46 protein-coding genes and 1 pseudogene (2 of these 47 cut by a window edge) are annotated in these 57,671 nt (G+C 31.2%); 37 read left to right on the top strand and 10 right to left on the bottom strand.

What is annotated here, in order from left to right:
* From V5J73_RS03850 to V5J73_RS03830, 5 genes are all read left to right on the top strand, one after another.
* Positions 1-69, top strand: partial view of a relaxase/mobilization nuclease domain-containing protein gene (locus V5J73_RS03850; protein ID WP_338647751.1) — the final stretch only. Its footprint begins 1,206 nt before the window's first position; 69 of the gene's 1,275 nt are visible here — the last part of the coding sequence; its start codon lies beyond the left edge, outside the window; it ends in the stop codon at positions 67-69.
* Positions 70-623: 554 nt separating this feature from the next.
* On the top strand, positions 624-905 hold the full coding sequence (locus tag V5J73_RS03845) for a DUF6577 family protein (RefSeq protein ID WP_445236411.1): 282 nt from the start codon (positions 624-626) through the stop codon (positions 903-905).
* Between the two features lie 163 nt (positions 906-1,068).
* Complete coding sequence (locus V5J73_RS03840; RefSeq protein WP_338647750.1) at positions 1,069-1,236, top strand: DUF6577 family protein; 168 nt, start codon at positions 1,069-1,071, stop codon at positions 1,234-1,236.
* Between the two features lie 46 nt (positions 1,237-1,282).
* Positions 1,283-1,861: a nucleotidyl transferase AbiEii/AbiGii toxin family protein gene (locus V5J73_RS03835; RefSeq protein WP_338647749.1), complete on the top strand. Its 579-nt coding sequence runs from the start codon at positions 1,283-1,285 to the stop codon at positions 1,859-1,861.
* Positions 1,862-1,914: 53 nt separating this feature from the next.
* The gene (locus V5J73_RS03830; protein WP_338647748.1) at positions 1,915-2,241 is read left to right on the top strand and encodes a hypothetical protein; all 327 of its coding nucleotides are present in this window, start codon (positions 1,915-1,917) and stop codon (positions 2,239-2,241) included.
* A 548-nt stretch (positions 2,242-2,789) separates the two neighbouring features.
* Here V5J73_RS03830 and V5J73_RS03825 read toward each other — a convergent pair.
* Positions 2,790-2,954, bottom strand: coding sequence for a hypothetical protein (locus tag V5J73_RS03825; protein ID WP_338647746.1), 165 nt, complete (start codon positions 2,952-2,954; stop codon positions 2,790-2,792).
* A gap of 695 nt (positions 2,955-3,649) precedes the next feature.
* On the opposite strand from V5J73_RS03825, the gene V5J73_RS03820 reads away from it, so the two are divergent.
* Both V5J73_RS03820 and V5J73_RS03815 read left to right on the top strand, forming a co-directional pair.
* Entirely contained in the window at positions 3,650-4,255 is a 606-nt protein-coding gene (locus tag V5J73_RS03820; RefSeq protein ID WP_338647745.1) for a DUF6088 family protein, read from the top strand.
* Between the two features lie 868 nt (positions 4,256-5,123).
* Positions 5,124-6,209 carry an ATP-binding response regulator gene (locus V5J73_RS03815; RefSeq protein ID WP_338647744.1) on the top strand — a complete coding sequence of 362 codons (1,086 nt, stop codon included), beginning with the start codon at positions 5,124-5,126 and terminating at the stop codon, positions 6,207-6,209.
* 716 nt (positions 6,210-6,925) lie between these two features.
* Here the strand turns inward: V5J73_RS03815 and V5J73_RS03810 are convergent.
* The 6 genes from V5J73_RS03810 to V5J73_RS03785 form a co-directional block, all read right to left on the bottom strand.
* Positions 6,926-8,215: an OmpA family protein gene (locus V5J73_RS03810; RefSeq protein ID WP_338647743.1), complete on the bottom strand. Its 1,290-nt coding sequence runs from the start codon at positions 8,213-8,215 to the stop codon at positions 6,926-6,928.
* Between the two features lie 136 nt (positions 8,216-8,351).
* On the bottom strand, positions 8,352-8,561 hold the full coding sequence (locus tag V5J73_RS03805; RefSeq protein WP_338647742.1) for a hypothetical protein: 210 nt from the start codon (positions 8,559-8,561) through the stop codon (positions 8,352-8,354).
* A 26-nt stretch (positions 8,562-8,587) separates the two neighbouring features.
* Positions 8,588-11,440 (bottom strand): T9SS type A sorting domain-containing protein, encoded by a 2,853-nt coding sequence (locus V5J73_RS03800; RefSeq protein ID WP_338647739.1) that lies wholly within the window; start codon positions 11,438-11,440, stop codon positions 8,588-8,590.
* 382 nt (positions 11,441-11,822) lie between these two features.
* Positions 11,823-14,213: a GumC family protein gene (locus V5J73_RS03795; RefSeq protein ID WP_338647737.1), complete on the bottom strand. Its 2,391-nt coding sequence runs from the start codon at positions 14,211-14,213 to the stop codon at positions 11,823-11,825.
* Between the two features lie 4 nt (positions 14,214-14,217).
* Entirely contained in the window at positions 14,218-16,086 is a 1,869-nt protein-coding gene (locus V5J73_RS03790; RefSeq protein WP_338647736.1) for a polysaccharide biosynthesis/export family protein, read from the bottom strand.
* A 206-nt stretch (positions 16,087-16,292) separates the two neighbouring features.
* On the bottom strand, positions 16,293-17,036 hold the full coding sequence (locus tag V5J73_RS03785) for a LytR/AlgR family response regulator transcription factor (RefSeq protein WP_338647735.1): 744 nt from the start codon (positions 17,034-17,036) through the stop codon (positions 16,293-16,295).
* Positions 17,037-18,276: 1,240 nt separating this feature from the next.
* On the opposite strand from V5J73_RS03785, the gene V5J73_RS03780 reads away from it, so the two are divergent.
* From V5J73_RS03780 to glmS, 29 genes and pseudogenes are all read left to right on the top strand, one after another.
* A complete protein-coding gene (locus tag V5J73_RS03780; protein ID WP_338647733.1) occupies positions 18,277-18,750 on the top strand; it encodes a UpxY family transcription antiterminator in 474 nt (157 codons plus the stop codon).
* A gap of 295 nt (positions 18,751-19,045) precedes the next feature.
* Positions 19,046-19,450 (top strand): annotated as a pseudogene (locus V5J73_RS03775) (adenylyltransferase/cytidyltransferase family protein).
* A 34-nt stretch (positions 19,451-19,484) separates the two neighbouring features.
* A complete protein-coding gene (locus V5J73_RS03770) occupies positions 19,485-20,465 on the top strand; it encodes an SDR family oxidoreductase (RefSeq protein WP_338647732.1) in 981 nt (326 codons plus the stop codon).
* On the top strand, positions 20,462-21,754 hold the full coding sequence (locus tag V5J73_RS03765) for a nucleotide sugar dehydrogenase (protein ID WP_338647730.1): 1,293 nt from the start codon (positions 20,462-20,464) through the stop codon (positions 21,752-21,754). Before V5J73_RS03770 ends, V5J73_RS03765 begins: the two co-directional genes overlap by 4 nt.
* 138 nt (positions 21,755-21,892) lie before the next feature.
* Positions 21,893-22,513, top strand: a complete 621-nt coding sequence (locus V5J73_RS03760; RefSeq protein WP_338647728.1) for an acetyltransferase — start codon at positions 21,893-21,895, stop codon at positions 22,511-22,513.
* A complete protein-coding gene (gene neuB / locus V5J73_RS03755; protein ID WP_338647726.1) occupies positions 22,510-23,523 on the top strand; it encodes an N-acetylneuraminate synthase in 1,014 nt (337 codons plus the stop codon). Before V5J73_RS03760 ends, neuB begins: the two co-directional genes overlap by 4 nt.
* Complete coding sequence (gene neuC, locus V5J73_RS03750; RefSeq protein WP_338647725.1) at positions 23,520-24,629, top strand: UDP-N-acetylglucosamine 2-epimerase; 1,110 nt, start codon at positions 23,520-23,522, stop codon at positions 24,627-24,629. The genes neuB and neuC overlap by 4 nt, the downstream gene beginning before the upstream one ends.
* Positions 24,616-25,662, top strand: a complete 1,047-nt coding sequence (locus V5J73_RS03745; protein ID WP_338647723.1) for a nucleotidyltransferase family protein — start codon at positions 24,616-24,618, stop codon at positions 25,660-25,662. Before neuC ends, V5J73_RS03745 begins: the two co-directional genes overlap by 14 nt.
* The gene (locus tag V5J73_RS03740) at positions 25,659-26,351 is read left to right on the top strand and encodes an acylneuraminate cytidylyltransferase family protein (protein ID WP_338647722.1); all 693 of its coding nucleotides are present in this window, start codon (positions 25,659-25,661) and stop codon (positions 26,349-26,351) included. The genes V5J73_RS03745 and V5J73_RS03740 overlap by 4 nt, the downstream gene beginning before the upstream one ends.
* A 6-nt stretch (positions 26,352-26,357) precedes the next feature.
* Positions 26,358-27,800: a lipopolysaccharide biosynthesis protein gene (locus V5J73_RS03735; protein WP_338647721.1), complete on the top strand. Its 1,443-nt coding sequence runs from the start codon at positions 26,358-26,360 to the stop codon at positions 27,798-27,800.
* Position 27,801: 1 nt separating this feature from the next.
* Positions 27,802-28,842 carry a polysialyltransferase family glycosyltransferase gene (locus tag V5J73_RS03730; protein ID WP_338647719.1) on the top strand — a complete coding sequence of 347 codons (1,041 nt, stop codon included), beginning with the start codon at positions 27,802-27,804 and terminating at the stop codon, positions 28,840-28,842.
* Positions 28,835-30,046 (top strand): hypothetical protein, encoded by a 1,212-nt coding sequence (locus V5J73_RS03725; RefSeq protein ID WP_338647718.1) that lies wholly within the window; start codon positions 28,835-28,837, stop codon positions 30,044-30,046. The genes V5J73_RS03730 and V5J73_RS03725 overlap by 8 nt, the downstream gene beginning before the upstream one ends.
* A gap of 197 nt (positions 30,047-30,243) precedes the next feature.
* On the top strand, positions 30,244-31,347 hold the full coding sequence (locus tag V5J73_RS03720) for a hypothetical protein (protein WP_338647716.1): 1,104 nt from the start codon (positions 30,244-30,246) through the stop codon (positions 31,345-31,347).
* Between the two features lies 1 nt (position 31,348).
* A complete protein-coding gene (locus V5J73_RS03715; protein ID WP_338647715.1) occupies positions 31,349-32,479 on the top strand; it encodes a hypothetical protein in 1,131 nt (376 codons plus the stop codon).
* Positions 32,466-34,361, top strand: a complete 1,896-nt coding sequence (gene asnB / locus V5J73_RS03710; protein WP_338647714.1) for an asparagine synthase (glutamine-hydrolyzing) — start codon at positions 32,466-32,468, stop codon at positions 34,359-34,361. Before V5J73_RS03715 ends, asnB (V5J73_RS03710) begins: the two co-directional genes overlap by 14 nt.
* A 645-nt stretch (positions 34,362-35,006) precedes the next feature.
* A complete protein-coding gene (locus V5J73_RS03705; RefSeq protein WP_338647713.1) occupies positions 35,007-35,132 on the top strand; it encodes a hypothetical protein in 126 nt (41 codons plus the stop codon).
* Positions 35,133-35,195: 63 nt separating this feature from the next.
* Complete coding sequence (locus V5J73_RS03700; RefSeq protein WP_338647712.1) at positions 35,196-36,044, top strand: GT-D fold domain-containing glycosyltransferase; 849 nt, start codon at positions 35,196-35,198, stop codon at positions 36,042-36,044.
* Positions 36,041-37,108: a glycosyltransferase gene (locus tag V5J73_RS03695; protein ID WP_338647711.1), complete on the top strand. Its 1,068-nt coding sequence runs from the start codon at positions 36,041-36,043 to the stop codon at positions 37,106-37,108. The genes V5J73_RS03700 and V5J73_RS03695 overlap by 4 nt, the downstream gene beginning before the upstream one ends.
* Positions 37,105-38,133 carry a glycosyltransferase family 2 protein gene (locus tag V5J73_RS03690; RefSeq protein ID WP_338647710.1) on the top strand — a complete coding sequence of 343 codons (1,029 nt, stop codon included), beginning with the start codon at positions 37,105-37,107 and terminating at the stop codon, positions 38,131-38,133. Before V5J73_RS03695 ends, V5J73_RS03690 begins: the two co-directional genes overlap by 4 nt.
* 6 nt (positions 38,134-38,139) lie before the next feature.
* Entirely contained in the window at positions 38,140-40,011 is a 1,872-nt protein-coding gene (gene asnB / locus V5J73_RS03685; protein ID WP_338647709.1) for an asparagine synthase (glutamine-hydrolyzing), read from the top strand.
* On the top strand, positions 40,011-41,165 hold the full coding sequence (locus V5J73_RS03680; protein WP_338647708.1) for a glycosyltransferase family 4 protein: 1,155 nt from the start codon (positions 40,011-40,013) through the stop codon (positions 41,163-41,165). Before asnB (V5J73_RS03685) ends, V5J73_RS03680 begins: the two co-directional genes overlap by 1 nt.
* Before the next feature lie 64 nt (positions 41,166-41,229).
* Positions 41,230-42,237, top strand: coding sequence for a sugar-transfer associated ATP-grasp domain-containing protein (locus V5J73_RS03675; RefSeq protein ID WP_338647706.1), 1,008 nt, complete (start codon positions 41,230-41,232; stop codon positions 42,235-42,237).
* A gap of 485 nt (positions 42,238-42,722) precedes the next feature.
* A complete protein-coding gene (locus V5J73_RS03670; RefSeq protein WP_338647705.1) occupies positions 42,723-43,802 on the top strand; it encodes a hypothetical protein in 1,080 nt (359 codons plus the stop codon).
* 15 nt (positions 43,803-43,817) lie between these two features.
* Positions 43,818-44,519, top strand: a complete 702-nt coding sequence (locus tag V5J73_RS03665) for a sugar transferase (RefSeq protein WP_338647704.1) — start codon at positions 43,818-43,820, stop codon at positions 44,517-44,519.
* Positions 44,520-44,714: 195 nt separating this feature from the next.
* Positions 44,715-45,458 carry a YdcF family protein gene (locus V5J73_RS03660; RefSeq protein WP_338647703.1) on the top strand — a complete coding sequence of 248 codons (744 nt, stop codon included), beginning with the start codon at positions 44,715-44,717 and terminating at the stop codon, positions 45,456-45,458.
* 69 nt (positions 45,459-45,527) lie between these two features.
* Complete coding sequence (locus V5J73_RS03655) at positions 45,528-46,679, top strand: LegC family aminotransferase (protein WP_338647702.1); 1,152 nt, start codon at positions 45,528-45,530, stop codon at positions 46,677-46,679.
* Positions 46,680-46,691: 12 nt separating this feature from the next.
* Positions 46,692-47,903: a polysaccharide biosynthesis protein gene (locus V5J73_RS03650; RefSeq protein ID WP_445236410.1), complete on the top strand. Its 1,212-nt coding sequence runs from the start codon at positions 46,692-46,694 to the stop codon at positions 47,901-47,903.
* Positions 47,904-47,913: 10 nt separating this feature from the next.
* Positions 47,914-48,585, top strand: a complete 672-nt coding sequence (locus V5J73_RS03645; RefSeq protein WP_338647701.1) for a sugar transferase — start codon at positions 47,914-47,916, stop codon at positions 48,583-48,585.
* A gap of 17 nt (positions 48,586-48,602) precedes the next feature.
* Positions 48,603-50,453 carry a glutamine--fructose-6-phosphate transaminase (isomerizing) gene (gene glmS / locus V5J73_RS03640; RefSeq protein WP_338647699.1) on the top strand — a complete coding sequence of 617 codons (1,851 nt, stop codon included), beginning with the start codon at positions 48,603-48,605 and terminating at the stop codon, positions 50,451-50,453.
* Between the two features lie 1,965 nt (positions 50,454-52,418).
* Here glmS and V5J73_RS03635 read toward each other — a convergent pair.
* Positions 52,419-53,501, bottom strand: a complete 1,083-nt coding sequence (locus V5J73_RS03635) for a hybrid sensor histidine kinase/response regulator (protein ID WP_338647698.1) — start codon at positions 53,499-53,501, stop codon at positions 52,419-52,421.
* Complete coding sequence (locus V5J73_RS03630) at positions 53,494-54,204, bottom strand: sensor histidine kinase (RefSeq protein WP_338647697.1); 711 nt, start codon at positions 54,202-54,204, stop codon at positions 53,494-53,496. Before V5J73_RS03630 ends, V5J73_RS03635 begins: the two co-directional genes overlap by 8 nt.
* 539 nt (positions 54,205-54,743) lie before the next feature.
* Here V5J73_RS03630 and V5J73_RS03625 point away from each other — a divergent pair.
* Positions 54,744-55,556, top strand: a complete 813-nt coding sequence (locus tag V5J73_RS03625; protein WP_338647696.1) for a response regulator transcription factor — start codon at positions 54,744-54,746, stop codon at positions 55,554-55,556.
* Between the two features lie 403 nt (positions 55,557-55,959).
* On the opposite strand, the gene V5J73_RS03620 is transcribed toward V5J73_RS03625, so the two are convergent.
* Positions 55,960-57,671 carry the 3' portion of a PAS domain S-box protein gene (locus V5J73_RS03620; RefSeq protein ID WP_338647695.1) on the bottom strand. It continues 229 nt past the right edge of the window, so 1,712 of the gene's 1,941 nt are visible here — the last part of the coding sequence; its start codon lies off the right edge, out of view; its stop codon occupies positions 55,960-55,962.

The following is a 57,671-nucleotide window of genomic DNA, read 5'->3' as shown; positions in this document are numbered from 1 at the left end:
GATTATATGCCTAATCAGTTGAAAAAGAAAAGAAAGAAGAAAAAAAGAAAAGGATGGTCTGATAATTGAAAAACCATTTTGTTCAATAAAGACATTGCTCTGAAATCCAAAATTGATACATTAAAAACGGTGAAAATCAAATTCAGCTAAGTTCATGGCGTTTTGATGCTTTAAGAACAAAAAACAGCACTAAACATTGTGATAACTATTGCACTAGGCAAAATCCTATGAAGTCACTATGATACATTTATTTAAAACATATCCAGCACATATATCACTAGTAATCTTATACCTTCAGAAATCGAAGCACTTTATGGAAATCTAGTGTTCCCTAGGAAACGTGCCATTTTTAACGGAATAGCTATTGATAAAATACTCCACACAAACGATGATGGTTTTCTCTATAAAGCGGAATACACCCTATAAAACAATAATTAAGTTTTGGCAAAAAATAAATTTACTGCCAAAACTTAATTTATTAAAAAAAGTAATCCCTTCACTTTTTTTAAAATTGACCCTGTGACAAAAGCGCTTGAAAATACAATTCACAATTACTTTGAAACTGAAAATCAACTTTCTAGAAAAAACTGATACAAGAAATAATAAATGATTTTCCGGATCTAATGGAAAGTACCATTACTGTTTATCTTTCTAAACTTACAAAGGCGGGCATAATCAATAATCCATCAAGAAGAATGTACACAATTTCAAGTAAATCAAATTTCAAACCCGAAATAAATCAAGCCCTGAAAAAGGTATGTAATAAAATTCATAAAGAATTTCCGTTCATAAAAATTTGTGTTTGGAATACAAAATGGATAAATGACCTAATGCGACACCAAACATTTAAAAACTTCACTGTAGTGAAAACTGGAAAAGAAACTGGAAAAGAAACTGTAGAATAAGTCTTCGATAGTATTAGCGAAAGTACCAAAAATGTATACATCAATCCCGATGAAGAGATATTTAAAAGGTACATAAGCACAAACACCGAAGAAATAACCATAATTAAAAAACCTGGTAACAGAATCACCAACAATACAAATCGATAAAATCGAAATCTCTTCTTTGGAAAAATTGTTAGTAGATATGATTATCGATAAAGACCTATTTGCAACCCAACAAGGTGAACTCGATTTTATTTTTAACACAACATTCAAAAAATACCCTGTAAATATCGCAAAAATGAAACGATACGCAATGCGCAGAAACAGAGAGCAGGAAACCGAAAATTAATTTAGTTTTGGCAAATTAATGTATTTTTTGCCAAAAGTTAACAACTATGATTGACAACAAAACACATCAGATAGAATGGATCTCCAGCTTGAAAAATAAGTTAGGAAGGCAAATTGATCCTAAATTAATTGAAAAAGTAATATGGGCATTGATGCTCTTAGGGCAGCTGCGTTTGAAAGGATTAATTTTTACTTTCAAAGGTGGAACAGCCTTGTTGCTGGCAACCGAAATCTCTAAACGTTTTTTCATTAACATTGATAGTATCACAGAACATACGGAAAAAGAAATAAGTGCCGTTTTACAAAAAATAGTTACTAAAAAAACCTTTATCAGTTGGGAAGACGACAACAGCCGCAAACATACCCTCGATGCACCTGTAGGGCATTTCAAAATGTATTATAAAAGCGCAGTGGATGGTCACATAGAGCCAGTTCTTTTGGACTTACTCTATACACCAAATCCATACCCGGACGTTCGAGAACTTCGAATAAAGCACTCATGGCTGGCTACTTCAGGAGAAGATGTTATAATTACAATGTCAACATTTGACTCTATCTTAAACGACAAATTAATAGCATTTGCATCAAAACAACTGGAATATTATATAATAAAAACCGTCAGGTAGAAATTATAAAACAGTTGTACGACATTGCTTTTTTATTTGATAATATAACTAATTTGGAAATAGTCAAAAAAAGCTATGACAAAGTTGTCCAAGAAGAAATAGGTTTCCGAAAATTAGATTGTACAGCCAAGGAAGTATTAGAAGATACTCGGACAGCATGTTTCATATTAGCGGAACGTGATACAAAATCAGAGGATTTCAAACACTTACAGTTAAGTATTCGCAATTTCACCAATTTTACAATTGATAGATTTAACATTGACGAAGCTATAACTGCAGCAGCAAAAGTGGCTTATCTAGCCAAACTAATACAATCCCGTGAAACAATAAAAAATCGAAAAATTCAAAAATCCTCTCGAAATAAAAGAATGGTTAATTGAAGACCCACAGTATAACAAATTAAAAAAAATAATTCGGAAGCTTTTTACTATTTGTATAAAAGCTTTAGCATAAAACAAACAGCATAAAATAAGCATAAAAATATTAAAATACGAAAGCGATATTTGAAAACAGCCAATTCGCTAATAGGTTAAGGAATTAAACAAAGTGAATTTCCTATATTTATGATGCCTTTTTTCGCTCTCATAATGGTAGAAAATAGAGTGGCTAGAGAAGCTAGAAGATTAAAAGAACAGATTGGCGAAATAGATATGGATGATTTCGTAGAAATGCTCCAAGTAGAAGGTTTAGGATATAATGATTTTGTAATCAGAAAATAAAACTTAAGTAAAAGGACAACTAATTTAGCTAAAAAAACAATAAGGCAGTATTTGGTCGATTCTAAAAAAGGAATCTATCTAAAAGATATTGCAATTGGTGTAAGAGGATAATGTCCAATTTTTGCCAACTATTTTCCAGTATTAAACCTAATAAATTAAAAGATTTCAAATCCATTCCGCACTTTCTATATATTTTTCAGGAAAATAAGTTAAATATTGAACAAATCTTGGAGACTTGCATAATTAGGAGTAGCACAATGCGGTAAGGCTTGATGCCAAATAATAAAATCACCTGCTTTAATAATTAAACACCTTGTAATCAATTCCTTAAGAATTGATTCTCGTGGATTTTCATTTAAAGAAAGGACAGCCATCCAATTGGTAATTTGATGATTAAAACTAGGTACACAATTAAAAGCTCCTTCATTTTCATTACAGTCTGAAAGATATAATAAACCTTACAAACGAAAAGGAGTAAGTGGTTTTAGACTCACATCCCAACGTAAATTACCTCCTAAAAAATTATATTGTTCAGTAACTGGAGGATTAAAACTTACTTTATCTATCGTTTTATAAATCTTATTAGTTTGATATAACTGTTCATAAGCTTTTTGAATTTTTATTGACGCGCTATTCTTTTATAATGTAGGGTGATTATAGAAGTTAACCATTAATCCTCTTTATTGTTCATGAAGTGTATCCTAAGAATTACTAATCATTCATATCTTTTTCTAAAAATTCTAAAATTGCTTTTTGATAGCATATAAGCTATTAAAGCTATGCATTAAATCTGGAACTATTATTCTCAAATTAAAATCACGATTAAGATTTACCATTGAATTAAATATAGCTATTAAATTTCTTTTCAGAATTACTTTTTATTCTATAATAAGTGGATTTTGTAATAATCGGATTTTATGTATCAGATATATCTAAAAGGAAACCACAAACATTACAAAAGTAATCCCATTTATAACTTACATCTTAACAATTGCTAATTATATCCCGATAAAATATTGCCTGGTTTGTAAGTTTATTTATTATAACCACAAAACAATGCTACAAAACAATGCCACAATCAATTCATAATCAAATAGAAGAAAATATTAAAACCTTAAAAAAAGGAACTATTATTTTTTCTACTGACTTTAGAGAATATGGCACGGCCGAAAATGTCAAAAGAGTACTTATTAGACTGGAAAAAAAAGAAATCTTAATTAGATTAGCACGTGGAATTTATTTATATCCTAAAAAAGACAAGATATTGAGAACTATATTTCCTTCCACCGAAGAAATTGCATTGGGTATAGCAAAAAGAGATAAAGCAAGAATAAATTCAACAGGTGCACTTGCATTGAAACAATTAGGATTATCTGCTGAAATTCCTATGAATTTAGTCTATATAACTGATGGACCGGTCAGAAAAATTAAAGTTCGAAAAAGTATAATAACATTCAAGAAGACAACACCAAAAAACTTGACTATAAAAAATAAAAAACTGAATGCAGTAATCCAAGGATTTAAAGAATTAGGAAAGGAAAACATCAATGAAAATGCCACACTAAAAATTAAAAAAGTATTGTGTCAATTGCCAGTAAAAAATTTAAAAGAAGATATTAATGTAGCCCCAACTTGGATTAAAAATTTAATTTCTGAATTAATAAAAAACAAATAGAAAACATTCAAGTAAATCTTATCATTACAATGATCCCTTTTTAAAGAGATTTATCTTTAAAATTGGTACTTACACGTTTCATAAGCTAATAATTCAGTATAATTAAAAATATTTTTTTTTTAAAATAACAAAGGATTTTTTCAATATTCCCGATCTAAAAAACTAACATCTTTTAATTCAAATAATAACAAACCAGATACCAAACGTATCGATTAAATATGCTATATACACCTTACAAAAAAAAATTCTTACCGAAACAGCTTATAGCAATCAACCAAATCATAATTGTAAAATCTATTATTATAACAAATTTTAATAAGCTGCTTAGTAAGAAAAATGATAACAAGCAACTAAACTAATTTTTTTACATCAATGATTATAAATTATAACTGATGTGTTAATAAAAAATACAAATAATCTAAATTTACAGAGAATTTCGTTAATTCTAAAGTTCAATGCTACTTACTTAATCAAAATTTCTAGTTTAAGAATTAAAGGATAAATCAAATATATTCATATCTATATTTTTAAGTTGTTATTCTTCTAATAAAATAAAACTTGCAACAATCCACCTTTTCATTATTTACATGCATAACTATAATCTAAATTAACTCAGCATTAATAATTCTTAAAATGCAACTTCTTAAAGTTATTATATCCTAACTAATTAGTTTTTTTTTTATAGATACACTTTTAAGAAAACAAATACACTTATTTAAAATTATAGGTATTTCTTTTAAAAATAATAGTATTTAAATAATCTCGTAATCTAATTAAAGTAATTTTGAAAAGTAGTTAATCCCTGAACTATTAATCAAAAAACACCTCATTAAAATTAAAAAATTCAACATTAAAAGTCTGTTAACTAATGATAAAAAGTAAAATACTCCTTATTGAGGACGAATTAAAAATGAGAAATGTTACAACAGATCTTCTTGTCTTCAAAAATTATGACGTAAAAGCTGCAGGTAATGGACAAGAAGCCCTAGACTTACTAGACAACTGGACACCAGATTTAATTATATGTGATATTATGATGCCAGTAATGAATGGTTATGAATTACATGAAATAATAAAAGAGACTAAGACATTATCTGCGATTCCATTCATCTTTCTAACCGGTAAAAAAGAGAACAATTTAATGCGAAAATGCTTATTAGATGGTGCAGATGATTTCATTTCAAAACCTTTTAAAGCTAGACAGTTTTTTAAAATTATAGAAACAAAAATTGATAGATTCCAAAAAATAAAAAATATTCAAAATAATTTATACATTGGTGAAAAAAAACATTTTTTATCAGAAGTAAAAAATCCCTTAAGCGATATATTAAGCACGATCAATTTATTAATAGATAGATCGACTACAAAAAAAAGAAAAGATATAAATATATTCTATAATACTATAAAAACGTCGGGTGAACGTCTTAACAGAACGATGCAAAACCTCATTGTTTATGAAAATTTGATCAACAACTCACTTGATTTCAATAATAGCGAGCAAAGTGAAATACTTAGTGTTTTTTCTGAAGTAAAAAATAAAATTTTTAAAATGAATGAATATGAAGCCCAACGTATAACTTTTGACATCGACGAATCAAATTTAAACATTAATAAAGAATACTTAAATCTAATTTTATTCGAGCTAATCGATAACGCATTGAAATTTTCTGCTCGCACAACAAATGTTATGGTTTACGGAGAAATATTTAATGATAGATATTATGAATTGACTATAGCTGATTTTGGAATTGGTTTCAGTGAGAACCAATTAAAAAAAATTAACGCTGCTCAACAGTTTAATCTGGATAAAAGAGAACCAAATGGACTAGGACTAGGCCTCTATTTAAGTAAAAAAATTATAAAAAAAGCAAATGGTGTTTTCAGTATTATTTCAGAAGAAAACAAAGGAACTAAAATTTCTTTATTTTTTCCACTGAAATTACCTCTACACTAATTGATTTTCATTTGGTACATTTTTAACATATTGTAATATCTTTTTACGTTAAACTTTGGATTTTAACTATAAATAGCTACAAGCCGATTGTTTAAAATGTATAATTCCAACAGATAATACTATTCATTACACATTTTGTCAATACTTACATCTAATCTTACATTTGATTACACTACATATAAGCTAACCCCTTTTTAAAATAAATTTAAAAATAAAGATTGTAATTCATCTAAAATTATGGTAAAAAGCCTCGTTGCTCATATCTCATATCCTAGCAAATAACCTAAAAGTACAATAGCTAAATTGTTTTTAAAGGTATTCTTCATAAAAAAAGCCTCCTCATAAAAATTTAATCATTTACACTAAGTTTGTTAAACAATATTTTCAAAAATAAACACATAATAATGTGCATCTCGATGTATACTATAATGTTACTTGTTTATCCTCTTGCTTTCACCCATAAAAAAATTATATATGTGCACTATTAAGTTATAAAAAACATACCCTACAAATAAAGAATAACGTTAAAATACTATTATCCAATTTCATTTGTTTGTCTACTCAGAAAAAAAAGTCTCTCACAAACTGAGAGAGACTTTTCTTAATTTATGGTAATACCACAAACCTATTTCTGAATATTAAGGGTACATCAACTTAAGTCTGTTTGGGTTGTATTTTATTCTTAATTATACGACTAAAAATTGAATGTTTTAACATTAATATACTTTAAAAGCGACCCTTCTAACTAATTGCCTGGCTAATTCAGACTCTTTTGGAACTGAATTATCAGCACCTTTTATAACAACTTTCAGCCTACTTTGATCAATTCCTGACCTTACGATCATTTCCTCAACATTTTTAGCTCTTTTTTCAGATAATTTAAGGTTATAGTCTCGATTACCAAGTTCATCAGCATACCCTATAATATCTACAGTTGCAGCTGGATTTTCTTTCATATAATTGATTAAGAAAAATATTGCTGATATAGTACCCGCAGAGACTGTACTTTGGTCAAAATCAAAAAACACATTTACGTATTGAGAATTAATCATTTTCATAGCCTCTACATTACTATAACTTTGATTATTTACCACAAAATCATTAGTTGGTGACTTATCAATTTTTGAAGTTACATAAGCAGCCCATCCATCAGGTAAACCATCATTATTAGCATCTTTCAATTGCGCTTCTAGAAAATTTAATCTCGTCTGCAATTGATTAGATTTTTCTATTTTGTTCTCCCAATACCAATCAGCATGTTTATCTTTTTTACCTAAGTATAATGTAGCACCTGCTGTCACAGTGTGAACAATACCAGTTCTATTGGCAGAAAGATTTACAGTTGTTTTGCCATCAAGATTTAAATGATGTGAAAAGTTCTTGTTCATCGTATAATCAATATTGAAAGCAAAACGATCCGATACTTTTATAAGTGCTGTAGCACCACTCACTATACTATAATTATTATCGAAATAGAGACCAGTAGCATTGTTATTATTAGTTGTAAGCCGTAATTCTTGACCTTTTAAAAAAGTTAATCCAGGACCAAAATGCAGCTGTAATCCAAAAGTATTAGTAAATTCTTCCCAGTTTAATATACGATGAATATTTAATACACCCTGCAAATTAGTACTAAACATATTATTGGTAAAAGGAATACTATTACCACTACTTGAAAATTTATCATAAGCCACAACCCACATTAAACCGAATTTTGTATTGAACATCTTTCTGACATTAAAGTCCAAATGATTAAAATCTGGATCTGTAATATAATTAGAGGCAGCTGAATGATAGCCCACAGTAAATGGACCAACTGGAGCATTAAAACCTCCATTTACGTTAACAGACCACCGATTATAATTTTTTGCCTTTAATTTTGCACTATCCTGATCGTTGTTTTTTATCTCTTGCTTTTCAAAACTAAGGTTGTTATTGATTTGATCCTGCGCTTCAATAGTATATACTGAAACCAAAAACAAAAAAAAAGTAATTACTTTCTTCATATTTAATATATTATTTAAAAATTATTTTTTGTTATTTAGTTTGCGAAAAAACTACTTAGCAACAAATGTGTTTTATGATAGAAGCTGGATTATATATATCGCAAATAATATTGGAAACAACGAATTAATGAACTGTTTATGCTATAGATTTTCGCATCCTTCTTGTTACCACTACAGCAAGAACAATCCCAGTGACTAATAGTGGTATTTCTATTCCATCAATGGGCACTGATGGAGCATTAGTTGCGGCATCATTATTTGAATCACCAAACCCCGGGGAATCAGCAGGAGGAGCCCAAGTATCTTGTGCCGAGGCAAAAAAGAAAATAAAAAAACAAATGCTCAATGTAATTTTTTTAGTGTACATATTATTTATCTAATAATTATTTTTTTTGTAAACTGTGCGTTATTTTCCCTATCGCGAATTTGTAAAATATAAACTCCAGCGCTCAACTTTCCATCCAATATTATTGATGCAATACCGCTTGACACTATTAAATCGCCATTAACTATTTCCTGACCCAGTAAACTAACTATTTGGTAAGTATATTTAGTAGCGACTTGTTTAGAATTGAATTGTAGCGTAATAGTTTCACTACTTGTCAAGGGATTTGGATAGATATTAAATTGAGAAGAATCTAAACTTTCCATAGACAAGGTGTTATTTTGTTTAAAAATCACTTTAAAACGATTTCCGATACTAGCTGAATCAGCTGTTACTTGGTACTTATACTCAAAGGCAGAACCATCTAATGAAATTTGTGTTGTAGTACCCAAAAATAAATCTTGCAAGTAAGCCGTGCCGGTAAAAGAGAAATTCTCTGTATAAAGCTTTAATTTATAATTTGCTCCAACAATTGACTGACTAATACGCAAGGTCAAGAAATCAGAATCTTGAACCGGTGCTCTGTGTTCGATAGAAAAACTTGAAATGTTGAATAGACTAACATTTTCACCGGGATTACTTAGTTTGTATGCATCATTTTCCTCGACAGCATTAGAACCACCTTCGTAAAAAACAGCAACACAACCATCCATATTGGTATAACTAGTTCCATTGTCTTTTTCTAAAAGTATCCTAAACAACGCTGAATTATTTGCAGATTTACTTTTTGTGCTTCTATTTAAGGTAGAATTAGTTGTGGCATTACTTTTATGGGATTCTTTTATGGTTAAAGTAGTTGTTTTTAAAGAACCAGTTCCTGCTGCTAATACAAAAAAAGCTTGACCAGACTGTACAACGGTACTTCCACTGAAACTTGAACTACCATTGCTATACACTCCAGCAACAGCATCATAAGTAATGTAGCTTCCAAATTGTCCAACTGTAGGGTCAATTAGCCATATTTTTTTTACACCATGATTGGAAGGATCAGACAAAATGGTACTAAAATCTATAGGACTCGCATAAGGGTTTCCAATAATGTAATATTTAGTATTCAAAATATTATCATAGACCACATCTCCTGTAATGAGAGAACCAGATGATTTTAAGTTTAAAGCCAATGTACCAGCATTATAACCTCCACTTCCGTCTGTTCCACTTAAAAAGGGATGTGTAAAAAAAGATAAAAAACCGTAATTTTTAGTACTATCAAACAAAGGTTCTGTTAAAGTGTTGGTCACATTTATAAAGGAACCTGAATCATTATTCCATTTTCTCAAGTTGTGAAGTGAATTTGTCACAAGTACTAAACCATTTCCGGAATCTGATCCGTCAGTTTGTAAAGTTCCATCGGGACCCCACAGTTCGACACCATCACCAGTTTGTATACCATTATTTTGCCAATTAAAATAGACTGAATTATCAATGTCTCCTTTTATTGGAACCGTTAACAAACGCCATTGTCTTTTGTCATTTTTTAAATAGCGCTCAATATTTATTTTTCCGCCAATTGTTTCATTATTCAATAAAGGGGCTACACGTGCCGTATAAGTATCACTTGAAGCAAGAGTTAGCAAGTTATCTTGTATTGTCACGTTAGATCCATTACTTGCACTAAATATACCTTTGACTTTGAGAATAACATCTGCAGATCCACTAATTGCGCAATTAGCCGTAATTACAAAATTTTCAGTTTCTACACTGTTAGCAACAATTACTCCATTTGTTGTACTAACAGTAATAGTCGATATATTATTCGTAAGAACAGTTGAAGTAGATCCACTTACCGTTACTGGTGTTAATTCTCTTCCACTAGTTATAGGTGAGGAATTTTGTGCATAACTAATGCTATATTTATTAGATGCATTAATTAAACGAGGTCTGGCATTATTTATATTATTTATTACACCATTAGTTCTTATAATTTCTATATTGTTGTTAAAACCTATTGAATTGGCAGCACTACCCGCTGTTAAAGTTCCATTTGTTAAATACAACTTTCCATTATCAATAATTGAAGTTAATTGACTATTACTTGAAAATGTTCTACCTACCGAATTCAATATTAATTCCTTAAAAGCCAGTGTAGGTAAAGTATATGTACCACTTGGCATATTAAATTCTACTGATCCACCCGTAAAATTGCTTGCAGAATCTCCAGCTGCAGTAATAGCCGGGTTAGTGTTTTTAAAAATAATTTTACTATCGCCTTGATTTGTACCATTATCAGTTCTATATCCTAAATCTGAAGATCCAGTTGCAACTGTTAAACCTGTAGCAACGTTTATGTTTGATGAAGTAAGAGTCCCACCTAATTCAATTGTACCCGATCTGTGTCTTAATCTACTTGAGTTAACTTTTGTTGGTGCAACAATATCAATACGAGTTAAAATAGCCATGTTGCCGGTAATTTTAAAAAGCGAGACATTGTCGACAAACAACGTGGTACTTCTAGTTGTAGTAGGAGTGAAAACTTGTCCTATATTCAACGTTGCTACTTGAATTTGACCAGTTCCTGATACATAAGTATTATTAGTAGCATCTGAAGCTTGAACTCTAAATAAACCAGTTACAGTAATCTTAGAATCACTATTTATTAATAAAATAGCTTGTCCAGTATCTCCTGGATTCGTTGTTAGACTGGCACAAGTTGCATCAGCAGTAACGGTTACAGAGTGATTACCAATGATCACATCGTCTCCACTTAAAGGCACAATGCCTCCCGCCCAAGTCGTAGTGCTGTTCCAATTCCCACTAGCTGCACTTGTTATTGTTGCTCCGATTGTTTTACTTATGGTACAAATCAAAATTAAAAAAAACAATATGTATTTATTTTTCATTCTATTTTTCATTAAAAATTATAATATAAAATTTATTTTCAAGAATTTATTTAAAATAAACCTTGACTAAAAACTAAAAATTTATCTTGTGTGATAGAAAATCTCTTAATTGGATTTAAGTAAAATTTATAAATAAAGATAACATTGCTACCCAGGATCAGTATTGCATTGTAACAAATGGCGATCTATATGTAATAATTGCAATGTTTTAATTTTATTATCACTAGAAAACTATCTAAAGGAGACTAGTAATTTCTGTTAAACGCTTTTTGGCTATTGGGAGTTCAATAATTTGGGTTCTACCAATCAATATATCTCTTGATTATTGTTGTTTTTACAAAACAAATTACAAAAGCTATCACTAAAACTATCCTATCGTTCACTACGAAATATTTCCCTTATTAAAGTATGATTTTATAAAACGAACTGGATTTTTAATGAATATTGGCCTACTGTCCTGTTCATTACTTTCCCCATACCCATACCCATACCCATAGTTATACGAATATTTGTAACCATACCCATATCCTGATTTTTCTTTAATACCATTAAAGATAAAAGCCATATTTTTTAATTTACCCGCTTCTTTTAAAGTGGTCACATAGTCAATGAGCTGCTTTTCGGTGTAGTCTTCTCGCGTTAAGTACAAAGTTAAGTCGACATTATCGGCAATCAAAAACGTATCATTAACATAAATAGTGGGTGCCGTATCGATTATAATATAATCATATACCTGTTTAGCTTCGTTTATTAAAGCATCAAATCGACCGTTGGATATAATACTAGAGGGATTAGGTGGGATTATTCCTGAAAAAATCACATCTAAATTGTCATTATACGGATTGTTCTTCACCACCACATCTTGCCAACTGGTCTGTATATCATGCAAATAAAGGGACAAACCTCTATCCACTTTAACTATATCTAAAGCAACATCAAGCTTAGGCTTACGCATATCAGCACCTATTAATAATACTTTTTTATCGTAACTTGCGTAAGCAAGACTTAGGTTTGTAGCAATAAAGGTCTTTCCTTCACCCATAATAGAGGAAGTTACCAAAATGACCTGTCCCACATTCTTCTCTTTTAAGGGTAGTGAAAAACTCGCATTAGACGACAAAATCCTAAAACTCTCCGCGTGAACTGATCGGTCATTTCCATCTTTGAATAGTTTGAAATCTTTAAACAAAGGCATCTCAGCAATAACAGGAATTTGTGACTTTCTAAAAACGACATCGTTACTATCTTTAATTTTGGTATCTAGTAAATTATAGATATATATAATACTAAATGGAATCGCTAAACCTAGAAAAAGTGCCACTAGAAAAATAATATTACGTTTTGGTGCTACAGGTGAAGATCCTGCAGTAGCATACTCAATAATCTTGATAGAAGGTGCAGTTACGGCGAAAGCTATAGCTGATTCTTCTCTTTTTTGAAGTAATAACAAATATAAATTCTCTTTAATTTTTTGTTCTCTATCAATACTACGTAGCATTTTTTCATTTCCTGGTATTTCAAGCACCATATCAGATGCTTTCGAATAATCTACTTGCTGTTGCGATAAACTAACTTTTAATTGCTTATTGTAGGTGTAGATAGAGGCATTAATATTATCTTTAATTCCACTTATTTGGGATTCCAGTACTTTTAAGGTCGGATTTTCACTGCCGGAGGTTTTATTCAGTTTTTCTCTTTGAAAAACTAGCATATTGTATTCATTAATTAAATTATTAATGATCGCATTATCAAGACCTATATTAGCTGGCAAAATTGCAATTTTAGAGGCCGTTAAAGCATCTTGTAGTAATTTAGACAACTGAATTTGGGTTTCAATCCTAAATAAGGATTCATCAGCTCCTGCCCTTTTATTCACATCTACTGCGGCATCGGCTTCTATAAAACTAATCCCTTTCGATTTTTTAAAATCCCGCTTTGAAATTTCTATACTATCCAATTCAGAGGTCAAATTTTTAAAACGCTCATCAATAAAATCTACTGTTTTTTTATTAACCATTCGTCTATCGTAGATTCCATCTTCATTAAAAACACTTACTAATTTATCTAGGATGGCAATGCCGCGCTCTGTATTCACATCTTGCATACCAACTGACAAAATATCACTTTCATCTCCGACTTTAGCAATAGAAATTCTGTTTTTCAGTGATTCTACCGCCGCTTTAAATGGGACAACCCTCACAAAAAACTCTTTTGTCTCTGGTTTCGCATTAGCATTAGGTTCAATAAGTAATTCTAAACTCTTGATCTTGATATTTCCATGGTTTCCCGATATGAAAACTGTAGTACTGTCTTCTTTATGAACAAGATACCCGTCCTTTTGTTTGGTAAAAGAGATCGTAATCGGATTAAAAGAATCGTCCTGAGTAATTATAGGAGTTACAGTTAGTGGCGCATTCCACAACTCTGTATTTTTAAATTTTCCTTTGGTAAAATAGGAAGTAGTTAGATTTAATTGAGACACTACCGGACCTATTAAACGTCTCGACTTCATGGTTTCTAATTCATTTTCCAGATTGATTCCTGATTTACTCGCCATCATACCCAACAATTCCGAAGGGAGTTTTAGACCTTTATTACTCTCTTCTAAAATCTTAATTTTTGCTTCTATAGCATAAACGGGACTGATGTACCGCAGATAAAAATAAGCGGAAAATAGCCCAAGTGCCAAACAAATTACAAAATATTTCCAGTAGGATAAATAATTAAATAACTCTTTCTTAAGGTCTAACTGTTCTTCAAATGTATTATCCAATGGTCTATTGTTTTATAAGTAAAAATCCGGTTAGTAATAGCGAGATTACCGAAATTAAAGTTCCTGCATTTCCAATAATTCCAGCTGATTTAACTCTGGCGTTATTTGGATTTACAATTATAACATCATTTTGTTTTATGTAAAACAATTCAGTATTCATCCATTCTTTAGACGTTAAGTCAATATGGTGGATAGTTTTAGCATTACCCTCCTGCCGTATCAATAGCACATCTTTTCGTTCCCCATTTATTGTAAGGTCACCTGCTAAGCCAAGTGCCTGAAGTAACGTAAGGTTCTTCTCAGCAAAGGTGTATGTTCCTGGAGTTCTAACTTCGCCTAAAACAGTAATTTTTGAATTCAAAATACGAACCGTAACTGTAGGATCTTTTAAATGACCTTCGTTAATCAATTTTGCTCTAAGATATTCTTCTAACTCTAACGTAGTTTTAGTGTTTACAATAATACTCCCAAGCACTGGCATGGTGATTTCACCTCCATCACTAACTAGGTAACTTCTAAGTCTAACCATTTCCAATTGTAAACCACCAGCAGTACTTTCCAGTAAGTCGATATTGTAAATTTTTGCTGCTTCTGGGTCCAGAGAATAAATCTTTACCGATAAAATATCATTAGTTTCAATTTTTTGATTCAAAATTTTGGTATCGTCAATTGCAGCTTTATCATAATCTTGAAAATATAAAACATCTTTTTTTGAAGCACAAGACTGAAGAGAACCAATAGTTAATAATAGTAATAACAGTAGAATACTATCTTTCAAAAAGTTAAAACTAATTGATTTCATTTTATCTATGATAATAGGTAGCGAAAACAAGATAATACCCATAAAAATGATACTAAAAAGTTGAACATAAATAGTTTGTTTGACCATCAATATACTAGAAGAAGCTAAAAGTAACGTCACTACTCCTACCAAGATAGAAATTTGGTAGTGTTTAAAACCTAACGATAGAAGTTTATGATGAATGTGATTTTTATCGGCATTAAAAGGACTTTTTTTAAAAATCACAAGCCTAACAAAAAAAATTCGTGCAGTATCCAACAAGGGATAAAATAATAATGCAATAAATAAAACGGGATTGGTTGGATAAGAAAATAATCCAAAATTTAGTTGTTTCAAGTTGAGAAGATTGATTAGTACAAACGAAAGTAAAAATCCAACTATCATCGAACCAGTATCACCCATAAAGATTTTCATTTTCTTGGAAAAGTTATATTGTAAAAAAGCGATGAGTGATCCCATTAAGGTTAAGGAAACGATGATCAAAGGGATTGCATCTGCATTGTAAAACAAAATACTGCTGACACAAAAAAAACAAATAGCAATGATACCAGCTAGGCCATCTATGCCATCTATCAAATTGTAGGAATTAATAATTAAAACGTAAACAAAAGTAGTTAAGGCTATTGCAGGCACTGAATCTATTTCATAAATGCCAAAAATCCCGTAAAAATTGTGAATCGTAATGTTGGAATTTAATGTAAGAAGCAAGCTCACTACACACTGAACGACTAATTTTGTTTTGGCTGACAAAATTAAAATATCATCTTTTAAACCCAAAAAAAATAAAATAAGAAGTAAACCGCCAATGTTGTACTTGTTGTCTGTATTAAACAATGATCCAAAAAAGGTGTAGGCTGAGACAAAACCTATAAAAATACCGACACCGCCGAGATTTGGAGTTTCCGTTGTATGAGAACTTCTATCAGATGGCGTGGCACATAATCCTTTGACTTTAGAAACATTGATGATAACTGGAAAACTAAGATAACTGATTCCCCAGGCTACGATAAAGAAAAGAAAGTATATACTCTCAGGGTAAAATAATGAGATTGTTGATGAATGGTTCGTCATGTTTTCAATTAGGAATTATTTTCACTGCAAAAGTATTGTGGCAGTACACCGCTTACTTTTGATTAGTAATAAGTGAAGATTATTTATTAATAAATGGAACTAAAAGTTTTTTATTAGTATTAATTACCAACATTCTATTATCTAGAAGATATGAATTTATTTTGTTTAACAATTATTTCATCCAACAACATAAAAACCATACAATTTTAGACAAGCGTTTTTCCCAAGTTTAAAATAGCGTTCAAATTTTCAAGTTTTCTCTTAGAAACTGGAATATTTTTATTGTTGCTCATTTCACAATAGTACCCGTCCGATTTTAATATATTCAGAAGGTTATTCATATTAATAATAAATTTATGATGAATTCTGCAAAAAATATCTGGATTTAATAATTTTTGAAATTCTCCAATATTCTTACTAGCCATTTTACTGACACCATTAGTTAGATATACAATAGTATATCTCCCATCCGCTTCAAAATGACTAATGTCATCCGTTTTAATCAATTCAATCTTTTTTACAGAATTAATAGAGACGAATTTTTGAAATTTATCTTTGGCTAATTTAAGTTGATGTGTATCATTCTCTACAGCTATCTTATTTAAACATCTATTAATAATCGTAATCACCTGTACCGCATCCAAAGGATAAGCAAGAAAACCAAAAACATTAAAGTTGATAAAGTCAAAAGCATCAGTTTTGTTGGGTGAAAAAATAATTAGTTTAGAAATCGATACGGCTGTCTTTTGGAATAAATTAATAATTTCGTCTTTGTTGTGACTCGGATTCATAATTATGATATCAAAACAATTCTTAGTATAGAAATTCGTAAATTCGTCAACATCATCTGTTGCCTGAAAATTAAATTTTTGAATAGAAGAACTTGCTGAAAAATTTTCAATTTGCTCTCTAAGATGCGGTTCAATTTTAAAATAAAGTAGGTTTATCATAATTCTATTTTGTAATTTCATCAAGGCTTAAACCCAGCGATTATTAATAAAAACGGTTGCGTAGCGAATAAGTGCGAATTAATAAGTAATAGGTGTTTCTTCTTCTTTTTGTATTATTTAAATAATAAAAAAAAAATTATATTTCTAAATCAAGATCAAATGTATTTTTTAAAATTTTTAAGCAGCCATTTAATACTTATTGGTTAAAATAATTGCGTAATAATTTAAAAAAGTAAGATTTACTAATCCGAATATGTAGTAAAAAAATAGCATAACTATTTATTATGTGTTCATAATTTAGAATTCCCTCCAAAACTTTAGCTTAAAGTGTACTTTATTGTAGAATAGTTAAAAATATCAGGAAATTTAGAAATCAATTAACGTCTACCATTCTGAGTAATTTTTAACAATAGGGCAAAGTGGACATTTTAATTACCCTCAATAACAACTATGCATTATACAAGTAGTACTAATCATTTGTTATTGTATAAAACTGCAATACAATTTGTTATTACTGTGACTTTGAATTAAAAGCACATGGTTATCAAATTAATACAATTAATTGATTTTCAATCACTTAAAACTAAATGAGTTATTGATATCACATTCTTATTGTTTTTTTTTAATAAAGCTCCATCACTATGAAGACTAAATGCAATTGAATAAATTAAGATGGAAAAATACTTTTGCACTGTCTACATCAATCTTGAATGTGCTTTAATTCTCTATCATTAAACATCCTTTTCTTCTAGTGTTCTAAAAAACAAAAATCAATCTATTAAAGTTCATTCAATAGAATCTCTAATTTTTGTAAAATAAAGTAATACTAACAATTAATGCTTTCGATTATTCTTTTTTTACGTCCAGTTATTACATTCAATGTTGCTCTGTTGTAAACTTTACTCACATTTGCCAACCGAGAACATAAATAATGATATAAATGGAGAATGGAAATATATTATCTAAAGAGCACTTCGCTGCACATCAACAAGTAGTTTCAGATTACAAACTGTTGCTAATCTGTGAGAACGAATTAGCCACTTATTCAAGTAAAGGTAAAAACGAAACTTGTGCTAGGCTAAGGAAAGAAATGATAATACTGCTCCAACGAATAATAGAGAACAAAAATATTTTAATAGAGAATACCAAAGCAGATCACGATTATTTAGATAGTTTACAGAGTAGCGTATCGAAGTAATAATATATTCAGCAATTGTTTAAACAAAATTAACATCATTAAATGCAAATTGACAATAAATTTTGGTTTGTGTTGTACACAAAACCACAACAAGAATTAAAAGTTGCTGAAAGATTAGAAAAAATTGGACTAGAATCGTATTGCCCGTACAAAGAAGAACTTCGTCAATGGTCAGATCGTAAAAAGAAAGTGATAGTTCCCCTATTAAAGTCTTATGTATTTGTCAGGTTAGACGATCGAGATCGATCAAAAGTCTTTGAAATAACTGGTGTAGTTCGTTACTTATTTTGGTTAGGTAAGCCAGCAATTGCCTCAGATAAAGAAATTGCGACATTAAAAGAATCGTTATCTCTACCGTATTTAGCCATTAGTGTTGAGAACTTAATTACAGGACAACGATTGGTAATTCCTTCTGGACCATTTAAAGATAAAGAAGGAATAGTAACAAAAATTAACAAAAAATACGTAACTGTTGTTATAAAGCAGCTCGGTTTTTTTGTGACTTTAGAATATTAAAAAATTAGTTACTTGGAGAATTAGCCAGATGACTATTTACATGCCTCATAGGGCAAAATCGTTAAAAGTTAGGAAAAATAACGATCCTTGAAGTGTAATTATTTCTTATATAGCAATCAAATAGAGAACAAAGAATAGTAAAACTACTTATTAATCATTTAATTAAAAATAAAATTTAAAACCTTTTCTCTTAAGTCACTAGGTTTTTTATGATTTTAGAATAGTAAAAAGTATTCTACAGAAAAATGCCACATGATTCATTACGTGACTCATGCGGCGAAGCCGTAGAAAATTTATGAAAATAGGAATTACATTTAGTGCATTTGATTTGTTACATGCGGGACACATCAAAATGCTGGAAGAGGGAAAGCGAAAGTGCAATTATTTAATTTGTGCCCTACAAACGGATCCTACAATTGATAAATCTGAAAAAAATAAGCCAACACAAATTGTTGTAGAACGATATATTCATCTCAAAGGATGCAAGTTTGTGGATGAAATTGTGCCTTACGCTACCGAAAAAGACCTTGAAGATATACTTAAGTCATTCCACTTAGATGTTCGCATTGTTTACAATGAATACCAAGCTAAAAATTTTACTGGTCGTAAGTATTGTTAAGATTAATGAATAGAATTGTTTTCTAATGTAAGGTATCATCGATTTTCTACAACTACATTACGAAAAGTGTTTTTAACTTAGAAAAAGATAAAAGTAAATAAGAAAGCAATAAATAATGAAGCAGTCAATTTTAATAACAGGTGGAGGTGGATTCATTGGATCTAATCTATGCGAATATTTTTTAGACAAAGGACATAGGGTAACTTGCTTAGACAATTTTGCTACAGGCCATTTGTATAATATTACTCCATTTTTAGACAACCCAAATTTTACGCTCCTTCACGGCGACATTCGCAATGAAGAAGACTGCCATAAAGCAGCACAAGGAATGGATTATGTATTACACCAAGCAGCTTTAGGCTCGGTTCCCAGATCCATTAACGATCCCATTACTACTAATGCCGTTAATATTTCTGGTTTTTTAAACATGCTAGTTGCTTCCAGAGATGCGGGTGTAAAACGTTTTGTTTATGCTGCCAGTTCCTCTACCTATGGAGATTCAGAAAACTTACCGAAAGTAGAAGACGTAATTGGAAAACCACTTTCCCCCTACGCTATTACTAAATACGTAAACGAGTTGTACGCCGAAATATTCAGCAAAACCTATGGCTTAGAGACCATTGGGTTGCGGTATTTTAACGTTTTTGGAAGACGACAAGATCCCAATGGGGCGTATGCCGCTGTAATTCCGTTGTTTGTCAAAAAATTAATGAACCATGAAAGTCCAGTGATCAACGGCGATGGTACTAATTCTAGAGATTTTACGTATATCGACAATGTGATTCAAATGAATGAACTAGCGCTCTTTACAGAAAATCCGTTGGCGATTAATACTGTCTACAATACCGCTTTTGGTAATCGCACTTCATTAAATGATTTAATGGAAGCACTTAAGAAGTACTTGTCCTTATTTGATCATGAAATTGCTGCTGTTAAAACAACATACGGACCAACTAGAGCAGGTGATATTCCACATTCGTTAGCAAGTATAGAAAAAGCCAAAAATTTATTAGGATATACTCCACAATATTCAATGCAACAAGGCTTGAAAAAAGCTGTTGATTGGTACTGGGAAAATTTAAAAAATAAAAAATGAGCATAAAAATTGCAGTAATTGGTTTGGGTTACGTAGGATTACCATTGGCACGTCTTTTTGCCGCACAGTATCAAGTAGTAGGTTTCGATATCAACCAAACCCGTATCGACGAATTAAACAGAGGAAGTGATAAAACAAGAGAAATCAGTGATGAGGTATTGCAAGCGGTATTAGTTTCTGACTTTTTCAGTTCGAGCGCAGTCGAGAACCCTACTGGCTTGTTATGTTCTTCTAATCTAGAGGATATCGCCGACTGCAACTACTACATCATTACCGTTCCCACACCTGTAGATAAAAACAACCGTCCTGATTTAACGCCACTTTACAAAGCCAGCGAAACAGTAGGCAAAGTATTAAAAAAAGGGGACATTGTTATTTATGAATCTACGGTTTATCCTGGTGCAACTGAGGAGGAATGCATTCCAGTTCTGGAAAAAGTTTCAGGACTGAAATTTAATAAGGATTTCTTCGCAGGTTATTCTCCAGAACGCATTAATCCCGGAGATAAGGAACATACCGTTGAGAAAATTCTAAAAGTCACCTCAGGCTCAACACCACAAATTGGTAGAAAGGTGAATGATTTGTATAAATCAGTTATTACAGCTGGAACTCACCTCGCTCCTACTATAAAAGTTGCAGAAGCGGCCAAAGTAATAGAAAATTCGCAACGAGATATCAACATTGCTTTTGTCAATGAATTGGCTAAAATATTCAATTTACTAAATATTGATACCCATGCAGTTTTAGAAGCCGCGGGTACAAAATGGAACTTTCTTCCTTTCAAACCTGGATTAGTAGGTGGCCATTGCATCGGGGTAGATCCATACTACTTGGCTCAAAAAGCACAAGAAGCTGGCTACCACCCCGAAATTATTTTAGCAGGAAGACGGTTAAACGACAGTATGGGAGAATATGTAGCTTCGCAAGTAGTGAAGCTCATGATTAAAAAAAATATAGCTATCAATGGTGCTTCTTTACTAATTTTAGGTATCACTTTCAAAGAAAACTGTCCTGATGTGCGGAATACCAAAATCATCGACGTCATAAAAGCTTTAGAAGATTATAATGTCAAGATCACAATTTACGACCCTTGGGCAAATCCGGCAGAAATTCTTCATGAATATGGATTAAAATCCACCAATACAATACCAAATCAAAAATTTGATGCAGTTGTTTTAGGGGTTGCCCATAACGAATTTTTAAATCTTGATTTAGAGGAGCTCAAAAAAGAGAATGCTGTTATTTACGATGTAAAAGGAATTTTGAATCATGCGGATGGGAAGTTATAAAAAAAGGACTTTAAGCATAAAACATTGTCTTTTAATAAAAAAGATAGTCCAATTAATAAATAATGAATAAATAAATCATCTATGTTATGCTACAGCAATAAAAAAAGCAACAAATATGCATAATTTTAAAAAAATATTATGAAAAAAAAGCAAACGATTTTAGCAGGTTATTCAGGGCATGGATTTGTGGTGGCCGAAGCTGCTATGTTAGCTAATATCAAAATAGATGGTTATCTAGAGCCAGACGTAGTCGCACATAATTATTTTGATTTAAAATATATGGGTTTTGAATTAAATCCAGATTTTGATTGGACAGAAAACTACGAATTTATACTCGGTATTGGCGATAACGAGTTAAGAAATCGTTTAGGAAAACTTATTCTCTCTAAAGGAAAGAACGTTTTAAATATTACGCATCCTGCGGCTTCTGTATCCCGTATGATAACTTTTGGGAATGGAAATTTAATAGCACGACATGCGTCTATTAATCCGCTAGTTACAATAGGAAATTTTTGTATCGTTAACACAGCGGCCATTTTAGAACATGAATGTAAAATTGGTAATGCCGTGCATATAGGACCAGGAGCAGTATTGTGCGGTAATGTTCAAATAGGCGAAAACACTTTTATTGGTGCAAATTCAGTAATCAAACAGGGAATAAAAATTGGGAAAAATGTTATTATCGGTGCCGGTTCTGTAATTATTACTGATGTAAATGATAATTTAAAAGTTGTGGGGAATCCCGGAAAAATTATATGAGTAGAAAAGTAGTTATCATTGCTGAAGCCGGCGTTAATCACAATGGTGATATTAATAAGGCATTCAAATTAATAGATGCAGCAGTCAATGCAGGTGTTGATTATATTAAATTTCAGACTTTTAAGGCTGAACATTTAGTTTCAAAAACCGCTAAAAAAGCAGAGTATCAAATTAAGAATACTCAAAATGGGGGCGATACACAACTTGAGATGTTAAAAAAGTTGGAATTGTCTCACGATCAACATGAGGAATTAATAAAATATTGCAAAGAAAAAAATATTCCTTTTTTCTCAACTGCATTTGATTTAGATTCTCTGGAATATTTAGCTTCTATAGGATTAAAAGTAGTAAAAATACCAAGTGGTGAAATTACAAACTTGCCCTATTTAAAGAAAGCCGCTTTCTTGTTCGAAGAAGTAATCATTTCTACTGGTATGTCAATGATGTATGAAATAAAGGATGCATTAGAAGTTTTCTTAAATGCTGGAATTTCGAAGGAGAAAATAACAATCTTACATTGTAATACTGAGTATCCAACCCCTATGAAAGATGTGAATCTTAAAGCGATGCTCAGTATCGAAAAAGAGTTTGATGTAAAGATTGGATATTCAGATCACACCTTGGGTATTGAAGTACCAATCGCTGCGGTTGCTTTGGGAGCTACAGTTATTGAAAAACATTTTACTTTAAATAGACATCTTCCAGGTCCAGACCATGCCTCTTCATTAGAACCTGCTGAATTAATTGCAATGTGCAAAGCTATCCGTAACATTGAGCAAACACTTTCTGGTAATGGTATAAAGGAGCCTAGTGAAAGTGAAATAAAAAATATTATTATAGCCAGAAAAAGTATTGTCGCTAAAAAAAACATAGAGAAAGACAGTCTATTTACTGAAGATAATATTACTACCAAAAGACCTGGAAACGGGATATCTGCTATGCAATGGGATGCTATTTTGGGAAAAAAAGCAATTAAAAATTTTAATAAAGACGATTTAATTATAGTATGAGAATTGCAGTATTAACAAGTTCACGTGCTGATTTCGGTATTTATTTACCACTCTTGAATCATCTTAAATCGGATGAATTTTTCAATTTAGAGGTTGTTGCCTTCGGCACTCATTTGTCGAAAGAACATGGTTTTACAATAACTGAAATTGAAAAATCAAATTTTAAGAAAATTCATAAAATTAAAACCCCTATCAACAATCGTAATCCGTTAGATATAACAAAAAATATTGGAGTAAGTATAAATATTTTTTCAGATTTTTGGTCCAAAAATAAATACGATTATATTATTGCCTTGGGCGACAGATATGAAATGTTTGCTGCCGTAACTGCGACAACTCCATTTGTTTACAAGGTAGCTCATTTACATGCCGGAGAAACAACTCTAGGTGCTATAGATAATGTATACAGGCATGCTATTTCATTAATGTCGAAGTTGTTATTTGTTTCAACTACAATTTATAAAGAGAAAGCTAATCAAATTAATCCCGAAGCACAAACCTTTAATGTTGGTGCTCTAAGTATTGATAATTTAAAAAATATAAATTACTTGAGTATTGACCGTTTCAAATCTAAATTTAATATTGACCTATCATTACCTACACTTCTTTGCACTTTCCATCCAGAAACTGTAAATCTGAAAATGAATTTAAATTATATTGACGAACTGCTATTGTCTTTTTCAGATTTAATGAAAAATTACCAAGTAGTAATTACTTTACCTAATGCAGATACCACAGGCGATCAGATCAAGGAGATTATTTTAGAGTTTGGAAAGGATAATCCAAATTTAAAAATCGTGGAATCTTTTGGAATGATTGGATATCTATCTTGTATGAAATATTGCAAGATGATGATCGGAAATACTTCCAGTGGTTTTATAGAAGCAGCCTTTTTTCCAAAGTGGGTTATTAATCTAGGAAACAGACAAGATGGTCGAATTATGACAAAGAACATCATAAATACCCCCTTTAAAAAACAAAAAATAATAGAAGCAGTACAATCGATTGAAAATCAAAAAGCAATCACAGTTTCTAGTATTTATGGGGATGGAGAAACAGCTTCAAAAATTATTGAAATCCTAAAAAAAGAATATGAGAAATTTTAGAGATCATTTGATTTCTTCAGGAAGTAGTATTAAAGAAGCTTTAATAAAACTTGATTTCCTTGCACAAGATGCCATTTTATTTGTAGTAAATAAAGAGAATAAACTATTGGGTTCACTTACCGATGGAGATGTGAGAAGAGCATTGATAAAAGGTGTTACTATCAACAAAATCGTAGATGGTATTATTCAATTACATCCAAAGTTTATCAAAAAGGGAGATCAGGATATTAAGAAAATAATTGAGTATCGAAAAGGTAATTTCCGAATTCTTCCCGTTGTAGATAGTGAACTTAAGGTAGTAAATGTTATTAATTTTAGGGTAATGAGATCTTACCTCCCAATTGATGCCATAATCATGGCAGGCGGACGAGGACAGCGTTTACAACCACTTACTGATACGGTACCAAAACCACTTTTAAAGGTAGGAAGTAAAGCAATTATGGAGTATAATGTTGATCGCTTAGCTCTGTACGGAATTGACGACTTTTGGTTCTCCGTAAAATATTTAGGTGAACAAGTAGAAAACTATTTTGGTGATGGCAAAGATAAAAATATTGATATTAATTATGTTTGGGAAGATGAACCTTTAGGCACAATTGGTGCTGTTTCAAAAATTGATAATTTACAACATGAATATGTTTTAGTTATGAATTCTGATATTCTAACTAATGTAGATTACGAACAATTGTTTCTTGATTTTATTGAGAAAGAGGCAGATTTTTCAGTATTAACTATACCGTACGAGGTAAATATTCCTTATGCTGTGTTAGAAACTAAGGATGGCGCAATAGAGAGTTTCAAAGAAAAACCAATGTATACCTACTATTCAAATGGCGGAATCTACATTATGAAAAAATCTATTTTAAAGCATATACCTAAAGAAGTATTTTTTAACGCGACTGATTTAATAGATAAATTAATTACTGAAAAATTAAAAGTTGTGTCTTATCCATTGGTGGGTTATTGGTTAGATATCGGCAAACATGAAGATTTTAAAAAAGCACAAGACGATATTAAACAAATAAGATTTTGAAAACATTAGTTGTCATTCCAGCTCGCGGTGGATCTAAAGGTGTGCCGAGAAAAAACATTAAATTATTAAATAAAAAACCTTTAATCCAATACACCATAGATGCCGCCCAAAAAGTTTTCCAAAACGAACAGATTTGTGTATCAACAGATGATTTAGAAATTAAAAATATCGTAGAATCATTAGGCTTAAAAGTCCCTTTTATCCGACCTGCTCAACTTGCAACCGATAGAACTGGCACATCTGAAGTTCTATTACATGCTATAGAATATTATGAAAAACGAGGTTATTTTTCAGAGGTATTGGTGCTATTGCAAGCAACTTCACCTTTTAGAACTGACAAGCATATTAGAGAGGCTTTAAATGAATTTGACGAAAATTGTGAGATGGTAGCTTCCGTTTTAGAAACTAAATCAAACCCATATTACGTACTAAAAGAAGAAAATTTAAATGGATGGCTGGTAAATTCCAAAGATGAGATTTTTACCAGAAGACAGGACTGCCCTAAGGTTTATGAACTTAATGGTGCTATCTACATCATAAATGTTAAAGCTCTAAAAGAGAAAAAATACTTAACAGATTTCGTTAGGATTAAAAAATATGTTATGGATGAAAAAAGTTCCCATGATATCGATAGCAATTTTGATTGGAAAATTGCTGAAATTTTAGTTTGTGAAAATTCAACGAAATAGAAATCAATGACTATAGAAACTAAGAAAAATACTGTCAAATCAGGAATGCTCTGGTCATTTATGATACAAGGGGGAACACAAATAATAAATTTCGTTGTTACCATTATCTTAGCACGTTTATTGCTTCCTGAGCAATTTGGACTATTAGGAATGATTGCCGTTTTTATAGCCATTAGTCGTGGCCTGTTAGATGGTGGTTTGGCTTCTAGTTTAATAAGAACAAAGGATCCTAATAATGAAGATTATTCTACTGTTTTTTTTGTAAATCTTGGTAGCTCAATTGTCTTATATGTCATATTATTTTTTGTGGCACCTTATATTTCAATGTTTTATAAGCACGAAATTCTAATTAGTTTAGTACGTGTATTAGGTTTACTTCTAATAGTTAATGCATTTACATTAGTACAATCCACTAAACTGAATAAATCTTTACAGTTTAAAACACAGTTTAAATTACAAATACCGTCTTTAATCATCAGTGCATCGCTTTCCATTTGGATGGCTTATAACGGTTACGGAGTTTGGAGTTTAGTAGCCAAGGATTTAGCTTATGCAGCCATAGCCACAGTACAACTTTGGTGGTATGCGAAGTGGACTCCGAGTTTTTTGTTCAATAAAGAAAAATTCATATACCATTTAAATTTTGGCTACAAATTATCGATTACGGCCATTATTAATACAATATTTGAGAACTTATATTACATAGTCATTGGAAAGTATTTTTCCGCAGTACAATTAGGCTATTTTACTAGAGCACGTTCTTTAGAACAGTTACCCAGCGGTTTCTTTTACAATGCTTTTAATAGGGTATTCTACCCCTTGTTAGCTAACCTAGGTGGAAATGATGCACAACTTAAAAATACTTATTCCAAACTAATGCAAATAGTGGTATTTGTAGTTACACCCATTCTTGTCTATTTAGGAATCATTGCCACTCCTTTTTTCAGGTGGTTACTCACCGACAAATGGCTTCCAGCAGTACCCTATTTTCAATTATTACTTATTTCAGGTATATTTTACCCCGTTCATCAGTATAACCTCAATATTTGTAATTTAAAAGGCAGAAGCGATATGGTACTCAAACTCTCGTTGCTGCACAATGTATTGCTTTTTCTAGGAGCATTTACTGCAATATGGTTTGGCATTTTTGGATTGTTGTACAGTTTGATTATCATAAATATTTTTATAACTGGTGTAAATTCATATTATTCTGGTAAATTGATTGGGTTTGGCCTGAGCAAACAATTAATTGATTTGATGCCAATTTTTGTTTTAAATGCAATAGTAGGCGTAACTGTATATACAATGCAAATAATTTGGTTTATCAAAATGAGTGATAAATGGAATTTACTAATCAATTTGTTACTATTTTTTCTCCTCTATGGCTCGCTAGCATTCCTATTTCAAATGCGTGCGCTAAATAACATACTCAAACAGATTTTAAAATAATATGAAAGTAATCAAAAATGTATATGTTGTTTTAACAGAATATCAGTTTTTACAAGCTGTAAATATAGCAACTGGTGTGTATAATACCGAATCATATATAAATACCATCTATATTATTAGGAATGGGACTCGTTTGCAAGGATTAGATACAACCAAAATAACGGTTTTGAATAACATAACTACCCATGTTATTGACAATAGAACAACAAAAGACATTGCAACTATTATTTTGAGAGAAAAACCAAATCATTTCTTGTTTTTTCAGGCAATAAACGCTGTTAACATTTATATTGCTTATAAATTATCAAAGAAGGGAGTAGAGATTTCTTTAGGTCCAGATGGTTACAGTGCTTACGCTAAATTTAATAAAAAATATCACTTCCTGAGCGTCATTAGAGATTCTATAAAAGAAAATAAAATACTTGTCGAAAATAAGTTGTTCGTGCCGTTTCTTCGATTTGACTATTATACTTACGGTTGTCATAAATTCATTAATACCCTTTGGATAACTCACCCTGAGCAATACGTGCATAGTGCTAAAAATAAACCGAATGTTATTAAGTTGCCCGAATTCAATACAGATTGTATCTCTTTTATTGCACATTGTTTTAATTATTATGATGATTTTCCCATAGAAAACGTAATCTACTATTTTAATCAACCCCTATGGGAAAATTTGTACAATACTGATTTTGAATTTTTAGAAGCCGTTTTAAATCAGTTTCCACAAAAAAAAATAGCCGTAAAACTGCATCCTCTAACAACTAAAACAAATAAACAAAAATACCAAAACAATGACCGCATTATTTTGATTGAATCTATGGTGCCCGCAGAAGTACTATTAATAAAATTAAAGAACTGTATTGTTTTTTCAGGATGGTCCACAGTTTTAATAACTGAAAATAGACATTGCAATTATTATTTTAATTATCCTATTTTTAAAAAAACCAATGATTTCATAATCAATCAACTTGAAATACCCGCTTTGAATCATATCAAAATGATCACCAATCCTAGCGAAATGAAATTTCCAAATGAATAAAGAAAGTAAAGGATATGCCATTATTTTATATTTAATTTGGCCGCTTTCTGCATTATTTATCGCACTCAAAAATTTTGATTCAAAGTTTGGTAGAAACTTATTGATTGCTCTTTATACTTTTTTAGGCTTAACAGCTATTAGCGTAGGAGATTTAGAGCGTTATGAGAGTCAGTTTTATAAACAAGCATCCAATACCTTAGGTGCCGCTTTCGAGTCATTACTCGCTTTGCAGAATGGTAAGTTTTATAATACGCTCATGTCTATTATTTTTGGTGCATTTTTTCAATCTCATCATATCTATTTTTCAGCGCTGTTTTTGGTTTATGGCTATTTCCTAGTAAAAACAATCCAGATGCTAAAGACAATAAATTTAAGGGAGCTTACTAATTTTGGCTTACTTTTCTTTTTTGGTTTGCTTTTGTTTTTTTTGTTAAGGCCTATTCCTAATTTGGCCTTTTACACAGGTGGTGTTTTTATAGTTTACAATGCAGTGAGTTATTACAACTTACAATCTAAAAAGTATTTAATTTACATACTTTTTACTCCATTGTTCCACATAGGGCTTGCAATATATGTGGCGTTACCAGTATTACTGCTTTTATTTAAAAACAAAATTTGGTATTATGTGTCTTTTGTCATTTTTACATTCGTTATCGGGCAAAGTTCAGTAGTAGGAGCTATAGAAGATCTGACCGTATCGAAATCAGAAACGATTATTACAGAAAAATACAATGCATACGCATCCAAAAAAGGTCAAAATACTTTAAACAAACGCTATGCAAAAAATGAACAGTCCTATAATGTTAAACTACAAGGTTTAAATATTGTACTAGATGCAATTTGGTACTGCGTTCCACTAGGCATGGTTATATTGTATATAAATAGGAAGAGGCTACTCATTAATCAGGGTTTACTGCAGTTATTCAATTTAGTGTTACTTTTTTGGGGTATATCCAATATTATGCTTAATATTTCGCAAGGGGTACGTTTTAAAATGATATTTAGTCTTATCGCAATCGGATTATTCTTTCAAGTTTATATAAAAAGTTTTACTGAGATAAAAAACAATATTTTTGGAACTTTTCTAAAACTATTTGTACCTATTTTATTTTTATATGGAATTATGGCATTAATAGCAAGTCATTTTATAATTCCATTCAATTTTTTTATTTCTAATTTTTTTGTGGAATTATATTCACTATAATACTCTAACAATACAATTATACTGGAAAGAAAATCATACAAGTAAATGTGCAACCGCTAAGGGTGCTTAAAAATATCAAGATGACCACTAGAAAAACAATAAGCACAAATGAAACTTCCGTAACCAGATTTCGATATCAAAGGAAATTACTATCTGGAAGAATCATGTGACCAATAAAAAATCAATAATAGCTACACATGAAACAAACCCTTAAAAAACTCACCGCCACTTTAGGCTACCAAACTACTATAAAACAAATCATTTTCATGTCCGATGATTGGGGCTCGGTGCGTTTAAAATCAATGGAAGTTCGAGAAGCCTTAAGAGAAAAAGGCATTGATGTGGATGCCAATCGGTTTGATCAATTTGACACATTAGAAACCAATAGCGATATGGAAGCCCTTTTTGAAGTGCTTACCAAATACAAAGACCATTTAGGAAACCACCCGTGCATTACAGCCGTTACCAATGTAGGCAATCCGGATTTTGAAAAAATAAGAGCGGATCACTTCCAAAATTATCATTTTGAAACAATAGAAAAAACGTACAAACGTTATCCCCACTCCGACACGGTGCTGTCTATAGTAAAACAAGGTATAGAGCAAAACATTTTTGTACCGCAATCCCATGGTCGCGAACACGTGCAAGTGAATTGGTGGATGGAAGAATTACAGAACAAACAAGCGGTGGCAAGAAAAGTGTTTGAACAAGAATTTTTCTTTCTAGGTCATGATTATTTACAATATCCCAAACGCACCAGAGGTATTGAGGCTTCGTTTGATGTGTGGGATCAACAGGATGTTGCATCCACTCAGGAAATCACAAAAAGTAGTTTATCTATTTTTAAGGATTTGTATGGATATTCATCCAAAGTTTTTACACCACCCGCAATGTTTTACAACCCAAGTCTCGAGTCTATTCTTAAACAAGAAGGCGTACAATGGTTAGATGTTGGGCGAATTCTTAAAATACCACAAATAAATGGCAAAGATGTCTGGTCATTTAATTATCTAGGACGAAAAAAAAAATCGGGATTAAGTGTGTTGGTTCGTAATGCGGTGTTTGAAACCAATTTTTCCATTGGTAACAACGGGGTGGCAGACTGCCTGCGAAACATACAACAAGCATTTAATTGCAAACAACCCGCCATCATCTCCAATCACAGGGCTTCGTTTGTAGGTGGAATTGTAGAATCAAACAGAATCAAAGGACTAAGATCACTCGACCTGTTACTGAGCGAAATACTAAAAAAATGGCCTGATGTTGAATTTATTTCAGTGAACGAGATAGGAAATTCTTAACATGAGTGCAATTGGAAAATTAAGATTTTTACAAAGCTTGGCGCAAGGCTATAAAACAAGTAGAAAAATTGTGGTCATAGAATCAGACGATTGGGGAAGTGAAAGAATACCTAATAAGGCCACTCAATTACAGCTAAATAATTTAGGCGTGGATATGAATAAAAATCCACACTCAAAATTGGATACTTTAGAGCGAGTAGAAGATTTAGAAGATTTAGAATTACTGTTAAATGAGATTGAAAGTGAACTTGGCAAAAAAATAAAAATAACAACTAATTTCATTACTGCCAATCCCGATTATGCTAAAATAGAGAACAGTAATTTTCAAGAATACAGTTATCAATCCTTTATGGAAACCTACATGCAGCGCGATGGAAATGACCAAGTTTGGCAAAAATTAAAAAGCTTAATCAATCAGGGACATTTTCGCCCACAATTTCATGGTAGGGAACATATCAATGCATTGCTTTGGTTAAAGGAATTGCAAAATAATAATCAGTTTTTTATCAATGCTTTTCATCTCGGCTGTTATGGTATCGATGCACCTAGTGCACAAGCACATAGAAAGAATTTAATGGCAGCGTTTGAATATGAGAATGAAAAGGAGAACGAATTTGTAGCAACGAGTATTAAAGAGGGAATGCATTTATTTGAAGAGGCTTTTGGATATACATCTAGTTCTATCATCGCCCCGCGTTATGTGTGGAATAGTGCATTAGAAAAGGTATTCAAAGCTGCTGGTATTAAGAATATTCAGACGTCTTTTTACCAACAAGAACCTACTAAAATAGGGTACAAAAATACCTATCATTACACAGGTCAAGTCAATAAAACTTCAGGTTTGAACTATATCGTTAGAAACGCTTACTTTGAACCTGCTTATCATGGAACTACGGACTGGGTAAAAGCAACGCTAGATATGGTAAAATTAGCTTTTACATTTCACACCCCTGCAATCATCAGTATGCATCGCATTAATTTCGTAGGTGGACTAGATGCCAGTGCCAAAGAACAAAGTTTGAGACAATTTAAAATCTTATTGACCGCAATAATAAAAAAGTATCCAGACGTAGAATTTTTAAGTTCTGACGAGCTAGGCCATTTAATAAAAACAAACTATGTGCGGAATTAGCGGTTTTTTTGACACCTCTTTTCAATTAGGTCAAGATCAATTAGAAAAATACAATGCGGCATTAGCACACCGTGGGCCAGATGGTAAAGGAGTTTTTTTTGAAAAAACAGACCGAGGCAGCATTGGTTTAGGACACACAAGACTGTCCATCCTAGATATATCTGCTTTAGGTCAGCAACCTATGCAGTACGAGCATCTAACTATCGTGTTAAATGGTGAAATTTATAACTTTAAAACAATTCAAGAGGAATTAAAAGCGTTAGGATATGCTTTCACTTCCTCCTCAGATACGGAGGTTGTGTTAAAAAGTTTTCACGCTTTTGGTACCGCATGTGTTGAAAAATTTAGGGGCATGTTTGCATTTGCTATTTATAATTCATTAGAAGATAAGTTGTATTTGTGCAGAGACCGTGTGGGTGTAAAACCATTATATTGGTATTTAGACAGCCAAAAATTAATATTTGGCTCTGAATTAAAAGTTTTTTTTAATACAACAACCTTCACAGCTAAAGTGGATGTATCCAGTCTGTGTACGTTCATAAACTATGGATACAGTACAAATGACAATACTATTCTTCACAAAGTAAAAAAAGCGTGTACGGGCTCTTGGACTATTTATGATTGTAAGACAAATGAAGTAGAGGTTCTACCATATTGGAATTATGGAGCTTTATTAGAAAAAGAAAAATATAAAGGTACTTTCAAAGAAGCAGTACAAGAAACTGAGAAACTTGCGCAAGAAGCTTCTGAATTAAGAATGATCTCAGACGTACCGATTGGAGTTTTTTTGAGTGGAGGTTTTGATAGCACGATGGTAACCGCTTTGTTGCAGAAAGACAGAACCGAAAAATTAAAAACGTTTACCATTGGATTTTCTGATGGTGTAGATGAATCCCATGATGCCATGAAAATAGCAACTCACTTGGGTACAGAACATACGAGTTATGACTGCAGACAACAAGATGCTATAGATTTAATACCACTATTACCATTTCTATATGATGATCCATTGGCAGATATTTCTTGTATTCCCACTATATTAGTGAGTAAGTTAGCTAGAAAAGATGTAGCCGTGGCGTTATCTGCAGATGGTGGCGATGAGCTTTTTGGTGGATACGGTGGTTTTCAATCAACTCCCAAAATTTTCAGTAAAGTAAACCAAATACCATTTAAAAATCTTGTGGGTACAATTGCTAAATCAAGTAGTACACTATTTACAGGCAAGTACAATTACTTGCAAAAAAAAATCGAAGGGATAGGAAATATGTTGTCTGCAGCACAAGAGGATAGAATCTCTCAGTTGCATTTGCAACAAAACGGTTTTCCACGGGAAATGATGGATAGCTTGTTTGCGTTTCCTTTTAAACAACAACTACATCAGAAACATAAATATAATTTAATAGATCCGCTAGATGATCTTTATATCTTAGGAATAGAAGATACGCTTACTAATTTACTACTGCCAAAAGTAGATCGAGGAGCCATGGGGGTTTCATTAGAAGGAAGAGAGCCACTTTTAGATCACCGTTTGATGGAATTTGCCGCTTCTTTACCCTATAATTATAAACATAATGGTGTAGAGAGCAAAAGACCTATTAGGGAAATTGTGTACAAATATGTTCCAAAAGCCTTGATGGATCGTCCAAAAGTAGGTTTTGACTTGCCAATTTACAAATGGTTGAAGTCGGATTTGTCTTTTTTATTAGATCAACATTTAAATACAACTTCCATTGCAAGAGGCGGTTTTTTTAACCCTGCTTATGTAGATAAATTGGTAAGTCAGTTTAAAAAAGGGGAATTAAGATATGTGAGTATAATTTGGCGACTCTTGATATTTCAAATGTGGTTTGAAAGCTGGATAGAAAAAAACAACTCAAATTAATAATCACTGGTATGACTTCGATTTTGTTTTGACTCAAAAAAAAACCTATTGATTCTAAAAATCAACTACTGTTTTGCCCACCAACCCTATTAGAACTGCCGCGTCTACTAGCACTACCACTAAACTGGCATGAAGAAAATTTTAATCAAGTAAAATGAATCTTAGAAGCATATCTTAATAAATAGAAATCAATAAAAATTAATTGAAATTATAAAAATATTTTTAACAGCGATTAGTGCTTTTTATATTGTTCTGTATATCATATTTTTTAATCTAAACCCTAACCGAGCGCTCATTAGAAAAGATCTAAAAAGATGGACTGAAATCCATAAAATTGACTATAGCATCCAAATTTTATTTGTATCCTATATTACCCAGACTTTAGAAATCTTTTTTATAAAAGAGCAGGTGTAATTTCAAAACTTTTCAGTTGGATTTGTCCGAAAATGAATACTTTATATATAGTTACCGATAATATTTGGCTAGGGTTATATTTAGAACATTACTTTGCAACAATTATTACGGCTAAAAGTATTGGTCAAAACTGTTTGATTAATCATAAGTTACTATTGGCTTCAAAAACTCGAAATTTCCTGTAATAGGAAATAATGGCGAATTAGTTGTGGAGCAAAAATTTTAGGCGGTATGAGTATAGGCAATAACGTAATCGTTCGAGCTAATGCTGTCGTAGTGAAAAATGCTCCAGATAATTTTATTGTGGCTAATGTTCCCGCAATAATAGGTAAAGTTAACATTAATCAAAACATATAAATAAAAATGAATATCCAGTATGGTAGTTTTTTTAAATACCCTCGCAAAGCATTTAAATATTTTTTGAGTGCAATTTATCCTATTGTAATAAAAATATATCCTTTACCGCACGTTAAGTCAATTCCGGAAACAATTGATGCAATTTTAGCAGAACAATGTTCGATTTGTAGATTTGGAGATAGTGAATTTCTTTATTTAACGGAGAAAAGAGATTTGCCATATCAAAAACAAAATGAAAGATTAAGAACTTATTTTAAAGATATTCTAACATCAGACAACCCAAAAATCTTAATAGGATTACCAGTGGGCTATCACTCTTTAACTAATTTAAAAAAAGATTCCAAAACACTTTGGCGCGCAGTAATTTCTTGGACGTATCCCTTTTTAATAAAATATTTAAAAAAGGACAAAACATATTACAACGCTTCTATGACACGGTTATATATGGACTATGAAGACACCTCTCTCAGCGGTGATTGGTTCAAAAAAGTACAATCTATTTGGAATGATAAAGACATCATGCTCATTGAAGGCGAAAAAAGTAGATTGGGCGTGGGGAACAATCTTTTTAAAAATGCCAAAAGCGTCAAACGTATTTTAGGTCCTGCGCACAATGCCTTTGATCAATTTGATAAACTTCTTAATTTCGCAAATCAACAAACTAAAAATCATTTGGTGCTGGTAGCTATGGGGCCAACAGCCAAACCCTTGGCGTATGAATTAGCGCTAATAGGTTTTCAAGCTTTAGACATCGGAAATTTGGATATAGAATACGAATGGTTTTTAAAAGGCGCAAAAACAAAAGTAATTATTGAAGGTAAATATACTAGTGAAGCTGCTGGCGGCAGAATAGTGGCAGATATTGTCAACACAGATTACGAAAATCAGGTAATTGCAAGGTTTTTAGCATGAAGAAAAAAGTGTTCATTGTGGGTCCTTGCTTGAGTATGGGAGGTATGGAACGCGCTTCGGTAAATACTGCAAATGCGTTAAAAGAAGAGGGTTTTGAAGTTGTTTTTGTATCAATATTTAAAAAAGCACATTTTTTCAAATTAAATAACGGTATTGTATTTGAAGATCCAGAAGGTTTTAATACAAAAAGCTTATCCCTTTTAAAAACAGTTTTATGGATTAAAATTTTAATTAAAGCACACAAACCACAGAAAGTATTGGCGTTTAATAAATTTTATGGCGCGATTACCGCCTTGGCCATGATGGGCAATAAAACACCTTTCTACATTTCAGAACGATCGAGCCCTTTATTTATTTGGGAACAACCTATAAAAACCATTAATAGAATAGCCTATTGGTTAAAACCACCCACAGGAGTCATCGCGCAAACCAGCATCGCCGCAAGCTATCAAAAAAAATACTTTCCAAAGTCTAAAATTGAAGTCATCCCAAACATTTTACGTAGCGTTACCACCTATCCAGAAATAAAAAGGCGGCAGGTTATTTTGGCCGTTGGTCGTTTAGGTGATCACCTGAAAGGCTTTGATTTATTGTTAAAAAGTTTTGCTATGCTAAAAAACACAGATTGGGAGTTGCATATTGCCGGTGGCAATGAAAACGGACAAGCGTTAAAAGATTTAGCCCTCAAACTTGGTATTAATAACAGACTTTCATTTTTAGGGAAAGTAAAAGACATCGATACAATTTATGCTTATGCAGGAATTTATGTCATCCCTTCCAGAAGCGAAGGCTTTCCAAACGCTTTAGCAGAGGCTATGGCAGCAGTTTGTTGCTGTGTAGCATTCGATTTTGTAGCTGGACCACAAGATATGATAGCCCATACCACAAACGGTATATTGGTGGAAAACGGGAATATAAATAAAATGGCAGAAGCCCTGGATGCTTTAATACTAAATCCCACTTTAAGACAGCAATTAGGCGAAGAAGCTAAAAAGCTAGCCGATGAATTAGATGCAAAAGTAATTAGTCATAAAATAATGAATTTTTTAGAACTTGAACAATGAAGGAAAGTTTTTTGATTTCGGTTATAATACCAGCTTATAATGTAGAGGAATATATTTCAGAGTGCATAAATTCACTATGTTCTAAAAAAACTGAAGCCATAGAAATTATTATAGTTGACGATGGCTCGAAAGATAATACTTTAAATATTATTAAAACACTAGAAAAAAACAACAGCAATATTACGATACTAACACAATCTAATTCCGGGGTTAGTGCCGCAAGAAATCACGGCCTATCTATTGCCAAGGGTCAATATGTGTATTTTATGGATAGTGATGATTGGGTAGAGCAAGACTTTTTTAATGAAATAGTAACTGTTTGTATTAAAATAAAACCTGACTGTATCATTTTCGGTTACAAAAAAAGAAACGCTTCGGGAAATTTTATTAGCACTAAAAACCCTATGTTTTCTGGCGAAATAAATTCCCAAAAGGATAAAATTACTTTAGCAAAACTTTTTTCAAATGAATGTGGCTTAGCTGTCTGGGATAAAATTATAAAAAAGTCGATACTCATTGAAAATAACATCAAATTTCAAGAAATGCGTAATGCCGAAGACTTTGTGTTTTCCTTAGATGCTCTTAATCATTCCGAAAAAATTTATGTTTTAAATAAGGTTCTATATAATTACAGAATTCAAATTAGTGGAAAACGTAGTGATAATTATGAATTAGTAAAAAATCAGATAATTGCTTTTAAAAAGTTTAATGATTACTTCGATTTTTTTAAAAATCAGTCGCTTGAAGTAGAATCATTTGGAAAAAAAATTTTCATCAAATGGTTCGGTTTTGTAGCACCACTAAATATTGTAAACTTCAACAGGCTTAATTTTACAGAAAGAAAAGTACTTTTAAAGGAACAGCAAAACGATTTCCTAGTTTCACAGTTATTAAAAAAATTCTCATTTCATAATTTGAATAGGGTAAATAAAATTTTACTGTTGATTTTAAAATTAAGATCAACAACGCTTCTCTATCTCACAGGTTTTATTCTGAGTAAGTCAAGAAAAATATATTTTAAATAAAAAATAATGTGCGGAATATTCGGATTTAGTGCTAGAGGCATCACAGAACAACAACTTATATCGGCTACCGATAAACTAGTTAAGAGAGGTCCAGATGATAGTGGCTACTTTTTTAACTCTCCTATAGGTTTAGGACATCGCCGCCTATCAATTATCGATTTAAGCACTGGTGATCAACCTATGTTTAATAAAGATAAATCAATAATTATAGTATTTAATGGCGAAATATACAATTTCAAAAACATTAGAGAAGAATTAGAATTGCAAGGAATTCAATTCACGACAAAAAGTGATACAGAAGTAATTATCGAAGCCTATGGAGCGTGGGGAATTGAAAAATGCCTTGAGAAACTCGAAGGTATGTTTGCTTTTGCTATATGGGACGAAAAGTTGCAAAAATTACTAGTTGCTCGCGATCGTTTTGGCGAAAAACCGCTGTATTACACTAGAAATGAAAGAGGATTCTTTTTTGCATCCGAACTAAAAGCATTACTTTCTTTTCACGACAGCAAAAACTTATCAAAAACAGCTTTAAATTTATATTTGAGCTTAACATATATTCCAGCACCATACACAATTTATAAAGATCTATTCAAAGTTGAAGCTGGTTGCTACCTTACCGTTGATTTGGATGGAAATTTCAAATCAAAACAATACTATGATTTTAAAAGTATCTCTTATAATAATCAGCAAAATCAGTTGCAAAATTATAAAGATGCCAAAAAGGAATTGCGAATAAAACTGTTTGATTCTGTTCAAGAGCGAATGATATCGGATGTTCCCTTAGGAAGTTTTTTGAGTGGAGGTATTGACTCTAGTGTAGTTACTGCTATCATGGCAAAATTGTCTTCTCAACCGATAAAAACTTTCTCTATAGGATTTAAAGAAAAGGAGTACGATGAAAGTGAAAGAGCTACGCTAGTAGCAAAACATATAGGCTCTGATCATACATTATTTGTAGTAGGGCACGAAGATTTGTTAGAAATTGTAGATGAAACTTTGGCTTATTTTGATGAACCCTTTGGCGATTCTTCTGTAATACCATCTATGATGGTGGCAAAAAAAGCCAAAGAAAAAGTGACAGTGGTATTAACTGGAGACTGTGCAGATGAACTTTTTGGTGGTTATGATAAATATTTAGGGAAGCACTATGCTGACCAATACAATAGATATCCAAAAATGATGCGAGCGGCTTTTGAAAAATTAATTGGAATTATTCCGCACACGAGTAAAACAAATCAGATTTTAAGAAAAGTAAAAAAAGTTATCCATTCTGCAGGGTTGAATCCCGAACAAAGATATGCATCTTTATCTTCTTTGGGCTATAACGAATTGCAAAAAAATGAATTGTTAAAACCAGAATTTCAAGAAAATTCTATTAAGGTTATTTTAAAACACTTTATTGGTATAAATGGAGACGAGTTGAGCAAAACTTTTTACAGCGATGTGAAATTAGTTTTAGAAGGCGATATGTTAACTAAAGTAGATCGTGCTTGTATGTTAAACTCATTGGAGGCGCGGGTACCTTTTTTGGATTCTAAAATAGCAGAATTTTCAACAAAATTGCCTCATCATTTCAAAATTGAGGGTACTAATAAGAAAAAGATTCTTAAAGATACTTTTAGCGATTTGGTTCCAGAGGAAACAATGAGCTTCAGTAAAAAAGGTTTTGGTATTCCAATTCGTTTGTGGTTTCAAAATGAACTAAAAGAGAAACTTGAAGCACAATTTAAAAAAACTTTTATAGAAGAACAAGGTCTTTTTAAATACGAGGCAATACAACAATTACTCACAGAACATTTCAACAATAAAGAAAACCATAGTGCTAAATTATGGCTACTGTTTGTGTTTCAGAAATGGTATATAAATCATAATTAATGGATAAAAAGAAAATTATACGCATAACCACAGTTCCCATTTCAATGAATAAAATTTTGGTTGGTCAACTAACATTTTTAAACACTTATTACAATATAATAGGAGTTTCTAGTTATGTAGAAAAGGACTTTAATGAAATAGAACAACGCGAAGGCATAAAAATGCTTGATATTCCATTAATGAGAACTATAAGTATAAAACAGGACTTTATAGCCCTGTTAAAGCTCATTCAATTATTCAGAAAAGAAAGACCAGATATTGTGCATACGCACACACCAAAAGCTGGTTTATTAGGAATGCTTGCCTCAAAAATAACGCGCATTCCTGTTAGGCTACATACTTTAGGAGGTATGCCATTGATGGAACTTACAGGAAAAAAAAAAAAAATATTAGAGTTTACAGAGAAACTAACCTATAAGTGTGCGCATAAAATTTATCCAAACTCTAAAGGTTTAATGGACTTCATCCTTGAGTACAAGTTTACAACCCTTGATAAAGTAAAAGTATTAGGACATGGTAGTTCCAATGGTGTAGATACAGCATTTTTCACAAGAGATTATTCAGGTGCAGAAATAGAGACAGAAGCACTGAAAGATGAATTAGGTATCAAAAAAACTGATTTTGTATTCTTTTTTTTGGGAAGGTTGGCCAAAGATAAAGGCATCGTAGAACTAGTTGCTGCTTTTAAAAAATTAAACAATCCCAATTTAAAATTATTACTTGTTGGCATTTTAGAAACAGAAAATAGCTCCTTATCATCAGATACAATTGAAACCATACAAGACGATGCTTCTATAATCTTCCCTGGTCGTACAGATAACGTGAGAGCCTATTTAAGATTGGCAGATGTTTTTGTTTTTCCTTCGTATCGAGAAGGATTTCCAAATGTATTGCTCCAAGCCGGTTCCATGGGACTTCCTGTAATTGCAACAAACATTAACGGTTGTAATGAAATTATTACCAACGGCGAGACTGGGATACTTATTCCTGTGAAGGATGAAAACGTCCTTGCCGAAAAAATGACCTTATTACTTGAAAACGAAGCCCTGCGACAACAATTTTCACATAAAATCAGAAAAAGAGTAGAAGAAAAGTTTACGCATAGCATAATTTGGGAGGCGGTTTTACAAGAATATGATACTTATTTAAAATAAAGCAGTATAATAATAATCGAACTGTTTTGTATTTAAAAACGCAAAGAAGCAGAAATTAAAAAAAATGATACAACATACCTTATATCTTGGTTATTACCTAAAACAAATGAAATGGAAACTACTTAAAAAGTTTTTAACATTTGCTGCCAAAGAAACAGGAAAAAGCAAAACTTATTTATTACTGTCTAGTATTACGTCTGTGTATGTTTATAATATTTCGATACTTGAATATTTTCAGTTTCGTTTTTACAGCAAAAATACCTACGAAAAAAAGCAATGGGCAGGTACTGGATATATGTATGAATACCAGCTACTTATGAATCCTAAAGAAGCACGACACATTTTAGACGATAAGCGACAATTTTATAAGGCATATCAGAAATACTTTGTGCATACAGTTGCTGCTTTAGAAGATTTAAAAAATGATTTAAATTTAGCGAAGCAGTTATTACTAAATCCTTCTGGAAAAATGGTTTTCAAAGCAGCTGATGGCAAATGTGGGGTTTCTGTTGAGGTGGTAAATACCATAGATTTTGATACTACGTCGATGATAGCTTACATGGAAACCAAAGGATTAGACCTCGTTGAAGAATTTATCACTCAACATGCAGCAATGAATGCCTTGTCGCCTTCTGGTGTGAATACGGTGCGCATATTCACGCAGTTAGACAAAAATAATGAGGTGATAATCTTAGGATGCCGTCAAAGAATTTCTGTTGATTCCCAAGTCGATAATATGGCTGCAGGAAATATAGCGGCAATGGTCGATGAGGAGACAGGAAAGATATCTGGGCCAGGTATTTATAGCGATATTACTAAGAAGGAAGAGATTATACATCCGATTACTGGAGTTCTAATAATTGGATTTCAAGTTCCTTTCTGGAATGAATGTATTGCTATGGTAAAGGCGGCGGCAAAGCTGCATCCACAAAACCGTTCAATTGGATGGGATATTGTAGTAACTGATAATGGTCCTGGTTTTATCGAAGGAAATCATGATTGGTGCAAACTTCTATGGCAATTACCCGTAAATCAAGGTCTTAAACATACCCTAGAGGTACATAAAAAGTGAATCAAAAAAAATCTATTTGCAAGTAATACAATAAGTTCAAGTGATAATTGCTTCCATCTCATTAATATAACTCAAGCACAAAGTATTTTTAAGGTTAAAATTAGTGAAAATATGCTCCCCTACTTGTAATAATTAGTTAGAACCTATTAAAATTTTAAGGAACTGTGCAAGTAGTCAATTTCCTGAATATTCTAAAAAGTTATAACATGTCGCATCGGTCAGAAGTCGCTCTTTATAAACACCTGCAAGCTGATCAAAAAAACAATTAGCTTAAGATTAATATCAATCCAACATTGACTAAAGAAGGTCAACTAATTGCGGAGTTCACGAAATATTTAGGACAAGAAGCAGACTTTAAGGTGGAATTCGTAAACGAAATACTGCTTTTGAACTCTGGAAAAAGAAAAAAAAATTAATGAATTTAATGTCAAAATAATTTGGTAGAATTATCGCTCAATTTTTAAAAACAAACTTTATTAAAAATAATGAAAAAAAAAAACTTAAACATATTAATTACTGGAATTGGTGGGCCCACTGCTCGTAGTTTCGCCAGAGCAATTAAAGAAATTGGGAATTATTATAACTATAATTTAATAGGTACAGATGTTCACCCATTAGCCGTTGGACATTATCAAAAAACTCTTTTTAATAAATCCTACGTAACGAAGCCATCCTCTCATCCAGGCTATTGGATTGAAATGGAAGAATTAATAAAAAAAGAGTCTATTGATATAGCAATAATTCTACCAGAACAAGAAGTTTTAGAATGGAGTGAAAGACAAGAAAAAGAATCTCTTCCTTGTAAATCACTTATCCCACCATTAAAGGCAGTAAATAAAATGCTTGATAAAGGTATTCTAACTGCATACTTAGCCGAATCTGCTCTTGTTCCAAATTCAATACAAATTAATGCCAATGACCCGTTATTAAAAAATAATACTGAAAATGTTTTATCATATCCCTATTGGATTAGATCAGCTACAGGATCTTCTGGACTTGGATCTTTTAAAATAGAAACATTTAATGATTTAGAACGATGGATTTCTATTAACAAAGGAATTAATAATTTTATAGCTAGTGATTTTTTATCAGGTCGAAATTTAGCTTGCAAAATGTTATATTTTAAAGGGAAACTTATTAGATCTTCTTGCGCTGAGCGTGTTAATTATATAATGTCAAAAGTTTCACCTTCTGGAATTACAGGAAATACATCTTTCGGCAGATTAGTTAATGACAAAAAGGTATTTGATGTGGCCAATAAAGCAATGGATATTATTTTTGAACGAACTGGAGTTGAAAAACACGGTTTTTACACAGTGGATTTAAAAGAGGACGAAAATGGAATTCCTTTAATTACCGAAATTAATGTTCGCCACGTTGCCTTTACGCAATGTTTTGCATTGGGTGGTGCAAATTTATGTGAGGATACAATTAGATTACTAGATGAGGATTCAAATTTTGATACCAATTTTAAATTATATCAATTTGAAGATGGATTAATTTTTCTGAGAGATGTCGATGAAAGACCAATTGTTATGAAAGAGTCGGATTTAATTAAAAATTAATGTAGTTTCAACTAAATGTACAAATTCATCAAAAGAACAGCGGACATTATTTTTTCTTTACTAGGATTGATTCTGATAATCCCTTTTATTTTAATTGTAATTACACTACTAAAATTCACAGATGAAGGTGAAATATTTTACTTACAAGAGCGAATGGGACTGAATAACAAACCGTTTAATATCTACAAATTTGCTACGATGCTAAAAGATAGTCCAAATCTGGGTAACAAAACATTAACGGTACGAAATGATCCCAGAATTACTAAAGTAGGCCAGTTTTTAAGAATTACTAAAATAAATGAATTACCACAAATTTTAAATGTAATCAAAGGAGATATGTCTTTAGTAGGCCCTAGACCATTGTTGCCCAAAAGTTTTGAAAAATATACGGTAGCAGTGCAAAATGTAATTTACAAAAACAGACCAGGAATTACAGGACTCGGTTCACTTGTGTTTAGAGATGAAGAGTTATTAGTTACTACATATAAAGAGTTAGGGAAAGATCCTATAGAATACTACAAAAAATATATTTATCCCCATAAAGGTGCTCTTGAAGAATGGTATTTTTATAACTGCTCAATACTAGTTGACATAAAAATACTTTTTCTAACTTTCTGGTCATTAATAAATTCTGATTCTCAGATAGTTTACAAAGTCTTAAAAAACCTGCCGCTAAAACCAGATTCGTTAACTGTATCAGGGATAGCCAAATTATAATAAAAGCATTGGATAAAATTACTATAAATTCCAATGAAAAGAGATTCATACCACTTTTGAATTGATCCCTTTGTTTCACATAAGTATAGCAAGCCCGAAATTAAAAAAATACTGCATTTTAAAAGGGAATAAAAGTCAAAAATATTTGATAACAAGATTAAAAAAATAATTATCGCATAAAAATAGTGAAGACAGATGCCCCATATTTCTTGGTACTTTATGCTATTAGCACTCATCATGTACGGGATTAAAAGCAATAACTCTAAAATGTTTAAATTTTCTGGAATCGCAGGAATTCTACTTTTTTTAGTTTGTTCAACAAGCTATGTACCAAAAAAATTGATCTATGCTATCGAAAAAACGTACTCCCCTATTGAACCACAAAAACTTGACACCACAAAATTCTATTATATACATGTCTTAGGAGCTGGAACGTCACTAGACACTAAATTACCAGCAACGATGAATTTAAGTACTACTACCCTAACCCGCCTCATTGAAGGAATTAGAGTTTTCAATCATTTACAACATGCGATTCTAGTAACTTCTGCTGCATCCAAAGATGAGAATCATAGTCAGGCAGAAGTAGCGAAAGAAGCGGCAATTTTATTGGGCATTAACGAACAAAAAATTCAAATGTTAGCAACACCAACCTCAACATTGGAGGAAGCTATTGCATTTAAAGAAAAATTTGGTACAAATAAAAATGTAATAATAGTAACTAGCGCATTGCACATGCCAAGAGCGGTTGAAATATTTAAGGATCAAGACATTAGAGTACTAGCAGCACCTACAGATTATCTTTATAAAGAAGACGACTTTAGATATAGCGGAATTACTTTACCAACACTAAATTCCCTCGATCTAGTGAATAGTTATCTAACAACAGTAGCGAAACATTTTTACTATAAATACTTTAAAAAAAAACAAAAACAGTAGTAAAAGACACATCAATAGTATTGTGGCAATGACAGCATTTTTCACATTTTCAATTCAAATTTTATATTTATGATACCATTATCAGTCCCCTTTCTAAACGGAAAAGAATGGGAATACGTCAAAGATTGCTTAGATACAGGCTGGATTTCATCGGCTGGCTCCTATGTCAATCAGTTTGAACAACAAGTAGCAGTTTATGCCGGAGCTAAATATGGGATCGCTTGTATGAATGGCACTGTAGGATTACACATAGCACAAATACTTTCAGGAGTTACCAGTGATGACCATGTTATCGCACCCAATATCACTTTCATCGCTACTTTAAACGCCATCAAATATACAGGCGCATCTCCTATCTTGATTGATGTTGATCCTCAAAATTGGCAAATGGATTTGAATCTTTTAGACAAATATCTAAAAGAAAATGTAGTTAGAAAAAATATAAATGGTGAAATAAACGCATTTCATAAAGTAACTAATAAACGTATTAAAGCAATCATGCCAGTTCATGTTTTAGGGAATATAGGTGACATGAATTACTTACAAGAAATTGCTGATTTATATCACCTTGATATAATAGAAGACAGCACCGAAGCCCTTGGGTCTTTGTTTCAAGGAAAACACGCTGGGAGTTTTGGAAAATTTGGAGTTTTTAGTTTTAACGGAAACAAAATAATCTCTACTGGCGGAGGTGGAGTCATTGTCACAAACGATGAAGAACTTGCAAAAAAAGCCAAACATTTGACTACCCAAGCCAAGGTAAGCACAATGGAATACATCCACGATGAAATTGGTTATAACTACAGATTAGTCAACGTTTTGGCCGCTATTGGTGTTGCACAAATGGAGGAATTCCCATTATTACTAGATAATAAAAAGAGAATGGATCAGTACTACCGTTCCAACTTGGAAGGCGTTGGCGATATTGAATTTCAATTTGTTTCATCTGATGTAGATGCCAATTGCTGGCTATTTACCTTCAAAACAAGGCACATGAAGGGACTTTTAGAATATCTTAATGGCAACGGAGTGCAATCGCGTCCTTTTTGGGTTCCTATGAACCAATTGGAAATGTTTAAAAATGATATTTACATAACCAAATTAAATAATTCAAATAATATCTATAAAACTTGTATTAGCATTCCAAGTTCTGCGGGAATTACTCAAGCAGAAATGGAAACGGTAGTTAAAACAATTAAAGCATTTTATGCCCTTCTTTAAATCGATACAAAAATGAATATTATAGACATACCAAAATTTATAAAGGATTACGTTACTAAAAGACCATCAAGCTTATTTGCACCAGATATAAAAAAGTACAAAGAACAATTATCTGAAAAAATCTATGAAAAGAATGTTCTTGTAATAGGCGGAGCAGGAACAATTGGATCTTCATACATTAAGGCAATCTTACACTTTAAACCTGCAAAATTAGTTGTTGTAGATACTAATGAAAATGGCTTAACCGAGCTAACAAGAGATTTGAGAAGTGCTCCAAACCAGTTTGTTCCTGAAGAATACATAACCTATCCAATGAGTTTTGGGGATCCTGTTTTTGAAAAAATGTTTTTGACGCATGGTCCTTTTCATATTGTTGCCAATTTTGCAGCACACAAACACGTGCGAAGCGAAAAAGATGAATTTTCTATTGAGGCAATGATAGAAAACAATGTATTTAAAGCCAAAGCATTTCTAGATTTGTTATTAATACATAAACCAGAGCATTTCTTTTGTGTTTCAACTGATAAAGCCGCTAATCCGGTAAATGTTATGGGAGCTTCCAAAAAATTAATGGAAGAAGTAATAATGGCTTATAGTTCTGAAATTCAAATTACCACAGCAAGATTTGCCAACGTTGCTTTTTCTAATGGCTCATTATTGGCTGGTTATATTGAACGTCTTTTCAAAAACCAACCCATATCTTGTCCTTCTGATGTAAAACGCTTTTTTGTGTCACCAGAAGAAAGTGGCCAAATTTGTATGTTAGCTTGCATGCTTGGTGAGAGTGGTGAAATATTCTTTCCAAAATTAGAGGAAGAAGAACAAGCCTTTTTTAAAACCATTACTTTAGATTTTTTTAAAGCTTCTAATCGAGAGATTCAACTTTGTAATTCTGATGAAGAAGCTAAAGATTTGACTCATCAATTAGATGAAAGCAAACCTTATCCTGTTTATTTTTTTGATTCAGATACCTCTGGCGAAAAATTGTATGAAGAGTTTTACACAGAAATAGACGAAATAGAACTGGAACAATTTGAAAGTTTAGGCGTGATTAAAAATGCACGAAAACTTCCTATTTCACAAATTGAAAACTGTATTGAGGACTTAAAAAATACAATGAATTCAGGGAAATACGATAAGCAATTGATAGTTGATAGCTTAAAAAAATATTTGCCAGATTTTCAACACATTGAAACCGGAAAAAGTTTAGATCAAAAAATGTAAATAATAAAAGATGTATTTAATATTCAAACGTACTTGCGACATTTTATTGTCGGCTTTAATGCTGTTAATTCTATCTCCTTTACTAATTCCAATAGTTTTTGGATTAAAATTAACAGGTGAAGGGTATATTTTTTACAAACAAGAAAGAGTGGGCTTTCATAACCGAAACTTTTTTATTCTAAAATTCGCAACTATGCTAAAGGATAGTCCAAACATGGTAGGCGGCATAATGACAACAAAAAAAGATCCTAGAATAACTCCAATGGGTGGATTTTTGCGAAAAAGCAAAATAAATGAATTACCTCAGTTACTTAATATACTTTTTGGAGAAATGAGTTTTGTTGGACCTAGACCTGTTATGCCAATAAGCTTCGATGCTTATCCTGAAAATGTAAAAAAAGTGATCTATAATGTAAAGCCAGGATTGACAGGTATTGGATCAATTATTTTTAGAGACGAAGAACAATTGATTTCTAATGTAAAGGAAAAGGGATTAGATACTTGGGATTTTTATTCAAATAAATTATATCCTTTTAAAGGGAAATTAGAAATTTGGTATCAAAGAAATCAAAGCTTTACTGCTGATTTAAAAATAATTATTATTACTGCATGGGTTATCATTAATTCTAAAAGTAATCTAGTTTATAAAATATTTAAATCTCTTCCCCAAAGAGAATTTTAATTACCAAAAAGTAATATATGTGTGGAATTGTAGGTTATATTGGATATCGTGAAGCATATCCTATTGTTATAAAAGGATTAAAGCGTTTAGAATACCGTGGCTATGATAGTGCTGGTATTATGCTTTATGACGGAAAAGAGTTAATAGTTTGTAAAACCAAAGGAAAAGTTTCTGATTTAGAAGAAAAATCATCTCAGGAGTTTACAACCAATGGAACTATTGGGATGGGACATACACGTTGGGCAACACATGGTGTTCCTAATGATGTAAACTCACATCCACATTTGTCAAACTCGGGCAATTTGGGAATCATTCATAATGGTATTATTGAAAACTATGAGCCATTAAAAAAAGAATTAATTAAAAGAGGATATGTTTTTACATCGGATACTGATACTGAGGTATTGGTTAATTTGATTGAAGATGTACAGAAAAAACATAATCTAAAACTTGGAAAAGCAGTTCAGATTGCCCTAAAACAAGTAGTTGGAGCCTATGCAATTTGTGTTTTTGATATAAAAAAACCAAACGAAATAATTGTTGCACGTTTAGGAAGCCCTTTAGCAATTGGTGTTGGAGAAGCTGAGTTTTTTATAGCTTCAGACGCATCTCCCTTTATCGAATATACTTCTAATGCGATTTATTTAGAAGATGAAGAAATGGCTATCGTGCGTTTACACAAACCATTAAAAATAAGAAAAATCAAAGACGACTCTGTAGTCGATCCTTATGTTCAAGAATTGCAAATGAATTTAGAGCAGATAGAAAAAGGTGGTTACGATCACTTTATGCTTAAAGAAATTTATGAGCAATCAAATGTTATTAAAGACACTTACAGAGGAAGACTTCACGCAAATAGCGGCTTGATTCAAATGGCAGGAGTTGAGGATAATATTGAAAAATTTCTCCATGCGGATAGAATCCTCATTATTGCGTGTGGAACTTCGTGGCACGCGGGATTAGTTGCCGAATATGTTATTGAAGAATTTGCAAGAATTCCTGTTGAAGTAGAATATGCATCAGAATTTAGATATAGAAATCCAATTATTACAAATAAAGATGTAATTATAGCAATTTCGCAGTCTGGAGAAACGGCCGATACATTGGCAGCAATCAAATTAGCTAAAGAAAAAGGAGCTTTTGTTTTTGGTGTTTGTAACGTTGTTGGTTCGTCTATATCTAGAGAAACTCATGCCGGAGCTTACACTCATGCCGGACCAGAAATTGGTGTGGCATCTACAAAAGCTTTTACTACTCAAATTACAGTTTTGACAATGATTGCTTTACGTCTTGCAAAAGCTAAAGGAACGATGTCAAATTCTGACTTCCATGGATATTTACAAGAATTAGAACTGATTCCAGAAAAAGTAGCTGAAGCATTGTCTGCTACAAATGACATAGCAAAAGAAATTGCTACTATTTATAAAGACGCACCCAATTGCTTATACTTGGGTAGAGGATATAATTTTCCAGTTGCATTAGAAGGGGCTTTAAAATTAAAAGAGATATCTTACATTCATGCAGAAGGATATCCAGCTGCAGAGATGAAACATGGTCCGATTGCTTTAATTGATGAAAAAATGCCAGTAGTTGTGATTGCTCCTAAGCAAGGACATTATGACAAAGTGGTTAGTAATATTCAAGAAATAAAATCAAGAAGCGGAAAAATTATTGCTATTGTCTCGAAAGGTGATATACAAGTAAAAGATCTTGCAGACCATGTAATAGAAATTCCTGAATCTTCCGATGCACTTTCACCTCTTTTAACTACAATTCCGTTGCAACTCCTGTCCTACCACATTGCTGTATTGAGAGGATGTAATGTAGATCAGCCAAGAAATTTAGCAAAATCAGTTACAGTTGAATAAACAGTGAATAGGGGGCTTTCAGAGTAGACTTTTTTAGAACAATAGAAAATTTTGGTGCTATAATTAATAGAGAATTTATAATTTAAATCGAATCAATAATTACTTCATAATTAGCTTAAAATGAAAAATTTGTTTTATAAAAAGCCACACAATAATGGGCCTAGGGTAGATCGAAAAGATCTAATTGCATTTTATCACATGTTATTAAAGATGCAAAAAAAAAGAAAATATCTTAAAGTGGATATATTGATGAAGTCGCTCTACGGAAACAATTTTAGAGATTTTTTACATGACAACAAAACTATTTAAAAAAGTAAGAAATGCAACTTTAGCTTCAAGTAGCTTTCATTTTTTTCCTAAAACAAAAATTTCTAAAAGAAAACCAATACAATTATAATAAATTGCGCTAAAAAATAAATTAATTAACAACTAGATTTGCAAATAAAAACTACATCTTAACCAAATCAATTGAGATGTAACTAATTTAGTCCTTTACCTTATTAGTTGATAATAATTCCCATTATTACTTTGAGATATTTAAATATTTTTTCCATCGGGAGTAGTTGTTCATTGTTTTAAATATTATTTTGAATCATCGAACAATCTTGGAGAAAATGCCAATTATATTTTTTAATAAATTTCGTATAACTTGGCATCATTAGATTTCCTATACATTTTATGGATTTTTTTCTCGGAAGTTCTTAAATTCACCTTTCCAGCAAAACCTTCTTTTCCAAACTCTTCAAAATTTTTTCACCATTTACACAACAGTAGGGCTATTAGTACAAACTCTCTAGCGGGTTGGGACATATTTGCTGTCCTAACTCAATCGAACGGTTTTTCTTTAAAAGCTTTGTCATAATTACGGATTTGCCTCATAGGTTAAAATTATATTCTAATTTCCCCTGCCTATTAAGTTAGCATAGCCATATAATCTTTTTTTAATTTGCCTCATATTAGAATAAAGAGGTTTTGATAAACAGTAATTTTAAACAAAGTACTATTAAAATTCCACTCTATTTTTTATGCAGTAGTTTCATGTAATTTAAGAGTTCGGATCACAGTTTCTGATGTACTATTATAATTTAAAATACTACTTATTGCTCATTACCTATTACAATCCTGGTTTTCCCCGCCTCTAATCCAGAGGAAAGTAATAGACTAAACTCAATCCTATTGAAAGCTATTTAAAATCAATGCGATTTTATTTTAACTCATAAATATTTTATCATTGAAACTAACAAATTTACATGACATTTACCTAGATTTTACTGCTATTTGATAAGTGGCACAAGTCTTATGCTACTAATTTAGTATTTGATTTTAAATTCGAGGTAGGTTCAATGAAAAAGATATTAAATTAAAATTTAAATATTGCTAAATTATTAATAAGAGTTTTTTTGTCTCGATTAGTTTTTGATGATAATTTTTAGTCAGATAGTAATAATCAATAAATTATTAAATAACAAACCAAATAATTATTTCCAAACCAAGTTTTTTCTCGCACAATTACCAAAAGTCGCACAACAAATAACCAGTACAGTGCGACTTTGCGAGAAGATATTTTTAAATCTGAAATTCTAAAATTTTAACAAGGCAGTTTATTAAATGATGTACTAAGTTTTAGTATCGATTACTTAAATTGTAATTGTATTAATAAACATCAAAGATGATAGAAAAAAGAATCTTTAATAAAACTATTAGATTTTATAAATGTTCAATCGCCAACCTCATGCCACACAGATATATTTTTCTTTAAAATAATTAAACAACTATAAAAACTTTACTATGACCTATGTGCTTAAAAAAACTAAAATTTTATACACAAAACGGGTAAGAAATATAGATTCAGATATATTATAAATAAGTGATTTTAAGCGATATTCTATACCAATAAATACTATTAAAAGTTGCGAATTTTTGATAAAACTAAAATTTCACTCCACAACTTATGCCTAAAATTAATTACATATCTTCATCTTGCAAAGGAAAAAACAATACAATTTTTGTTCCAACATTTTCTTCAGAAACAATACTAAAAACACCGTTCACTTTCTTTGTTATAGTTTTACTAAGAAAAAGTCCCAACCCCAGACCTTGTTGCTCTCTTTTTTCACGATTAAACTGTTTACCAGCATCTATTCTTTTTAGTTCTTCTTCACTGAAACCTATTCCTCTATCGCTTATTACTACTTCATAGTATTTATTGTTAAACGAATTACCCGAAATAAATACCTTATTATCACCTGAAAATTTCAAAGCATTGTCAATTAATTCAAAAAGAATAAAAGATAGATAGGTACTACTAATTTTTAAATCTAAGGATTCAATTTCAAAAGAAATTCTCGCAGGTGCAGTTTCATAAATATAAAAAATGTTATCAGTAACTTTAGAAAAAACACTTAATATATTGCACGATTCAATTTCCTCAAAATAAAATTTATTTTCAATAATTCTTTGGTAAAGAAATAAATTTTGCATGGTACGATTCAAACGCTCGCCAGATATCTTAATACAATTATAAAAATCAACTATTTCATTTTTGTCTAAACGATCATGATTTTTTAGCAATAGATTTACAACCCCCAATATTCCATTAAGCGGAGTATTGACCTCATGCGAAAAATATTTTTTTTCTCCTGTGTATAAATTGGTATTCGCATTCTTTATTTGGACAAATCGTTGAATTTTGTTCTTCAAAACCTTTTTTAAATCCTCAATTTTAAAAGGTTTAGACAAAAAAGCATCAACACCATTAAGCATGCATTCTTGCATAGTTTCATGATCTCTTTTTGCGGTCAAAAAAACGAAGGGAATCGCACACAAAGACTTATTTTCATTTACTATTTCATAAAACAAAAAACCATCCATTACAGGCATCATTATATCACATAAAATGACATCAGGAACCCAATAATCTAATATTTCAAGTGCCTCTTGTCCATTTGCTGCTGCAATTACATCGTAATCTTCAATACTAAGAATCTCATTTAACATTTCTCTAATGCTAGACTCGTCATCAATTATTAATACTTTATTTTTACTCATAGGGGAAGGTTAATTTTATTGTAGTTCCTACATGCTCTCTGCTCTCTAATACTAATGAACCTTTTAATATTTCTATGAATTTCTTTGAAATAAACAACCCCAAACCACTTCCTTGTATTCCGTTAACATTGGAACATCTATAAAAAGGTGTGAATAAAGTTTGCTTCTCTGTTTCAGGTATTCCAATTCCAAAATCAACCACCTCTATTGTAATTTCTTTTTCCAAATAACTTATGATTAACATCGGATCTTTATGACCCTCAGAATATTTAAAAGCATTGCTCATTAAATCAATTATAATCTGTGTCAATAGTAGTTTATCTGTGAAAACATTCTTTTGTATACCATTAACTTTAAAATTAATTTTTCGCTTTGTAGAATCCTCATTAAAATAAATAAGTATAATATGCTCTAAAAATGTTGATAAATCTACAGCTTGAATGTTTTTATTAGTTTCAAATACCTCCTGTTTTCCTAAGTCCAAAATATAACTCATCAATCCCATTATTTGATCAACTTCTGCTTTAATTCTTTTTGTATTGCTACAAATACTTGCACTGATAGCTGGGTCAAAATTCACAGTCTTCATCTCTATAAGTTCAGCATTAGAATACAAAATTGTCATATTATTTCTCAATTGATGGAAACATAGAGATAATAAATTAGATTGTAGGTCTTGATTTTTGTTTTCTTCTATTTTCATTATTCAGAGTGTAATTAAATTTGTGGTACTTTCATTTTTTTTTTTACGAAAAATCATATTATGAATATTTATATTAATCCATCACTATACCTTTTTTTTAGTATCATTTTGCAATAAAATCAATATTATTCATAAATGTATTGTCTTCTATTATTTTAGTAGTAGTAATTCTCAAATTTATTTTCTCATCATTCATGTAAAAATCGAAAAATCAATAGTACATTAAGTTAAGATTGCTTACTAATTTATAATATCATTTGAATTATGAAAATACATTAAGTAGCAAAATTTGAATCTATACTATTCTTTGAAAATAACCATTTTAAGTATCATTTAATAATAATTATTTTTATCGATTAATTTTTGATATTGCTGCATCAAGATTTTTCATTATAAAAGAGTCCCTCATTAAAAATGATTTAACAACCCAACTTTAATCGGAATTAAAAGTATTTATTTAAAATCTAATACATTTAATTAGAGTAATGAGTTAAAAAATAAAAGCTATAATTTAAAGTATTAACAATTAAATTTGCCCTATGAGATTTAAAAAAAAAATATTGTTAATTGAAGACGATTTGGTTTTAGGAAGTTCAATAGTTGAGATTTTATCCTTTAATAATTTTCAAGTAGAATGGTTTAAAAATGGTGCAGAAGCTTTGATGTATTTAAGCAAATATACTTGTGATCTTATAATTAGTGATTTAATGATGCCTACTATGAATGGAGAAGAATTGTTTTTAAAAATTCGAAAAGAAATAAAATCAAATTCTATTCCCTTCATTGTAATTACTGCCAAAATGGATGATGAAAGTAAATACAGTTTATTAGAAAAAGGGGCCAACGATTATATAACAAAACCTTTCAAGGTCAAAGAATTAATTTATAAAATTAGAAATTTATTAGATTTTAAATTAAATATCATTAAAAAATTAAGTCCAGATCCTTTTTCAAAAGTGACTATAAATCTGTCTGAAAAAGATTTTATCACAGCCGTCAACGAAATTCTAGTAAAAACATTAAAATCGAAAATTGATCATGCAGAATTGGCCAAAAGGCTTTTTATTTCAAAATCTACTTTAGATAAAAAAATTAGAAAACATACAAACAAAAACATTAGCCAATACATTAGGGAGTTTAAATTAAACTATAGTATTAAACTAATTAATCTAGGGGAAAAAAACATTCAATTCTTAGTTAATGAAGCTGGATTTAACTCGTTTTCCTATTTTTGTACAAGTTTTAAATCTTATGTAGGTATGTCAGCTCGAGATTATATAAAAACAATTCAAAATCCGAAAAATGATTTTGAAATACATAAAGCAAATATAACCATTAAGGATGTTAGTTAATCCCTATTAAATTTTAACCATTCAATTTTTAAATTGATTAATTCTGATTTTTAATATCTAAAAATACAAATAAATTATTTTTCAACTCCTTACTTGTTGAGTTTTGTTGAGAAAACTAACTAATTCCAAGTTGCATTTTTTAAAAAACATTAGTTTCTTCTATTTTGAATGTCAAAAGTAAAACCAAAAAATACGAATAAATGGAAAATTGATAGTATACTAAACCATATCTAAATTGTTCATCCGTGTTTAAAAAACCTAAAATGAGATCAAATATTTATTAATTGATGGTAATTCTTATCTCTCAGCAGCTTCAAAAACTTTATATGTTTGCAAAAAAAGTAGTATATTAATAAAATTTGTCCTTAAAACTATTTATATCTATAAAGAATACTATTTATTCTTATTTGCATTTAGGGAACAGTAATCTTACTTTTGTACCTTTTCCCAATTCACTTTCTAGTTCAATAGAACCTGAATTTTTTTCTGTAAAGGTCTTAACAATATAAAGCCCTAACCCTGTACCTTGAATACCATTTGTATTGCTGGCCCTAAAAAAAGTATTAAATAGATTGACCTGATCATTTTCTGGAATGCCAATACCAAAGTCTATAATTTCTAAAGTAATGACCTTTTCAGTAGTAATAAGACGAAGAAGGACATCGCCAAAACCCTGAGAATATTTAAAAGCATTGTTAAATAAATTATAAAGTGTATATTCCATCAAGTTCTTATCTGCTAAAACAAGAAAGCTATCTCCATCAAAAAATGTTTTTACTTTTCTTCCTTCTATGAAATCAAAATTACTAAGTTCTATAATATCAAGACAGGTTTGCTTTAAGTCAAAAATAATAGGCGAAAAATTTGTCTTTCCAAGATCATTTTTGGAAACAATTAAAACGGTATTCATCAATTCAACTATACGATCAATTTCTCTCAAAATGATATTAATTTTTTTTTGCAAAATAGGAAAGTTCTCTATTTTTTGGTTCTCCAAATACATCATGATTAGCTCAGTACTTGCACGTATGGTTGTCATTGGCGTTCTAAATTCATGAGAAATAGTAGAAACTAAGTTGGCTCTTAATTGATTTAAGTCACGCTCTTGTTGTAAGTTTTTTTCAATCGCAAATGCAGCTTCTTTTCCTTCTGTAATATTTCTTGTAGAGGATTGGAAACTTACTGGAATACCATTTTCTTTAACTAAACGGGCTTTGGTTTCAAACCAAATATATTTACCCTCTTTATTTCTAAACCGTGCCTTGGTTGAACTATCCACTTTCTCAGTTACAATATCTTGAATAGTATTTTGCAATTTTTCATAGTCGTCAGGATGCACAAATATTAAAGGTGATAATCCAATTAAATCTTCAGGTAAATAACCTAATATATGATGTATTGATGGGGATACATACTGAAATTTAGCATCTAAACTGTGTGCACAGACTAAATCAACCATATTGTCGGCTAAGAGACGATACAAGTTTTGAGCCTCTTTTAACTGTAGGGTATTATTTCTAATATTTTCATCTAATAACAACTTGTTATTTTCCTCTATTTCTTTTTTTAAGGTGATATCAACAATCTGAGAAATAAAATGAATTGGTTTTCCCAAACTATTCCTTACCACTGAAACAGTCACATCTGCCCAAATTATAGATCCATTCTTATGAAAATATCTTTTTTCCTTGTTAAAGTTAGAAATCAATCCATTTTTCAACAGCTCCAAATTAGCTAAATCATCCTTAATATCTTCAGGGTGCGTAAGATTAACAAAAGTTAGTTCAAATAATTCTTCTCTGGTATACCCATAATGCATTTCGGCTGCGATATTAACATCCATAAATTGTAATGTTTTATTATCAAAAACCCACATTGGAATAGGACTCAAATGAAATAGATCATTATATCGCTTTTCAGATGTTTCTAATTGTATCTGAGATTTCTTTCTTTCTAAATTATACAGAATACTAGTGTAAAGGGAAGCCGCATCTAATTCATCTTTTATCAAATAATCGGAAACACCTAAAGAAAGTGATGTAATACTAAATTCCATATCCGAATAGCCCGTTAAAACAACTATAGGTATCGCGTTACAAAGTGGTAATAGTTGAT

The organism is Flavobacterium sp. KS-LB2, assembly GCF_036895565.1.
GTDB lineage: Bacteria > Bacteroidota > Bacteroidia > Flavobacteriales > Flavobacteriaceae > Flavobacterium.
This window is presented reverse-complemented; position numbering and strand designations above follow the sequence as displayed.

Bases quoted from the DNA above. Each gene is read 5' to 3' on its own strand.
- V5J73_RS03665 (WP_338647704.1), top strand. From the start codon at position 43,818: ATGTACAAATTCATCAAAAGAACAGCGGACATTATTTTTTCTTTACTA.
- asnB (WP_338647714.1), top strand. From the start codon at position 32,466: ATGTGCGGAATTAGCGGTTTTTTTGACACCTCTTTTCAATTAGGTCAA.
- neuB (WP_338647726.1), top strand. From the start codon at position 22,510: ATGAGTAGAAAAGTAGTTATCATTGCTGAAGCCGGCGTTAATCACAAT.
- V5J73_RS03815 (WP_338647744.1), top strand. From the start codon at position 5,124: ATGATAAAAAGTAAAATACTCCTTATTGAGGACGAATTAAAAATGAGA.
- V5J73_RS03660 (WP_338647703.1), top strand. From the start codon at position 44,715: ATGCCCCATATTTCTTGGTACTTTATGCTATTAGCACTCATCATGTAC.
- V5J73_RS03720 (WP_338647716.1), top strand. From the start codon at position 30,244: ATGAAACAAACCCTTAAAAAACTCACCGCCACTTTAGGCTACCAAACT.
- V5J73_RS03680 (WP_338647708.1), top strand. From the start codon at position 40,011: ATGGATAAAAAGAAAATTATACGCATAACCACAGTTCCCATTTCAATG.
- V5J73_RS03645 (WP_338647701.1), top strand. From the start codon at position 47,914: ATGTATTTAATATTCAAACGTACTTGCGACATTTTATTGTCGGCTTTA.
- asnB (WP_338647709.1), top strand. From the start codon at position 38,140: ATGTGCGGAATATTCGGATTTAGTGCTAGAGGCATCACAGAACAACAA.
- V5J73_RS03625 (WP_338647696.1), top strand. From the start codon at position 54,744: ATGAGATTTAAAAAAAAAATATTGTTAATTGAAGACGATTTGGTTTTA.
- V5J73_RS03735 (WP_338647721.1), top strand. From the start codon at position 26,358: ATGACTATAGAAACTAAGAAAAATACTGTCAAATCAGGAATGCTCTGG.
- V5J73_RS03810 (WP_338647743.1), bottom strand. From the start codon at position 8,215: ATGAAGAAAGTAATTACTTTTTTTTTGTTTTTGGTTTCAGTATATACT.
- V5J73_RS03800 (WP_338647739.1), bottom strand. From the start codon at position 11,440: ATGAAAAATAAATACATATTGTTTTTTTTAATTTTGATTTGTACCATA.
- V5J73_RS03835 (WP_338647749.1), top strand. From the start codon at position 1,283: ATGATTGACAACAAAACACATCAGATAGAATGGATCTCCAGCTTGAAA.
- V5J73_RS03650 (WP_445236410.1), top strand. From the start codon at position 46,692: ATGAATATTATAGACATACCAAAATTTATAAAGGATTACGTTACTAAA.
- V5J73_RS03820 (WP_338647745.1), top strand. From the start codon at position 3,650: ATGCCACAATCAATTCATAATCAAATAGAAGAAAATATTAAAACCTTA.
- V5J73_RS03765 (WP_338647730.1), top strand. From the start codon at position 20,462: ATGAGCATAAAAATTGCAGTAATTGGTTTGGGTTACGTAGGATTACCA.
- V5J73_RS03635 (WP_338647698.1), bottom strand. From the start codon at position 53,501: ATGAGTAAAAATAAAGTATTAATAATTGATGACGAGTCTAGCATTAGA.
- V5J73_RS03725 (WP_338647718.1), top strand. From the start codon at position 28,835: ATGAATAAAGAAAGTAAAGGATATGCCATTATTTTATATTTAATTTGG.
- V5J73_RS03745 (WP_338647723.1), top strand. From the start codon at position 24,616: ATGAGAAATTTTAGAGATCATTTGATTTCTTCAGGAAGTAGTATTAAA.
- V5J73_RS03630 (WP_338647697.1), bottom strand. From the start codon at position 54,204: ATGAAAATAGAAGAAAACAAAAATCAAGACCTACAATCTAATTTATTA.
- V5J73_RS03790 (WP_338647736.1), bottom strand. From the start codon at position 16,086: ATGACGAACCATTCATCAACAATCTCATTATTTTACCCTGAGAGTATA.
- V5J73_RS03780 (WP_338647733.1), top strand. From the start codon at position 18,277: ATGCAAATTGACAATAAATTTTGGTTTGTGTTGTACACAAAACCACAA.
- V5J73_RS03705 (WP_338647713.1), top strand. From the start codon at position 35,007: ATGAGTATAGGCAATAACGTAATCGTTCGAGCTAATGCTGTCGTAGTG.
- glmS (WP_338647699.1), top strand. From the start codon at position 48,603: ATGTGTGGAATTGTAGGTTATATTGGATATCGTGAAGCATATCCTATT.
- V5J73_RS03770 (WP_338647732.1), top strand. From the start codon at position 19,485: ATGAAGCAGTCAATTTTAATAACAGGTGGAGGTGGATTCATTGGATCT.
- V5J73_RS03655 (WP_338647702.1), top strand. From the start codon at position 45,528: ATGATACCATTATCAGTCCCCTTTCTAAACGGAAAAGAATGGGAATAC.
- V5J73_RS03690 (WP_338647710.1), top strand. From the start codon at position 37,105: ATGAAGGAAAGTTTTTTGATTTCGGTTATAATACCAGCTTATAATGTA.
- V5J73_RS03670 (WP_338647705.1), top strand. From the start codon at position 42,723: ATGAAAAAAAAAAACTTAAACATATTAATTACTGGAATTGGTGGGCCC.
- V5J73_RS03730 (WP_338647719.1), top strand. From the start codon at position 27,802: ATGAAAGTAATCAAAAATGTATATGTTGTTTTAACAGAATATCAGTTT.
- neuC (WP_338647725.1), top strand. From the start codon at position 23,520: ATGAGAATTGCAGTATTAACAAGTTCACGTGCTGATTTCGGTATTTAT.
- V5J73_RS03695 (WP_338647711.1), top strand. From the start codon at position 36,041: ATGAAGAAAAAAGTGTTCATTGTGGGTCCTTGCTTGAGTATGGGAGGT.
- V5J73_RS03785 (WP_338647735.1), bottom strand. From the start codon at position 17,036: ATGATAAACCTACTTTATTTTAAAATTGAACCGCATCTTAGAGAGCAA.
- V5J73_RS03760 (WP_338647728.1), top strand. From the start codon at position 21,893: ATGAAAAAAAAGCAAACGATTTTAGCAGGTTATTCAGGGCATGGATTT.
- V5J73_RS03675 (WP_338647706.1), top strand. From the start codon at position 41,230: ATGATACAACATACCTTATATCTTGGTTATTACCTAAAACAAATGAAA.
- V5J73_RS03715 (WP_338647715.1), top strand. From the start codon at position 31,349: ATGAGTGCAATTGGAAAATTAAGATTTTTACAAAGCTTGGCGCAAGGC.
- V5J73_RS03825 (WP_338647746.1), bottom strand. From the start codon at position 2,954: ATGGCTGTCCTTTCTTTAAATGAAAATCCACGAGAATCAATTCTTAAG.
- V5J73_RS03845 (WP_445236411.1), top strand. From the start codon at position 624: ATGGAAAGTACCATTACTGTTTATCTTTCTAAACTTACAAAGGCGGGC.